Origin of the sequence: Methanobrevibacter sp. TMH8 (assembly GCF_020148105.1) — an archaeon.
GTDB lineage: Archaea > Methanobacteriota > Methanobacteria > Methanobacteriales > Methanobacteriaceae > Methanobinarius.
This window is the reverse complement of record NZ_JAHLZE010000004.1, coordinates 1-57,671: the sequence shown is the minus strand read 5'-3', so window position 1 is coordinate 57,671 and position 57,671 is coordinate 1. Positions and strand designations below refer to the sequence as shown.

General features: G+C 26.1%; 57 protein-coding genes (1 of these 57 running past the window's edge). 45 read left to right on the top strand and 12 right to left on the bottom strand.

The window, feature by feature from the left end:
* Window positions 1–365: the 3' portion of a carbonic anhydrase gene (locus KQY27_RS01040; RefSeq protein WP_224424726.1), read on the top strand. 166 nt of this gene lie to the left of the window's left edge; only the last 365 of its 531 coding nucleotides appear in the window; its start codon lies off the left edge, out of view; its stop codon occupies window positions 363–365.
* Between the two features lie 187 nt (window positions 366–552).
* On the opposite strand, the gene KQY27_RS01035 is transcribed toward KQY27_RS01040, so the two are convergent.
* Window positions 553–1,728 carry an NAD-binding protein gene (locus KQY27_RS01035; RefSeq protein ID WP_224424725.1) on the bottom strand — a complete coding sequence of 392 codons (1,176 nt, stop codon included), beginning with the start codon at window positions 1,726–1,728 and terminating at the stop codon, window positions 553–555.
* A 325-nt stretch (window positions 1,729–2,053) separates the two neighbouring features.
* On the opposite strand from KQY27_RS01035, the gene KQY27_RS01030 reads away from it, so the two are divergent.
* Window positions 2,054–3,682 (top strand): NAD(P)H-hydrate dehydratase, encoded by a 1,629-nt coding sequence (locus KQY27_RS01030; RefSeq protein WP_224424724.1) that lies wholly within the window; start codon window positions 2,054–2,056, stop codon window positions 3,680–3,682.
* A gap of 40 nt (window positions 3,683–3,722) precedes the next feature.
* A complete protein-coding gene (sfsA, locus tag KQY27_RS01025; protein WP_224424723.1) occupies window positions 3,723–4,430 on the top strand; it encodes a DNA/RNA nuclease SfsA in 708 nt (235 codons plus the stop codon).
* 86 nt (window positions 4,431–4,516) lie between these two features.
* Here the strand turns inward: sfsA and KQY27_RS01020 are convergent, their stop codons facing one another.
* The 4 genes from KQY27_RS01020 to cyaB form a co-directional block, all read right to left on the bottom strand.
* Window positions 4,517–4,993 (bottom strand): hypothetical protein, encoded by a 477-nt coding sequence (locus KQY27_RS01020; protein WP_224424722.1) that lies wholly within the window; start codon window positions 4,991–4,993, stop codon window positions 4,517–4,519.
* Between the two features lie 270 nt (window positions 4,994–5,263).
* Complete coding sequence (locus KQY27_RS01015) at window positions 5,264–6,010, bottom strand: NAD-dependent protein deacylase (RefSeq protein ID WP_224424721.1); 747 nt, start codon at window positions 6,008–6,010, stop codon at window positions 5,264–5,266.
* A gap of 100 nt (window positions 6,011–6,110) precedes the next feature.
* Window positions 6,111–6,725: a PsbP-related protein gene (locus tag KQY27_RS01010; RefSeq protein ID WP_224424720.1), complete on the bottom strand. Its 615-nt coding sequence runs from the start codon at window positions 6,723–6,725 to the stop codon at window positions 6,111–6,113.
* Between the two features lie 113 nt (window positions 6,726–6,838).
* Window positions 6,839–7,384, bottom strand: coding sequence for a class IV adenylate cyclase (gene cyaB / locus KQY27_RS01005; protein ID WP_224424719.1), 546 nt, complete (start codon window positions 7,382–7,384; stop codon window positions 6,839–6,841).
* 643 nt (window positions 7,385–8,027) lie between these two features.
* Here cyaB and KQY27_RS01000 point away from each other — a divergent pair.
* The 18 genes from KQY27_RS01000 to ftsY all read left to right on the top strand — a co-directional run bounded on the left by KQY27_RS01000 (window position 8,028) and on the right by ftsY (window position 26,536).
* On the top strand, window positions 8,028–8,573 hold the full coding sequence (locus tag KQY27_RS01000) for a TATA-box-binding protein (protein WP_224424718.1): 546 nt from the start codon (window positions 8,028–8,030) through the stop codon (window positions 8,571–8,573).
* A 12-nt stretch (window positions 8,574–8,585) separates the two neighbouring features.
* The gene (serB, locus tag KQY27_RS00995) at window positions 8,586–10,307 is read left to right on the top strand and encodes a phosphoserine phosphatase SerB (RefSeq protein ID WP_224424717.1); all 1,722 of its coding nucleotides are present in this window, start codon (window positions 8,586–8,588) and stop codon (window positions 10,305–10,307) included.
* Window positions 10,308–10,564: 257 nt separating this feature from the next.
* Complete coding sequence (locus KQY27_RS00990; RefSeq protein ID WP_224424716.1) at window positions 10,565–10,753, top strand: hypothetical protein; 189 nt, start codon at window positions 10,565–10,567, stop codon at window positions 10,751–10,753.
* 647 nt (window positions 10,754–11,400) lie between these two features.
* Window positions 11,401–13,584 carry a DNA topoisomerase I gene (gene topA, locus KQY27_RS00985; protein WP_224424715.1) on the top strand — a complete coding sequence of 728 codons (2,184 nt, stop codon included), beginning with the start codon at window positions 11,401–11,403 and terminating at the stop codon, window positions 13,582–13,584.
* Between the two features lie 844 nt (window positions 13,585–14,428).
* Entirely contained in the window at window positions 14,429–17,176 is a 2,748-nt protein-coding gene (locus KQY27_RS00980) for a dolichyl-diphosphooligosaccharide--protein glycosyltransferase subunit STT3 (RefSeq protein ID WP_224424714.1), read from the top strand.
* Window positions 17,177–17,612: 436 nt separating this feature from the next.
* Window positions 17,613–18,707 (top strand): GTP-binding protein, encoded by a 1,095-nt coding sequence (locus tag KQY27_RS00975; RefSeq protein ID WP_224424713.1) that lies wholly within the window; start codon window positions 17,613–17,615, stop codon window positions 18,705–18,707.
* Window positions 18,708–18,806: 99 nt separating this feature from the next.
* A complete protein-coding gene (locus tag KQY27_RS00970; protein WP_224424712.1) occupies window positions 18,807–19,418 on the top strand; it encodes an adenylate kinase family protein in 612 nt (203 codons plus the stop codon).
* Between the two features lie 553 nt (window positions 19,419–19,971).
* Window positions 19,972–20,343: a ribonuclease P protein component 4 gene (locus KQY27_RS00965; protein WP_224424711.1), complete on the top strand. Its 372-nt coding sequence runs from the start codon at window positions 19,972–19,974 to the stop codon at window positions 20,341–20,343.
* Complete coding sequence (locus KQY27_RS00960; protein WP_224424749.1) at window positions 20,333–20,569, top strand: YhbY family RNA-binding protein; 237 nt, start codon at window positions 20,333–20,335, stop codon at window positions 20,567–20,569. Before KQY27_RS00965 ends, KQY27_RS00960 begins: the two co-directional genes overlap by 11 nt.
* A gap of 268 nt (window positions 20,570–20,837) precedes the next feature.
* Window positions 20,838–21,278 (top strand): 30S ribosomal protein S19e, encoded by a 441-nt coding sequence (locus KQY27_RS00955; protein WP_224424710.1) that lies wholly within the window; start codon window positions 20,838–20,840, stop codon window positions 21,276–21,278.
* Window positions 21,279–21,461: 183 nt separating this feature from the next.
* On the top strand, window positions 21,462–21,818 hold the full coding sequence (locus KQY27_RS00950) for a DNA-binding protein (RefSeq protein ID WP_224424709.1): 357 nt from the start codon (window positions 21,462–21,464) through the stop codon (window positions 21,816–21,818).
* A gap of 31 nt (window positions 21,819–21,849) precedes the next feature.
* Window positions 21,850–22,449, top strand: a complete 600-nt coding sequence (locus tag KQY27_RS00945; RefSeq protein WP_224424708.1) for a 7-cyano-7-deazaguanine synthase — start codon at window positions 21,850–21,852, stop codon at window positions 22,447–22,449.
* Window positions 22,450–22,607: 158 nt separating this feature from the next.
* Window positions 22,608–22,763, top strand: coding sequence for a 50S ribosomal protein L39e (locus KQY27_RS00940; RefSeq protein WP_224424707.1), 156 nt, complete (start codon window positions 22,608–22,610; stop codon window positions 22,761–22,763).
* An 8-nt stretch (window positions 22,764–22,771) separates the two neighbouring features.
* Window positions 22,772–23,017, top strand: coding sequence for a 50S ribosomal protein L31e (locus KQY27_RS00935; RefSeq protein WP_224424706.1), 246 nt, complete (start codon window positions 22,772–22,774; stop codon window positions 23,015–23,017).
* 158 nt (window positions 23,018–23,175) lie between these two features.
* Complete coding sequence (locus KQY27_RS00930; protein WP_224424705.1) at window positions 23,176–23,847, top strand: translation initiation factor IF-6; 672 nt, start codon at window positions 23,176–23,178, stop codon at window positions 23,845–23,847.
* A 37-nt stretch (window positions 23,848–23,884) separates the two neighbouring features.
* Window positions 23,885–24,109, top strand: a complete 225-nt coding sequence (rpl18a, locus tag KQY27_RS00925; protein WP_224424704.1) for a 50S ribosomal protein L18Ae — start codon at window positions 23,885–23,887, stop codon at window positions 24,107–24,109.
* Between the two features lie 206 nt (window positions 24,110–24,315).
* On the top strand, window positions 24,316–24,747 hold the full coding sequence (gene pfdA / locus KQY27_RS00920; RefSeq protein WP_224424703.1) for a prefoldin subunit alpha: 432 nt from the start codon (window positions 24,316–24,318) through the stop codon (window positions 24,745–24,747).
* Window positions 24,748–25,195: 448 nt separating this feature from the next.
* Entirely contained in the window at window positions 25,196–26,536 is a 1,341-nt protein-coding gene (gene ftsY / locus KQY27_RS00915; protein ID WP_224424702.1) for a signal recognition particle-docking protein FtsY, read from the top strand.
* 76 nt (window positions 26,537–26,612) lie between these two features.
* Here the strand turns inward: ftsY and dmpI are convergent, their stop codons facing one another.
* Window positions 26,613–26,801 carry a 4-oxalocrotonate tautomerase DmpI gene (gene dmpI, locus KQY27_RS00910; RefSeq protein ID WP_224424701.1) on the bottom strand — a complete coding sequence of 63 codons (189 nt, stop codon included), beginning with the start codon at window positions 26,799–26,801 and terminating at the stop codon, window positions 26,613–26,615.
* 313 nt (window positions 26,802–27,114) lie between these two features.
* Here dmpI and KQY27_RS00905 point away from each other — a divergent pair, with 313 nt between their 5' ends.
* Window positions 27,115–27,570, top strand: coding sequence for a deoxyuridine 5'-triphosphate nucleotidohydrolase (locus KQY27_RS00905; protein ID WP_224424700.1), 456 nt, complete (start codon window positions 27,115–27,117; stop codon window positions 27,568–27,570).
* A gap of 225 nt (window positions 27,571–27,795) precedes the next feature.
* Window positions 27,796–29,424, top strand: a complete 1,629-nt coding sequence (locus KQY27_RS00900; RefSeq protein ID WP_224424699.1) for a thiamine pyrophosphate-binding protein — start codon at window positions 27,796–27,798, stop codon at window positions 29,422–29,424.
* Window positions 29,425–29,623: 199 nt separating this feature from the next.
* On the opposite strand, the gene KQY27_RS00895 is transcribed toward KQY27_RS00900, so the two are convergent.
* Together KQY27_RS00895 and KQY27_RS00890 are read right to left on the bottom strand one after the other, a co-directional pair.
* Entirely contained in the window at window positions 29,624–30,433 is an 810-nt protein-coding gene (locus tag KQY27_RS00895) for a succinylglutamate desuccinylase/aspartoacylase family protein (RefSeq protein WP_224424698.1), read from the bottom strand.
* Window positions 30,434–30,735: 302 nt separating this feature from the next.
* Window positions 30,736–31,878 (bottom strand): alanine--glyoxylate aminotransferase family protein, encoded by a 1,143-nt coding sequence (locus KQY27_RS00890; RefSeq protein WP_224424697.1) that lies wholly within the window; start codon window positions 31,876–31,878, stop codon window positions 30,736–30,738.
* Window positions 31,879–32,362: 484 nt separating this feature from the next.
* On the opposite strand from KQY27_RS00890, the gene KQY27_RS00885 reads away from it, so the two are divergent.
* Window positions 32,363–33,136 carry a 6-hydroxymethylpterin diphosphokinase MptE-like protein gene (locus KQY27_RS00885; protein WP_224424696.1) on the top strand — a complete coding sequence of 258 codons (774 nt, stop codon included), beginning with the start codon at window positions 32,363–32,365 and terminating at the stop codon, window positions 33,134–33,136.
* A 180-nt stretch (window positions 33,137–33,316) separates the two neighbouring features.
* Window positions 33,317–34,435, top strand: coding sequence for an ORC1-type DNA replication protein (locus KQY27_RS00880; protein WP_224424695.1), 1,119 nt, complete (start codon window positions 33,317–33,319; stop codon window positions 34,433–34,435).
* Between the two features lie 495 nt (window positions 34,436–34,930).
* Here KQY27_RS00880 and KQY27_RS00875 read toward each other — a convergent pair whose 3' ends face one another.
* A complete protein-coding gene (locus KQY27_RS00875; RefSeq protein ID WP_224424694.1) occupies window positions 34,931–35,119 on the bottom strand; it encodes a hypothetical protein in 189 nt (62 codons plus the stop codon).
* 195 nt (window positions 35,120–35,314) lie between these two features.
* Between KQY27_RS00875 and KQY27_RS00870 the strand changes: the two genes are divergently transcribed.
* The 6 genes from KQY27_RS00870 (at window position 35,315) to mtnP (ending at window position 40,373) form a co-directional block, all read left to right on the top strand.
* Complete coding sequence (locus KQY27_RS00870; RefSeq protein WP_224424693.1) at window positions 35,315–35,785, top strand: archease; 471 nt, start codon at window positions 35,315–35,317, stop codon at window positions 35,783–35,785.
* A 561-nt stretch (window positions 35,786–36,346) separates the two neighbouring features.
* Entirely contained in the window at window positions 36,347–36,673 is a 327-nt protein-coding gene (locus KQY27_RS00865; RefSeq protein WP_224424692.1) for a DUF2085 domain-containing protein, read from the top strand.
* A gap of 55 nt (window positions 36,674–36,728) precedes the next feature.
* Window positions 36,729–37,181, top strand: coding sequence for a hypothetical protein (locus KQY27_RS00860; RefSeq protein ID WP_224424691.1), 453 nt, complete (start codon window positions 36,729–36,731; stop codon window positions 37,179–37,181).
* A gap of 106 nt (window positions 37,182–37,287) precedes the next feature.
* A complete protein-coding gene (locus tag KQY27_RS00855; RefSeq protein ID WP_224424690.1) occupies window positions 37,288–37,611 on the top strand; it encodes a hypothetical protein in 324 nt (107 codons plus the stop codon).
* A 414-nt stretch (window positions 37,612–38,025) separates the two neighbouring features.
* On the top strand, window positions 38,026–39,474 hold the full coding sequence (locus KQY27_RS00850) for an RtcB family protein (RefSeq protein WP_305067303.1): 1,449 nt from the start codon (window positions 38,026–38,028) through the stop codon (window positions 39,472–39,474).
* A 119-nt stretch (window positions 39,475–39,593) separates the two neighbouring features.
* Window positions 39,594–40,373, top strand: a complete 780-nt coding sequence (mtnP, locus tag KQY27_RS00845; protein WP_224424689.1) for an S-methyl-5'-thioadenosine phosphorylase — start codon at window positions 39,594–39,596, stop codon at window positions 40,371–40,373.
* Between the two features lie 126 nt (window positions 40,374–40,499).
* Here mtnP and KQY27_RS00840 read toward each other — a convergent pair whose 3' ends face one another.
* Both KQY27_RS00840 and KQY27_RS00835 read right to left on the bottom strand, forming a co-directional pair.
* Window positions 40,500–40,706: a helix-turn-helix transcriptional regulator gene (locus tag KQY27_RS00840; protein WP_224424688.1), complete on the bottom strand. Its 207-nt coding sequence runs from the start codon at window positions 40,704–40,706 to the stop codon at window positions 40,500–40,502.
* Between the two features lie 147 nt (window positions 40,707–40,853).
* On the bottom strand, window positions 40,854–41,294 hold the full coding sequence (locus tag KQY27_RS00835; RefSeq protein WP_224424687.1) for a DUF2178 domain-containing protein: 441 nt from the start codon (window positions 41,292–41,294) through the stop codon (window positions 40,854–40,856).
* 577 nt (window positions 41,295–41,871) lie between these two features.
* On the opposite strand from KQY27_RS00835, the gene KQY27_RS00830 reads away from it, so the two are divergent.
* The 14 genes from KQY27_RS00830 to KQY27_RS00765 all read left to right on the top strand — a co-directional run bounded on the left by KQY27_RS00830 (window position 41,872) and on the right by KQY27_RS00765 (window position 55,719).
* The gene (locus KQY27_RS00830; protein WP_224424686.1) at window positions 41,872–42,441 is read left to right on the top strand and encodes a flavodoxin family protein; all 570 of its coding nucleotides are present in this window, start codon (window positions 41,872–41,874) and stop codon (window positions 42,439–42,441) included.
* A gap of 172 nt (window positions 42,442–42,613) precedes the next feature.
* Window positions 42,614–42,949, top strand: coding sequence for a NifB/NifX family molybdenum-iron cluster-binding protein (locus KQY27_RS00825; RefSeq protein WP_224424685.1), 336 nt, complete (start codon window positions 42,614–42,616; stop codon window positions 42,947–42,949).
* 97 nt (window positions 42,950–43,046) lie between these two features.
* Entirely contained in the window at window positions 43,047–43,499 is a 453-nt protein-coding gene (locus KQY27_RS00820; protein ID WP_224424684.1) for a flavodoxin family protein, read from the top strand.
* A 621-nt stretch (window positions 43,500–44,120) separates the two neighbouring features.
* The gene (locus KQY27_RS00815; RefSeq protein ID WP_224424683.1) at window positions 44,121–44,699 is read left to right on the top strand and encodes a 30S ribosomal protein S3ae; all 579 of its coding nucleotides are present in this window, start codon (window positions 44,121–44,123) and stop codon (window positions 44,697–44,699) included.
* Between the two features lie 416 nt (window positions 44,700–45,115).
* Window positions 45,116–45,814, top strand: a complete 699-nt coding sequence (locus KQY27_RS00810; RefSeq protein ID WP_224424682.1) for a TIGR00297 family protein — start codon at window positions 45,116–45,118, stop codon at window positions 45,812–45,814.
* A gap of 430 nt (window positions 45,815–46,244) precedes the next feature.
* Window positions 46,245–47,492 carry a 2,3-bisphosphoglycerate-independent phosphoglycerate mutase gene (locus KQY27_RS00805; protein WP_224424681.1) on the top strand — a complete coding sequence of 416 codons (1,248 nt, stop codon included), beginning with the start codon at window positions 46,245–46,247 and terminating at the stop codon, window positions 47,490–47,492.
* 45 nt (window positions 47,493–47,537) lie between these two features.
* Window positions 47,538–48,950, top strand: a complete 1,413-nt coding sequence (glmM, locus tag KQY27_RS00800; protein ID WP_224424680.1) for a phosphoglucosamine mutase — start codon at window positions 47,538–47,540, stop codon at window positions 48,948–48,950.
* An 88-nt stretch (window positions 48,951–49,038) separates the two neighbouring features.
* The gene (glmU, locus tag KQY27_RS00795) at window positions 49,039–50,319 is read left to right on the top strand and encodes a bifunctional sugar-1-phosphate nucleotidylyltransferase/acetyltransferase (protein ID WP_224424679.1); all 1,281 of its coding nucleotides are present in this window, start codon (window positions 49,039–49,041) and stop codon (window positions 50,317–50,319) included.
* Window positions 50,320–50,348: 29 nt separating this feature from the next.
* Window positions 50,349–50,867 (top strand): gamma carbonic anhydrase family protein, encoded by a 519-nt coding sequence (locus KQY27_RS00790; RefSeq protein WP_224424678.1) that lies wholly within the window; start codon window positions 50,349–50,351, stop codon window positions 50,865–50,867.
* A 184-nt stretch (window positions 50,868–51,051) separates the two neighbouring features.
* Window positions 51,052–52,161, top strand: a complete 1,110-nt coding sequence (gene hisC / locus KQY27_RS00785; RefSeq protein ID WP_224424677.1) for a histidinol-phosphate transaminase — start codon at window positions 51,052–51,054, stop codon at window positions 52,159–52,161.
* Window positions 52,162–52,312: 151 nt separating this feature from the next.
* Entirely contained in the window at window positions 52,313–53,011 is a 699-nt protein-coding gene (locus KQY27_RS00780) for an anaerobic ribonucleoside-triphosphate reductase activating protein (protein ID WP_224424676.1), read from the top strand.
* A gap of 3 nt (window positions 53,012–53,014) precedes the next feature.
* Window positions 53,015–54,163 (top strand): tetratricopeptide repeat protein, encoded by a 1,149-nt coding sequence (locus KQY27_RS00775; RefSeq protein WP_224424675.1) that lies wholly within the window; start codon window positions 53,015–53,017, stop codon window positions 54,161–54,163.
* Window positions 54,164–55,051: 888 nt separating this feature from the next.
* The gene (locus KQY27_RS00770) at window positions 55,052–55,321 is read left to right on the top strand and encodes an AbrB/MazE/SpoVT family DNA-binding domain-containing protein (protein WP_224424674.1); all 270 of its coding nucleotides are present in this window, start codon (window positions 55,052–55,054) and stop codon (window positions 55,319–55,321) included.
* Between the two features lie 11 nt (window positions 55,322–55,332).
* Complete coding sequence (locus KQY27_RS00765; RefSeq protein WP_224424673.1) at window positions 55,333–55,719, top strand: PIN domain-containing protein; 387 nt, start codon at window positions 55,333–55,335, stop codon at window positions 55,717–55,719.
* A gap of 127 nt (window positions 55,720–55,846) precedes the next feature.
* On the opposite strand, the gene glmM (KQY27_RS00760) is transcribed toward KQY27_RS00765, so the two are convergent.
* Window positions 55,847–57,250, bottom strand: coding sequence for a phosphoglucosamine mutase (glmM, locus tag KQY27_RS00760; protein ID WP_224424672.1), 1,404 nt, complete (start codon window positions 57,248–57,250; stop codon window positions 55,847–55,849).
* Between the last annotated feature and the right edge of the window lie 421 nt (window positions 57,251–57,671).

The following is a 57,671-nucleotide window of genomic DNA, read 5'->3' as shown; positions in this document are numbered from 1 at the left end:
CAAAAATTATTAAAAATGCCGGAAATAATGTCTTAGATCGTGATGTTATAAGGTCTGTTGCAGCAGCTATTTTTGCTCTTGGAGCAGAGGAGGTTATGTTAGTTGGACATCATGATTGTGGAATGGCTGGTGCAGATCCAGAAAAACTAAAAGCAAATATGTTAAAAAAAGGAATATCTCCTGATGAAATAGCTAAAATAGATATAAGTCAATGGATTGGAGCTATTGAGACTGAAGAGGCCAATGTTATAAAAGGAGTTGAAAAAATAAAAAATTCTCCATTTATTCCAGCTGATGTCCCAGTTCATGGCCTTATCATGGATCCAATCACAGGAAAAATAGATGTTTTAGTAAATGGATATTAATACATTAATTAAATCATCAATATATTAAAAATAATATTTTTTAGTTATTTTTAAATATTTTTATTTTTAATTTTTTATAATTTATTTTATTATTATTTTATTTTTGTGTTATTTTATTTTATATATTTTATTTTTAAATATTATTAGTTATTTTTATTTCAGATATCTTCTTTTTAAATATCATTAACTATTCATCTTCTTTTTTCAGTATGACTTTGAATTTCCCATATTTTTTAGCTATTTCCATTATTTCGTCATGACTTAAATTAACACCAAAAATTAAATTTTCTTTCTTCAGTGCTTCTACCATTTTTTCTAGTGTTTCATGGTTTGGACCAGATACCCAGTGAGAATGTATTCCATTTACTATTTCATAAATAGATTCAAGAGCTTCTCTAGTATCCATATCTGAATCTATCTTTCCTAAGAATTTATCTACTTGTTCTATAGAGGAAGCTTCTATTTTTCTTTTTAAAGGTTCTTTAAAATAAGGATAATGATACTCAATATTTTCAATAGAACAGCCATATTTTATGATAATTTCCATTTCTTTCTTTATATCTTTGGAGTCGTGCTTTGTTGTTATTTTTACAAGATTTGGCTGGATAGCTGCAAAGTAAATATCAGTACCTCCACTTTCTTCTGGAGAGATTACTTTATTAGCTCCAGAATTATAAAGACGAGATATATTTTCCTTTTTACTAGCTCTTGAAACAATCCAGATATCTTTTGAGATTTCTCTTGAAGTTAAGGCTATAAATAAATTATCAACATCACTTCCAGTAGCTAATATTATTCCTGTTGCATTATCAATTCCTGCTTTATGTAAACTACTTTCATCAGTTGCATCTCCATGTATAACCAATATATCACTTTCTTCTTCAAGATTTTCAACAATATCTCGGTTTTTATCTATAATAACTATTGTCTGATTCCTTTTTTCTAATTCTTCTGCAACTACGGCCCCAACTCTCCCATATCCACATAATATATAATGATCTTTTAGGGATTTAATAGTTCTTTTCATTCTAACACCACTTCTCAATTCTTCAATCCTTTGACCAACTAATGATATTGTTAAACCAAACACATATGCAATAAGTCCGACTCCTCCAATAGCTAAAGTCACTGCAAACATTTTTTGTATAGGCAATAAAGGTATTATATCTCCATATCCTACAGTGGTTATTGTAATAATTGTAAAATAGATTGAATTAACAATATCTAATTTCATTATTAAAAGAGAACCAATTATCCCATAACTAATGAGTATTGATAATGCAATTAGTGCATAAATAAGTATATGGCTTGGAACATCTCCAAATACTTTTTTTATCCGTGATTCTCGAGGTTTTGAACTCAAATAAACACCTTTTTATGGTATTTTATATTTTGTTTTATAATTTTGTTTTATATTTGCTTATAATTTAATAAGAATATCATCTCTTATAATTTTTATTAATATTCTTATAATAATGTAATGTCCTAATAACATAATATATAGTATTATATGTATTTATAGAATAATAATTTATAATAATTGACACTATAAAAAAATAAATCATTATAAAATATATAAAATGAAAATATAAAATATATATACAATTATATGCTCTTAAGGATAATAAATAGCTAATTATTATGGGGATAATTCAGCTAATATTAAAATAAAAAATGGAGATTAACTAATGGATCCTATAGATATGAATGTAGTAGATATTAATTGTGAAGATTTAGGTCTATCGCGGTTATGTTTAATGGAAAATGCAGGTAAATGTTTATCAGATGAAATAGCTAAAATATCAACATTTACTTTTTCAAAGCCAGTAAAGATAGGTATATTTACAGGATCTGGAGGAAATGCTGGGGATGGATTTGTAGCTGCAAGACATCTTTTAAACAGAGGTTTTGAAGTTGAAATATTTATGCTAACATCTAAAAATAGCATCAAGTCAATAGATGCTCAAATTAACTTTGAAATCTTAGAAAATATGGTTCCTAATATTTCAAGGCTAAAAATTATTGAATTAAATGATTTAACCGATATTGAACATATTGAAATAGCAAATTCAAATAGTTTCAGTGAATACATTATTATTGACGGGATTTTAGGAACTGGAATAGATGGAAAACTCAAAGAAAAAGTTAAAAAAGTAATTGAAGTTATAAATGAATCTAATTCATTAAAAATATCCATTGATGTTCCATCAGGAATGGATCCATTAACTGGAGAAATTCCAGATATAGCTGTAAAACCAGAGTATACTGTAACATTCCATAAAGTAAAAACTGGTGTTAAAAAAGCTAGTTTGTCTGATGAAAGCTCTGTTGGAGGCCTTGTAATTTGTGATATTGGAATTCCTATCGAAGCTGAAATATTTACAGGCACTGGAGATTTACTTAGATTAAATTCAAGGAAAAAAACATCTCACAAAGGTAATAATGGAAAAATTTTAATTGTTGGAGGAAGCAAAGATTATCATGGGGCTCCTACTATCGCTGGATTGTCAGCTTTAGCTAGTGGTTCTGATTTGGTTTATATTGCTTGTCCAGAATCTGTAAGTTTAGCTATAAAACAAAAATCACCAGATTTGATTGTTAAAGGACTTGAAGGATTTGAAGGGGTTGAGGGGCTTGAAAGACTTAATAGTGGGAATAAAGATTATTTAAATTTAGATAATTTAGAAGAAATTTTAAAGATTATTGAAGATAATAGTATTGATGCTATCTTATTGGGTCCTGGAGCTGGACAAAATGAAGAAACTGGTAAGTTATTCAATGTTTTAGCTAAAAAAATAGATAAACCTCTTGTCATTGATGCTGATGCTTTAAAACTAGTTGATCCAATTGTGATTAAAAATAGAGAAGATTTGATATTAACGCCACATTTAATGGAATTTAAATCATTTTTCAATAATTATATCGATGAATATGATAATATAACTTTAATTTCTGATTCTGAAGAATTAGATTATATTAAATTAAAAGAAAAAATAGCTACCTTCCAAAATGTTATTAAAAATATTAATGGAACTGTTATATTGAAAGGCAAATATGATTTAATATTTAGTAAAAACAGTCTTAGAATAAATAAAACTGGTAATTCTGGAATGACTGTAGGGGGAACTGGTGATTCCTTAGCTGGAGTAGCTACAAGTCTTCTATCTCAAGGTTTAAATAGCTATCATGCAGGAGCATTAGCTACATATTTAAATGGAAAGGCTGGTGATTTTGCTAAAGAAGAATATGGCAATGGCTTTGTAGCAAGTCAATTATCTGAATTTTTAGGATTATTAATGGAAAATATCAATATTTGAACTTTTTAATTTTGGTTTTAATTATTATATGGTGGATTGAATGGTCAATTCAAGTAAATATTTAAAAGCAACTTTCAAATCTAGGCCTAATCGTTTTATTGCAGAAGTTGAAATTGATGGTGAAATAGTTATTGCACACGTTCCAAATACAGGAAGATGCAAAGAACTTTTAATTGAAGGAGCTACTGTCTATCTGATGCCAAGTGATAATCCAAAAAGAAAAACTAAATTTTCTCTTCTTTTTGTAGAAAATAATGGTGCACTTGTTTCAATTTATTCTCAAGAAGCTAATAAAATTGTTTATGAAGGTATTCTTAATGGAAAAATAAAGGAACTTAATGGATATTCCATAATTAAAAGAGAAAAAACAGTTGGAAACTCAAGAATGGATATATACTTAGATAATCCTGAGGAAAATAAGGACTGTTATATTGAAGTTAAAGGCGTTACTCTTGTTGAAGATAATGTAGCTATTTTTCCAGATGCTCCAACAGAAAGAGGGAAAAAACATTTAGATGAATTAATAGAATTGAAGAAAAAAGGTCATAGATCTGTTGCATTCTTTTTAATTCAACATCCTAATGGAAATAGCTTCAGACCTAATTGGCAAACTGATATTGATTTTAGTGAAACTTTAACAATGGCCGAAAAAGCTGGAGTTGAAATATTAGTTTACAAATCTAAAAATAGCTTAAATGGTAATGAAATAATTGGAAAAGCTATGGAATACAATCTTGAAAAGTACTAATAGAATAAAAAATAAAAAGTTTATAAATAAATTTAAAGATTTTTTAAAAAATAAAAATTATTTGTTAAATTTTATGGATATTTTATTTATCCATTAAATTTCACACTTTTTGCTATTTTCAATGCTAATTCCTGATTAGATGCCATTACAACTACAGTTTGTTTTTCACCCATTACGAGAACTATAGAATTATTTTGGGCACCTTTAAATGCTATTATATTATCAGGTAAATTAGATGAATTAATTAGTGTTGCATTAAATTGCTTTTCAAAAACTTTAGAATAAGCATTTTTCTGATTTTGAGGAATTGTTTCATTCATTACTTGAATAATTAGTTGATTCTTTTTATCAACAAAAACTCCAGATTGTTCAGTAAAATTTGATGTTACTGGAACAGATATGGTGGTTGAATTAAATGTTTCATTTTTGATTTCAGCATTTGGATTTTCAGGCATCAAATTTTGGGAAATTTGCATTAATGCAACTCCTGTGATTGCTAAAGCGCCTATAGAAAAAATTGCAACAATAACTATTACTATTAAAAATTTATTACTTTCTTTCATTTAAAATCACTAGTATATTGTTTATCTTAAATTATTCATAAAATTTAAATTTAATTCACAAATCTTTATATTTTTTTATATATTATTTTTTATTATTTATAAAAATTTTCTATTTTTATAGATTTAAAAATCTTTGATTTTTTATTATTTATTAATTTATTTCATATTTTATTAATTATTTCATATTTTCATTATTTAATATAAAATATAGGAGTAATATTATTTGATTTAATATTTAAGTTCAATAAAATATCTAAAAATTCTATATACTTATTTTTTCATAAGTTCTTTGAAAACTTTGCCAATAGCTTCATTTATTACTAAATTTGCATAATCATCATAAGGAGTTTCATCTTTGTTTATAAGGATTAAATTTTCTCCATTGAAATTATGAATAAGTCCTGCTGCAGGATAAACAACAAGTGATGTTCCTCCAACAATAAGTACATCGGAGTTAGCTATATATTCCGCTGCTTTTTCCATAGTATTTATATCTAAATTTTCTTGATATAATACCACTTCTGGTTTTATTATACCTCTACAGCTACTACATTTAGGAATTTTTTCTGAATTAACTATAAAATCAAGATTATAACTTTTTCCACATTCCACACAATAATTTTTCATTATACTTCCATGAAGTTCCAAAACATTTTCACTTCCAGCTTTTTGATGAAGTCCATCTATGTTTTGTGTTATAGTACTTTTAATTTTCCCTTGTTTTTCAAGTTCTGCAATAGCTAAATGAGCATTGTTTGGTTTAGCAGAAGTATGAATCATATTTTCTTTATAATATTTGTAAAAACATTCTGAATTTGTAAAAAAGTATTTGTGAGATAGAATAGTTTCTGGAGAATCTCCATAGTTTTCAATGGTATCATATATTGATTTTTTACTTCGAAAATCTTGTATTCCACTTTCAGTCGAAACCCCTGCACCTCCGAAGAACACAATGTTATTAGAATTAGATATTATTTCTTTTAATTCTTCTATTTTTTTTAATGTAGATTTAATCATTTTATCTCTTTAAGATATTCATTTAAGATATTCATTTTTAAGAATGCTCATATAAATCACTTAACTAAATATTCTTAGCAATATTGTAATTTATATGTTATTATAATAAAATTCCTATTATTAAAGTAATTAGTAGAATTGTTAAAAAGATTATAATTATTAAAATTAACTTTTTAAGGACTTTCATCATTACTAATTTGTCCATTAAACGTGTTTTTTGTAATATTGCCTGAATTTCTTTTTCATTAAACCTATTTGGGGGATTGTATGACTTATCAAGTATAATAAAACTATTTATGATTTCATTTATTTCATTAGTGATTAAAGATATATTATTATCAGTAATTATCTTAAATTGATATATATACTGATTTTTAACAAATCCTATGAAACGCTCTTCTAATTTCAAATCTTTGAAATTCATTGAAGCTGTTATGTCACAAGCATTTTCCCCATCTACTAATATCTCAGAAGAATTTAATATTTCAGAATCAAATCTATTTTTGATATATTTTTCAGTAATTTCATGATATTGGTCTGTTGTATTGATTTCTCCTTTATTGTAGTTTATAGGTATTTTTGATATATCCATTGTAGTATTTTCAGTTAAATTATTGGTTAAAACCACTATAGAGAATGGGTCATCTGATTTATCCTTTTCAATCCAATTTTCTCCATATTTAAAAGATATTATACTATTGTTATAAGTTTTCATACTTTCTTTTTAAGTATTTTTTATCTATATTTTAGGTACTTACGGGCGATTATTAAAATCATAATATCTTTCATCTCATAATCTGTATAAAGATTCTAAATGAAGATATATAGTTAAGAGTCTTTATTTTCTAGCAATTCTAAATAAGATGTTCTTTCAAAACCATCATTAATTCCTAACTTTTTAAATATATCAAATATTTTGTTTAATTCTTCTTCAAATTCACTTCCATCCTCAAGATCTGTTTCTATTTCCATATATGGTTCTAATCCTTCTACTTCATCGAGACTTATGATGTATTGGTCAATATTGTAAATGGTTCTATTTTTAATTACTTTAGCTACTTTTTTAAATCCTAAATGTTCAAATACTTTAGCTATTTTTTTTGGATTTTCTACTTCTAATTCTACTTCTTCCCGAGTCTTACTTTGTGAGTCAATTTTAGGTCCTTTATAAGTTATAAAAGTTTTTGATATGTTATTCACTGAAACTTCTCTTATTCTAAGAGCTTCATCAGTTTCTGCAAAATTTTTAATTGGGCTGTTGAAATAGCTATCTTCTTGATGTTCTATATGGTCTTTTTCAGCATTAATTTTCTTCAACATTTTTTTTACAGCATTAAAATCAGTTATTTTAGCTTTAACTTCAACTTCAATCATTTTATCCCTTTATTGATATATTTTTCTAAATTTTATATATTTGAAATTTTTTATATAGGGGAATTAATATTTTAATAATTTCATATAATTTCATAATTTCAATAATTTTAATAGTTTTGATAGATTTAATAGTTAATTATTCTTGCATTGTTTTTTGATTATTCTTTATTATTTTTTTATTCTATTTTTTATTTTATTTTATTTTTTTCATTTTTTAATTTTTTCATTTAATCAATAGTTTTTTATAGTATTAAAATAATAAATTAATATAGAAAAATATTAACAATATATAAATTTATAATTTTTTCTAATAACTTTTAATAGCATTCTATTTAATCAACGTCCTATTTATTAATATTCTATTTAGTATAATTTATAAAAAAAATAATCAATTTTTAATTAATTGGTTTTTCATGGTTTAAATGTTGATTGAGTTTTAACCTATTATTTATAAATTATTTGAAACTAAATTATTAATATTTAAATTTTCTCAAAATTTTTTTATTGAAATTTTTTAAATAGGTTTATATATTATATAATCAAAAAATATATAAAGTAAATTTTTATAGTAGCTAGTTTTTCACTAAATTTTTACTAAATTTTTACTTATTTTTTTTAAAATTTGATTGGGAGGAATCTTAACTTGACCGATGTTGATATAAAGATAGAGAACATTGTTGCTTCTGCTGCTATTGGAAAGGACATAGAACTTACTGAAGTTTCTAAAGCATTAGAAGGGGTTGATTTTAATCGAGAACAGTTTCCAGGATTAGTTTTTAAACTAAAAGAACCTAAGACTGCAGCACTTATTTTTAGCTCAGGTAAATTGGTTTGTACTGGAGCTAAATCTATAGATGATTCTATTTTAGCTATACACAAAACTGTTGATCTAATGAGGACTGTTGATAAAGATATTCCTCATGAATATGAGATTAAAATTCAAAATATTGTTGCTTCTGCCAACTTGGAAGCTACATTAAATCTAGAAGCTGTAGCTCTAGAATTAGAAAATACGGAATATGAACCTGAACAATTCCCAGGTTTAGTTTACCGTTTACAAGACCCTAAAGTTGTTTTATTATTATTCGGCTCAGGCAAAGTTGTTTGTACTGGTGCCAAAACTAAAGATGATGCTAAGCTGGGAGTAGAAAGGGCATACGACCGACTTAGCGAGTTGGACTTAATATAATTGGTGATATGATTGATTAAACTTGTAGTATTTGACTTAGATAATGTTATTATTGATGGTGAAGCGATAGATGAGATTGGCAAATTAGTAAACGTTCAAGATGAAATTGCAGAAATCACCGAAAAAGCTATGCACGGTGATTTAGACTTCGAAACATCTATAAAGGAAAGAGTTAAACTTTTAAAAGGAGCTTCAGTAGAAGATATTAAAAAATTAGCTGATGAAATGAAGTTAATGGATGGAGCTGAAGATGCTATCAAAGGTTTGAAAGATAATGGTTATGAAATAGCTGTTATCAGTGGTAGTTTTGATTTAATAGCAAATCCTTTAAAAGAAAAACTTGATTTAGATTATTTATTTACTAACACATTAGAAGAAGAAGATGGAAAATTAACTGGAGAAGTTAGTGGACCATTAGTTGAAGGCTCTAAAGCTGATGTTCTCAAAGAAATCATTGCAGATAATGATATTTCTGTTGATGAATGTGTAGCTGTTGGTGACGGAGCTAATGATATTTCTATGATTGAAATAGCTAAATATGGTGTTGCTTTCAATGCAAAACCTGCAGTTAAAGAAGTAGCTGATATAATTGTTGAAAATAATGATTTAAAAGAAGTTTTAACAGTTATAACAGATTTAGATTCTGAAAATACTGAAAATGTTGCTGAAGAATCTAATGATGAAACTGTAGAAGAAATTGAAGAATCTACTTCTGAATCCAGTGAAAAAGATACTGAAAAATCTTCTGAGAAAGAAGATGTCTCTGAAGAAACTGTTGAAGTTGAAGATAAAGATAAAGCTGTTGATGAATCTGATGATGGAAAAGAATCTTCTAAAAAAGATAAAACTTCTAAACCTAAATCTAAAAAGTCTAAGAAGGATGCATTGCCTGAAGTAGACTTCGACCTTGCTCCTACTCCTGAAGGAGTTAGAAAACAAAAAGATGAAAGGGAAGAAATAATAGCTAAAATTGCTGAAGAAAGAGAAGAATTTAACAAAATAGCTAAAGAACAGCGTAAAATACGTGATGATCTTAATGATAGTTTAAAAGAAAATTTGAAATTAGCTATTGATTTAAGAGATAATCGTAATGAAGTTAATAAATCCGTTGAAGAAGCTAAAAAATTACGTGATGATGTAAATGAAGAGCTTAAAAAACTTGAATGGTCTTCTGGTAGAAGAGATAGATTAAAACTCGAAAATGAAATCAAAAAAATTGATAAAATCATTGAAACTAGAGTTTTAGATATCAAAAAAGAAAATCAATTGGTTAAAAATGCTAATGATTTAAGAAAACAATTGATGGAAATTACTGAAGACGAAAAAGTTAAAGAAGAAGCTCAAGATCTTAAAAAAATTTCTGAAGAACATCATGCTAAAGTTGTTGAATTGTCTACTCAAGCACAAGAATTCCATGAAAAAATGCTTAATTACTTCAGAAAAACTGATGATATTAGAACTGAAGCTGATGAAGCACATAAAAAATTCATAGAAGCTAGAAAATCAGCATCAGCTAAGCATGAAGAGTTCAAAATTGTTTTAAGTGAAATTCACGTTATTAACAAAGAACTCGGAACTAATAAGTCTAAAAGAAGAAAATCTGAAAAACAATCTAGTACTAAGAAAAATCGTGAAGAGAAAGAAAAAGCTGAAGATATATTTGAAAAATTCAAACATGGTAAAAAACTTACTACTGAAGAGCTTTTACTTTTACAAAAGCACGATATAGGTTAATTTTAACCTATTTTTCTTATTTTTAGGTTAATATTAATAAAATTTTAGTAAATATTGTAGAATATTAGTAGAATTATTAGTAGAACTGCTGAATTATTCAGTACTAAAATTATTATTTTTATTATTATTTTTATTAAAATATTGAATAATAGTAATTTTTTTAAGTTATTAATGATTCCAAATTATATTATCTATAAAGTTTAATCATAAAACTGATTTTTTCAGTTGTAAAATTTAATCTAGCTATTGGTGAAATAGTGGAAGTTAAAACAAATAAAAAATCTCCTAATCAACCCGATCAAATTGAAGAAAAAATTGAAGTCTGTTATATGTGTCATCAAGAATTTAACATTAATGCAGATGATGACAGCCATTATCACTATGAAGAATATCCTATGTGTGCTTATTGTAGTGAATTTTATGGATTTTATAAAAAAGATAGATAATTAGTTTTATTCTTTAATAGCTAGATATTTTTTATTTTTTATTATATTATATTTTAATTATATTTACTTATCTTATATTACTCTATTCTATATCATTATATTCTATATTACTCTATTTTATATTATAATATTTTATACTATTATATTTTTTATTATTCAATTTTATTTCACTCTATCTCACTTTATACAATTTATTTTAATTTATATTATTATATTTAATTTTTTAATTCGATATTTGATGAATTAATTGATAATTATATGTTTATTTATCAACTATTATCATTTTTATTTTTCTAGAGTTTTTAGTTATAAACAATCAAAAACTATAAATATTACTATTAATAATATTTGTATTAAAAAATTTAAAAATAGATAAGGTTTTTATAATAAAAACTCACATAGTTTCACAATAAACTAATTGAACTAACAAATATATAAAAATTATATTGTTGTTTTATAATTAATATATAATTATAAAATTGGGGAATGGATATAAGAAATTAAAAAATTAAAAAATTATGAAATTAAGAAATATTGATTAAAATTTAAAATATAAACTATAAACTATAAAACATAAATTATAAAATATTATTTAATATTATTATAACTTGTCAGTAGTATAATTCAATGAAATATAAAGTGATATAATGCATGAAGTAATCATCTGCGAAAAACCTAAATCTGCTGAAAAAATAGCTCAAGCTCTTTCATCTAGTCCTACTAAATTGAAATATGGTAAGAAAGTGAATTATTGGGAAATTGATGAAAAAGATAAGAAAATTACTATAATATCTGCAGTAGGACATTTATATAGTTTAACCCCTAAAAATCAAAAGGAAAAAGTTTATTTTGATTTGAAATGGGTTCCAGCATATGAAACACAAAAAAACTTAAATTATGTTAAAGACTATGTTTATGCGATAAAAAAACTTGGTAAAGGTGCAGATAAGTATATTCATGCTTGTGATTATGATATTGAAGGGACTTTAATCGGTTTCAATGCATTAAAATATGCATGTGGTGAAGATTCAATCAATATTACTTCTAGAATGAAATTTTCAACTTTAACTAAAAAAGACTTACTTGAAGCTTATAATAATCAGATTGAGCTAGATATTCCTCAAGTAGATGGTGGAATAGCTAGGCACATTGTTGATTTCTATTTTGGTGTTAATATTTCTAAAGCTCTGACTGGGGCTGTTAGAAAAGCAAAGTATAAATATTTACAGCTTTCTGCAGGAAGAGTTCAGACTCCAACTCTTACAATTTTGGTAGATAGGGAAAAAGAAATACAAAAATTTGTTCCAGAACCTTACTGGTTAATTAAAGCATTACTTGATAATAAATCTGAAAAAGAAGATATAGTAGCTGATCATGTTGAAGGTAAAATATTTGATAAAAAAAGAGCAGAAAATATCTTTGAAAGTTGTCAAGGTGCTGATGCAACTATTGATAAGGTAAAAATATCTGAAACTACTAGAAAACCTCCAATACCATTTAATTTAGGAGGGTTACAATCAGAAGCCCATACAGTTTTTGGATTTAGTCCAAAAAAGACTCAAACAATAGCTCAAAATCTTTACACTGAAGGATATACTTCTTATCCACGTACTTCATCTCAAAAATTACCAGAAAGTCTTGAATTTGATAAAATATTTAAACAACTATCTTCTAATGAGGCATTTAAAAAACATATTGATGAACTTAATCAAAAAACAAAACCTAATGAGGGTAAAAAAACTGATGCTGCTCACCCAGCTATCCATCCTACTGGAATAGTTCCAACTAAGTTAGATACAGATAGTGCAAAAATTTATGAACTTATTGTTTATAGATTCATTAGTGTTTTTTCAGAAGATTCAAAGTTAGAAACATTGAGATGTGATTTAAGTGTTGATCAAGAGAAATTTTTCTTTAAAAGAAAAAGAGTTTCCTATATGGGATGGTTAAGTCATTATCCTTTCCGTAAAATTGAAGAAGATATTTTTCCTCCTCTTAAAAAAGGAGAAAAAATTAAAGTAAATGAAATTTTATCAGAAGAAAAAGAAACTAAACCTCCTGCACGATACAATGAAGCTTCTCTTATAAAAGAATTAGAAAAAAGAGAGCTAGGTACAAAAGCAACTAGAGCAGATATAATAGCTAAATTATATGATAGGAAGTATATATCTGGTAAAAAGATTGAAGTAAATCAATTGGGAATGAATATCATAGATAATCTTAGAGAATACTGTAAAAATCTTACTAGTGAAGAACTTACACGAGATCTTGAAAAAGAGCTTGAAGGAATAATGGCTAATAAAGTAAGTAAAGATAAAGTTGTTGAAGATGCAAAAAAAGAAGTTTTGGATATATTAGATGATATTGACAAAAATAATCTTAAGATTGGTGAAGGACTTTATAATGCTTATCAAGAGAGTAGGATTGTGGGGAAATGTGCTTGTGGAGGAAATTTAGTAGTTAGATTTTCTCCAAAAACTAAATCTTCATTTGTAGGTTGTTCCAATTATCCTGATTGTAATACTATCTATTCACTTCCAAAAGGATCTGAAGTCTTAAGGGGTAAATGTGAAAAATGTGGTTTACCTACAATTTCATTTGGAAGAGGAAAATCAAGGCGTAAAGCTTGTTTAGATCCTAAATGTGGGGTTGATCATTCTCAACTGAAAGAAGCTGAAGTTGTAGGCCAATGCCCAGAATGTGGTAAAGATCTTCTTAAAAGACATGGTCGATATGGTGAGTTTGTAGGTTGTAGTGGATTTCCAAAATGTAAATTTACATCTTCTTTAGAAGATTTAGAAGAAAAATTAGCTAAGAAATCAGAAGATTAATAGTTCTTTAATTATTAGGAACTTATTTTTTAATTCTTTATTCTATGTCTTTTAATTATTTTATTTTTAATTTATTAAACTTTTAATTTATAATTATTTTAATCTATAATATTAGTTTAATCTATATTATTTTATTAATTATATATTATATTTAATATAATTAATCAAATTATTTAAAAGCTATCTCATTTTATTTAACTATACATGTTTAATCATAACTTAATAATGAATAATATAGTTTTATTAAAATTGTTTAAAATGTGTTATTATCCTTAATTATATTTATAAAATACTATTTTAAAAAGTATTAATTTTATATTGAGTTTTATCTAATTTTAAACATAAAGTTTCACGATAATTCTTATAAAAATATTTTAATTAAATTTTATATAAATTGTATTTTATGATTTAAAAATTAATAGAATACTATTTTCTTTATCTATAATATAGTTAATATCAAATTAAATCATGGGAAAAATAGTAGAATTTAATAAGGTAGAACAATAAATACTTAGGATAATATTTATTAATTTGATAATCATATATGATACGATATAATTATAATAATATAAATGATTATAGTAATACTCTTATTTTTATGATAAAAATAGAATTATTGTTGTGATATTAGAGAATTACTAGTTTCATGATAAAAGTTATTATGAAATTATAATTTTATTTAAATCTTTGTCTTTGGCATGTGATTTAGATACTATAAATTATTTTAGTATAATAATATTTTAGTATTATAATTTATAGAATAAATTATAGGTGATATGATTATTAACTTAGATATTCATGATTTAACATTCATGATTTTAATTCAAAATATTAGATGATTTTTATGGATAGAGATAAACTAATGTCGATATTAAAGGCAGTAGCGATAGTAGTGGTAATAGTCGCATTTGTTTCCTTTTTAAGGTTTCAATCTGCTGATTTATCAGTTCTTCCTGCTGACCAGCAAGGTTATTACAAAGATTCTAGTGGACTTCCTTACTTTACTGAGATGGATTCATACTACAACTTACGTATGACACAAAATTACATGCAATATGGACATATGGGTGATGAAATTCTAAATGGGACTCCATGGGATACACTTTCATATGCTCCAGATGGTAGAAGTGCAGACTATCGTCCAATGATTGTATATGTCACATCTTTCTTATATTACATTGCCAATATGTTTTCGAATATGTCATTGACAGAGGTTGCATTTTATGCTACAGCAATAATATCTCCTCTTGCTGCAATACCTGCATTTATAATAGTTAGGAGAGTTACAAATAATTATGGTGGTGCAACAGCTGCGTTGATAGTTGCTCTGGCACCTAATTATTTCTCTCACACATTTGTAGGGTTCTTTGATACAGATATGTTTAATGTAGTTTTACCATTATTCTTAGTTCTATTCTTTATTGAAAGTATAAGGTCGAGTAAATTACTTTATAGAATAATTTATATTATATTAACTGTTTTCACAATGGTATTATTCTCTTTGGCATGGGATGGTTATGTATTTTATTTAGGTATGCTAGTTATCTTTTTCCTAGTATATTTAGCTCTAGGATTTATACTCAAAGTAGGAATGATTAAACCAATAAAAGATTATTCTAACATTCTTTCGTGGTTTGTAGATCAAAAAGAGATTTTTTCAATTGTAGCCATTGCACTAATTGGATTTATTGGGCTCGCATTAACGAATGGTTTCGATTCTGTTATTCAAGCACCTTTTAGTCTTATTGGTGCTACTCAGATTCAATCATTAGCATCTGCAGCTGCATACCCTAATGTATATATATCTGTTGCAGAGCTACAGATTCCGAACCTTCTTTATGGAGGAATATCAGGGGCTTTTTCAGCTAATGCAGGAGGAGTAATTAATGGTGTAGGTGGAATCGTAGCTGTTTTCGGAGCATTTGCTATATTAATTCTTATGGCTCAAAAATTATGGAAATTACGTTCAATTAAAACAGTTAATGGTAAAAATAAAAAACCACCAAAAGGTCAAAGAAAATCTGCTTCTAAAGTTAAAGAAAGTAAAGAAAAAGGAGCTATTATTGAATTCACTATGGATGATGTTAAATCAATGGATGATATAAATAAGAGTAAACGTGAAACATTACTTTATTTAACTCTATTTGGTGTATGGATTTTATTATCTGCAATAGCTGTTACTCAAGGTTCAAGATTTATTATGGTATTAATGATACCATTAGGACTTTGTGTAGGTTTATTTGCAGGTTATGCTGTTACATATGTTAAAAATAAGTTAGAAGATAAGAACAAATTAATGGCTATAGCTATTGGAGGATCTTTATTAACATTTTATCCAATTTTACAAACTTTAACAATATTTGCTCCATTATTTAAAATATCATCTGCTATGGCAATTATAATTCCAATAGTTATACTTTTAGCAATGATTGGAATTTCAGCTTTATTGATTTATGGATATAAAGAAATAAAAAGTTCTAAGTATGCAAAGACAGCTGTAATGCTTATAATAATTTCAGCTCTTGTATCTCCTTCAATATTTGGTGCTTATCAAGTATCAGAATCTGTTATTCCGAGTACTAGTGATCCAATGTGGAATGCCATGACTTGGATAAATGAGAACACTACTAATGATACTACTCTTGCATCTTGGTGGGATTTCGGTTACTTATTTGAAATTGCTTCAGAAAGACCAACATTGTTTGATGGTGGTTCTCAGACAGGTATAAGGGCATTTTGGACAGGTAAGGCTCTTACAACGAATGATACGAATCTATCGGCAGCTATATTCCAAATGATGGCATATAGTGGTGATAATGCAAGTCAACTCCTTGATAACTATACTAATGATAGTGGGAAATCAGCTGAAATTCTTGAAAATACTCTAACTTTGTCTGCAGAAGAAGCTAAAAATAAAATGGTGGATACATATGGTTTAACTTCGGTTCAAGCCGATAAAATTGTCAATATGACTCATCCAACAAATCCTACTCCAGTTATATTTGTAGCGAGTTCGGATATGCTTCAAAAAGCTGGTTGGTGGACGTACTTTGGAAATTGGGATTTCAATATTCAAAATAGTTCGGGTTACCAATATTTTGTTTCCACTACTCCAGTTAAACTTCAACAAATTGCTAATGGTATTTATCAAGCCAATATTACTAATTTGGAAGAAAATGGTATTTTATATCAAACAAAAGTTACAAGTGGAACAGCAAATAACACTACTAATGCAACTACTACAGCTGTATATCAAAATGGAACTCCTGTTGTAACTCAAAATAATACAACTTTTAATCCATTTACAGTTAATAGATTGATTCTTATTGAGGACGGTATAGTATGGAAAAACCAGACTGTTAATGAAAGTGGAAATTACACATTACTTGTAATTGGTGATAATGGAACATACACATCTATTATTATGAGTAAAGAGCTTGAAAATTCAATGTTTACAAAACTCTTTATACTAAATGGATTTGGTCAGGATGCATTCCAATTGGTTCATGTAGAAGACGGAATTTCTCTGTGGAAAATAAATGGAATACCAACATTGAGAAATGAAACAGGATCTGCCAATACTACGACTTAGTGAAAACATAAAATTAGGTAAAATATAAATTAAGTATATTCCATGAATTTTCATGGAATTGCTTTATTTTTAAATTTTTATTATTTTAATTTTTAATTAATCATTTTTAATTAATCATTCCTAATAATTAATTATTAGATATTTGCTATTTTTATAAATATTATTTAGAATAAGATTTTATAATAATCAACTTTTTATGCATTATTTATAAGTAATATCAATAATATATAATATAAAAATTAGAATAATTAAAAACAAATTTTATATTTGATTAATTAAAAATTAAAATTATTATATCATGAAGTTTAAAATAATTTAAAATAGTTTAAAATATTTTAGAATAATTTAGAATATTTTAGAGTATTTTAGAATATCTTAGAATAATTTAAAATAATTTAAAATAATGAAATTGTATTATGAATAATTAGTGAGTTTTATGGATATTGATGAAAAAATAAAGAAGATTGAGGATGAAATTCAAAAAACTCCTTATAATAAAGCTACTTCTCACCATATTGGAAAGCTTAAAGCTAAAATATCAAAATTAAAAGAAGAATCTTTACAAAGAAAAAGTTCTGGAACTAAAGGTAAAGGGTTTCATGTAAAGAAATCTGGAGATTCTACTGCAGTACTTGTTGGATTTCCTTCTGTTGGAAAATCTACTCTTCTTAATGAATTAACTAATGCTGAGTCAAAAGTAGGGGCTTATCAATTTACAACTCTTGACATTATTCCAGGTATCATGGAATATAGAGGAGCTAAAATTCAAATATTTGATATTCCTGGGATTATTACTGGTGCTTCTGGTGGAAAAGGTAGGGGAAGAGAGATTCTTTCGGTTGCTAGAACAGCAGATTTAATTATTATTGTTCTTGATGTTTTTAATCCTCAGCATTTAGATATAATCATGCGAGAATTACGTGATATAGGAATTCGTCCTAATGAAAATAAGCCTGATGTTACAGTTAGAAGAAAAAAATTGGGTGGTGTCAATGTATCTTCTACTGAAAAATTAACTCATCTTGATGAAGCTACAATAAGATCTATTATAAATGAATATGGGATGCACAATGCTGATGTTTTAATTCGTGGAGATGTAACAATGGATCAATTCATTGATGCATTAGAATCTAATAGAGCTTATGTTCCAGCTATAGTTGTTTTAAATAAGGTAGATCTTGTGGATGAAAGTTACATTGAAGAATTAAAGAAATCTATCCATGATTTTATTCCAATTTCTGCAGATAAGAAATTAAATCTTGATTATCTAAGAGATCAAATATTTGAAAACCTTAATTTAATCAGAGTATATTTAAAACCACAGGGTAGAAAGGCTGATTATGAAGATCCTCTTATAGTTAAAAAAGGATCTACTGTAATTGATATTTGTGGAAAATTACATAGGGAATTTGTGAGAAATTTCAGACATGCTAAAGTTTGGGGAAGCTCTGTAAAATTTCCAGGGCAAAAAATAGGTCCAGATCATGTCTTAGATGATAAAGATGTTTTAAGAATTATTGTTAAGAAGTGATTCAAATTCATTAAACTTTTAATTATATTTATTATATCTTATTTGTTTTTGTTTATTTTTTATGATAATTAAATAATAATTCTGTATTTAGGTGTTTTTGTGAATAATATTAATAATATAATCCTTTTCATAACTGGGACTCCAGGGGTTGGAAAAACTACAATAGCTGATAATCTTAATGGTATTTTAAATAAGAAATATGATTCTAAACTTATTAAAATTAATGAATTGGCTATTGAAAATAATTTAATAAAAGGTAAAGATTTAGAAAAAGGATATAAAATTGTTGATATTGATAAACTTTCTAAAAAGCTCAATAAAACTATTGATTATTTTTTTAGTGATGATGATATTCCTAAAATAGTTATTGTTGAAGGACATCTTTCACATCTTTGTAGTATTGAAATTAATAAAGATAATACTGTTAATCATATATTTAAAGTAATTGTACTTAGATTAAACCCAAATATTCTTCAAAAAAGACTAAATGCTCGAGATTATTCTGAAGATAAAATTCATGAAAACTTAGAAGCTGAAGCTTTAGGAGTTTGTTCTGTTGAAGCTTATGAAAATCATGGAAATAATGTTAATGAAATTAATACTACTAATTTAGAAGTTAAAGACATTTTAAGTCTTGTTGAATCTATTTTATTCGATGAAAAACAGTTTCCAGTAGGAGATGTTGATTTTATGCAGTGGATTTTAGATTAATTTTTATATTTTTATATTTTCAAAATTTTAAAATTTTAAAAGTATATTAGTAATATTTTTAAGATAGAATAAATATACATTTTAATGATAGATTATTTGTTTTAAAATAATTTTATTAATCAATAAATTTTCATTGAAATTATTACTTAAATTTATATCAATTTTTTAATAAATAATAAATTTTATTATAAATTTTATATAGTTTTATATAAATTTAATTATAGTTCAATAAAATTTAATAAAATTTTATATAAATTTCATATAAATTTTATATATAATTTCATATAAATTTTTTAAAATTTTTATAATTTTTATAAAGTTTATATATTTTTCTAAATTTAAATTTTCATTGAAGATATATAAAATTATAGAAAGTCTTTTTAAATAGAACATACAAAAGATTATTATTACTCTTCTGATACCTAAAATAGTTGAGATTATCTTTTATGGTATTGATTTAAAACAATTAAATCTTATTAAAATTACTTGAATAATTTCACATCCTATTATATTTCTTTTAATAGTTTGTTTTCCAATTATATGGGGTTTAATATTGCGAAGAGGAAGAAGACCTAAATGGATGATTGATATAGCTATTGAACGTATGGATATATTGTTTTCAATTGCTAAAAAAGAATTTTCAACCAATCCTGAAAGATCACATAGATATGTGAGCTTAGCTCGTAAAATATCTAAAAAATATAATACTAAAATCCCTCCTAAATGGGGGCGTAGCTATTGTAAGACTTGCTACAAATTTTTGTCTCCTGGAAATAACTCATCAGTTAGATTAGTTAATGGAGAAGTAAATATTAAATGTCACGAATGTGATTGCATAATGAAAATTCCTTATAAAAAGGAAAAAAAAGAAAAAAGGAGAGCTAAAATTGAGTACTACATTAACAAAAAAAGAAATGATGAATAGGGCTCTCAATTCCATGACAATTAATATTGGAAAAGCTGGAATTAATGATAATGTTATTGAAGAAGTAAAAAGACAGCTTAAAGCAAATGAAATTGTCAAATTAAGATTTGCTAAAAATATAGCAAATGATAAAGAAGCTTATATTACAGCAATGGTTGAAAAAACAAGATCTAAACTTGTTGATTTAAGAGGAAATGTTGCTGTAATTTACAAGAAAAAACCTTAAAATTGTTTAAATTGATTTCTATGTTTGAAATCGGTTATCTGTGTGCTAAAAGATTCAAACTTAAATAAGGTTTTATTTAATTAAAAATTTATTTAATTAAAAATTAATAATTTAATTAATATAATATTAGATTGAATATTTTGATACGTAATATTGATATATTAATATCAGGGTTATAATATTATTGTAAACAATGTATCTAATATTAATAAGATATAAAAGCATTTAATTCGATAAAAAGTGTTTAAAATTTATTAGGAGAATTAATATGACTACTGTATATGATGTACCTGCTGATTTATTAATAGATCAAGTTGCAAAAGATTTAAATGAAAATAATGATAAAATTTCCGCTCCAGAATGGACTACTTTAGTCAAGACTGGTGTTCACAAAGAAAGAAAACCAGAAAATGTTGACTGGTGGTATGTAAGATGTGCTTCTATTTTAAGAAGAGTTTACATTGATGGTCCTGTTGGAATTAATAGTTTAAGAACTTTCTATGGTGGAAAAAAAGATAGAGGAGTTACTCCAGAAACTTTCAGAAAAGGTAGTGGGGCTATTGTTAGAGGAGCTTTACACCAACTTGAAGATGCTGGATATATCCAAAAAATAGATGCTGGAAGAATTGTTACCTCTGAAGGTAAATCTTTCTTAGATAAAACTTCTGGAGAAATCATTAAAGATATTCCAGAACTCGAGAAATACTGATTAATATATTAAAAAATAATATATTAAATTATATTAAAAAATAATTTATATAAAAAATATTTATATAAAAAATAATTTATTAAAAAATTATATATTAAATATTAATTCATTAATTCCTAAAGTTAAAATTAACAAATTTAGATTAATAATTATTTCACATAAATAATATTTGGAGGTCCTAAAATGAGTGATCTTGATGAATTGCGCCGTAAAAGAATGCAAGAGTTACAACAACAGGCTGCTGCTAATGAAAATCAACAAGCACAGCAAGCACAACAGCAAATGCAGCAACAGCAAATGCAACAAGAAATGGAAGCACAAAAAAGGCAGTTGATGATGCAGATTTTGACTCCAGAAGCTCGAAGTAGATTAGCTAACCTCAGATTAACTAAACCAGAGTTCGTTGAGCAAATCGAAATTCAACTGATTCAATTGGCTCAAAGCGGAAGAATGAAAGGTAAAATAACTGATGATCAGTTAAAAGTTTTACTTCAGCAGATATCTGGTCAAAAAAGAGAGATTAATATCTCTCGTAAATAATCAATAAATAATTAATAATTATATTAATATTATGAAAGCATATGTTTTGTACAGTGGAGGGAAAGATAGTTCTTTAATGGCTATTCTTCTTAAAAGAATGGGTTTTAATGTAGAACTTCTAACAGTAAATTTTGGAGTCTATGATTCTTATGTTTCAGCTTCAAAATCAGCAAAATCCATTGGTATAAATCACAATGTTTTGAAATTAGATAAAAATATATTAAATAAATCTGTTGATATAATATTGAATGATGGGTTCCCAAATAATGGGATTAGCTATCTTCATAAATCTGTCATTGAAGAGTTAGCTGACTTAGCTAATAAAAATAGTGTTTCCGCTATTGCTGATGGAACAAGACGTGATGATAGAACTCCAAAATTAGATAAAAATGAAATTCGAAGTTTGGAAGACCGAAAAAATATTCAATATGTAAATTTAGATAGCTTTGGTTATAAAACCATAGAAACTCTTGTTTATAATCTATTTGAAATTACTAAAGAGAAAAGTAACAGAGACAATAGCTCTGATTATGAAGTTGAAATTAGATATTTGATGGATAATGAAAAAGATGGAAATTCAATTGAATTGTTTCCAGAACATTATCAAACAAGAGTTATTGGCTTAAAATGAATTGAAAATATAAATTATAAAAATATAACTGTATGTAAATTAATATAAAATTAATATAAATATTAAAATCAATTTAATCTGTATAATTTAGATTAATTTATTATTATAGGGAAGTTAACTATAATAGTATTCACATAATTATGTTTACAGGCGATAAAATGAGTAGAAATAAACCATTAGCTAAAAAGTTAAGACTTGCAAAAGCTAATAAGCAGAATAGAAGAATCCCTATATGGGCTTATGCGAAAACTAAACGTCAATTAAAATATAGGCCTAAACCAAGACATTGGAGAAGGAATAGTCTTAAAGTCTAGGTGTTAATATGGAAAGAACTTATACAATACCACTTAGAGATGTTAAGAATGTACAAAGAACTATTAGGGCTGCTAAAGCTATAAGAGTAGTTCAAGAATTCTTAAAAAAGCACATGAAAGCTGATGAAGTTAAAATTGATTCATCTGTTAATGAAAAGATTTGGGAAAGAGGAATTCAAAAAATTCCTTCTAAAATTAAAGTCAAAGCTGTTAAAGATGACGATGGAGTTGTAGAAGCAACTTTGGCCGAATAAATTAGGAATTTATTTATTAAAAATTATTTAAAATTTAAAAATATTAGACTTACAAATTTTTATTAATAAAAATTTTAAAAATTTATTAATAAAAAATATACTAAAAATATATTAAAAGTATATTAAAAAATATATTATTATAGATAAAGGAGGATACAATGCTTAGAAGAATAAATCTTACTGGAAACCCTAATTTAGGAGTTTATATTTCAGTTACAGATCAGGTAGCTATTGTTCCTTTTAATTTTCCTGAACCTATGGAAGAATCTATAAAAGAAGCTTTAGAAATCGATATTATCCGAACTACAATTTCTGGGAGTAACCTTTGTGGGGCTCTGTCTTGTGGAAATTCTAAAGGTCTTATTGTTTCCCCTTATACTTTAGATAAGGAAGTTGAATTATTAGAAGAAGCTGGAATTAATGTAGCTATGATTCCTGATAAATATACTGCTGTTGGAAATATTATTGCAGCAAATGATCAAGGAGCTATTGTTAGTCCATTACTTTCTGAAAAATCAATTAATATTATTGAGGAACATTTAGATATTAGGGTTGAAAGATTAGAAATAGCGGGGTTTAATATTATTGGATCTTTACTTTCTGTAACTAATAAAGGAGCATTAGTTCACAGAGAAGCTTCAGAATCTGAGCTTAAGTTTGTTGAAAATGTATTTAAAGTCGAATCAGACATCGGAACTGTTGGAGGAGGCATAAATTTAGTTGGTGCTTGCTCTATAGCTAATTCTTATGGGGCTATTGTCCCTGAAAATAGTACAGGTCCTGAAATGGCTCGTATTGAAGAAGCATTAGGATTTTTAGATAAATTTTAATTTTATTCAATAAATAATTTTTATTATGAGTGATAATATGAAAACAAAAATATATAGAATTGAAGGAAGATTTACTATGGGTGATCAAACCCAAGTATTCACTAAAGAACTTAAATCTATGAGTGAAGAAAATATTCATGAAAAAATTTATTCTGAGTTTGGAAGTAAACATGGAATAAACAGAAATCAGATTGATATCGAAGAAATTAAAGAAATTTCTGCTGATGAAGTAACTGATCCTTTAGTAAAAGCATTATTATAGTTACTTTATACTTACTTTAATTTTATTAATTAATTTAATTTAAATCAGTTGTTTTTTTAATTATTATATTTTATATTAGTTTATATTTTTTATATTCTAATTATTTAGTTAAACTATTAATTATTATTATAAGCTATTCTCAGTGATTAGCTAATCAATAGGTTAGTTTTTTCTAATAGGATAATGCTTTATTTAAAGGTGGAATTATGGAAGACCAGCAAAGATTAGATGAAATGATAAATGAGCTTAATATGTATAAAAGCCAAGCTGAATTATTACAACAACAGGTTGAAGCTATTCAAGCTTCTTTGGCTGAAGTTGAAATATTAGAATCAACATTAGAAGATATTAAAGATAAAAAATCTTTAGAAACATTGGTTCCAGTTGGTGCTGGATCTTTCATGAATGCTGAACTTAAAAATACTGATGAAGTTATCATGAGTGTTGGTGCTGGAGTAGCTATAAAAAAATCTGCTGAAGAAGCTAAAGAAACTTTAACTTCTCAAAAAGAAGAATTAAATGATAGTTTGGATAAAATGATGAGTAATCTTCAAAAAATAAGCCAAATTGTTGCTCAATTATCTCCTCAAGCAGAAGAACTTATGCGTAAGGTTCAAACTAGCCAAACATCACAATAAGTATTTTTTATACTTTTTTATACTTCTTCTATTTCTTATTTTTTATCTTATAAATTTTTATCTTTAATTTTACACTATTTATTTGATTATTATTTTTTTATTTTTATTTTTATTTTTTATTTTATTTCTATTCTATTTTTATTTTATTATATTTTTGTTCTAATTCTGTTCTATTTTTTATATTAATTAACTATTTTTTATTGATTTTTTAAATATTATCATGGATTTCCTTTAATTAAATAACTTTTTTTAGAATAATATTTTCATATGGTTAAATTTTTATATACTAATAACAATATAAATTGATTAATATATGTTAAATAGTATTGAATATTTTTAATACATAATTAAATTTTTGAAATGGAATCATATTTTATCATTATAATCCGTATATTATTGTAATATGAGATAATAGCTAATAAATTAAGATAATAAGGAAGGTAATAATTTGTTTGAATCTATAAAGAAAAAATTTGCTGATGCCTCTGGAAAATTAACTAATAAAGTGTCTAAAGAAGCTGAAGAAGAAAATAACATTAAAATTGAAGGAGAAATAAGTGAAGACACTAAAGATACTCAAAAAACTGCTGATTTAGGTAAAAAACAGGAAACAGAAGAGAAATTACAAAAATCAGAACAAATTGAAGAAGGAAAAAAACAAGAAAAAGATCAAGAAACTGAAAATCAAGAAGAAATAGAAAAAATAGAAGAGATAGATCAAAATCAAAAAGAACTAGAAGAAGATGAAAATAAAGAAGATGGTAATGAAAAAGAAAGTACTTTTTCTAAAATTGGTGGTAAATTAGGTTTTAGAAGATCTAAAGAAGAAGATGAAGAAAAAATTGAAGTAGATGAAGAAGAAAAATCTATTATATCACAAGAAGAAATTGAAGAAGAAGATAAAGATAAAAAATCTGGGATATTTTCTTTTATTCGAGAAAAGACTATTTCTGAAAAGGATGTAGATGAAATTCTATGGGAACTAGAACTTTCTCTTCTTGAAAGCGATGTAGCTATTGATGTAGCTAATTTTGTAGTTGAATCTGTGAAAAAAGATCTTATTGGTCAAAAGATTAAACGAAGTAGTGATGTTGAAGAGTATACTTATGAAGCTCTTAAAAAAGCAGTATCAAAGATTATTGATATTGATGGAAAAAGCATGACTGAAATGATTGAAGAAAAAAAGAAAGAAGGTAAACCTCTTATTGTCATGTTTGTTGGAATTAATGGGACTGGTAAAACCACTACAATCGGTAAATTAGCTAATTATTATATGAAAAAAGGATATACTCCTGTTGTAGCTGCTTCTGACACATTTAGGGCAGGAGCTATTGAACAAATAACTTATCATACAGATAAACTTGGTGTTAAAATTGTCAAGCATGAAAAAGGTTCAGATCCTGCAGCTGTGGCATTTGATGCAGTCGAGCATGCTAAAGCTCAAGGAAAAGAATTAGTTTTAATTGATACTGCTGGAAGAATGCAAACCAATACAAATCTTATGGATGAAATGAAAAAGATTCGCCGTGTATCTAAGCCAGATTTAGTTATATTTGTTGGGGATGCTTTAACAGGCAATGATGCTGTTGAACAAGCTAGTAAATTTAATGATGCAATCGATGTTGATGGAGTAATTTTAACTAAAGCTGATGCAGATTCAAAAGGTGGAGCTTCACTTTCTATTGGTTATGTTATTGGTAAACCTATTATGTTTTTAGGAGTAGGTCAAGGTTATGATGATATTAAAGAATATGATCCTGATTGGATGTTAGAGCAAATATTTAGCTGATTATTTATTTGTTTATATCTGAATGATCTTTTATTTTTTATTTATTCATCTTCATTTATTTATTCTGTTTTATAAATTATTCATCTAGATCTAATAGTAATTTTCCACCAACACCAATATCTTCTCTTTCTAGCTCTCTTATTAATATTGTAACAGTATCTTCAGGTAATTCATAAATTTCTGAAGCTATTTTTGTCATTTCTTTTACTAATTTTCTCTTTTTTTCTGTTGATACAGGATTTGATTCAACTATAATAACAGGCATGGGTATTTCCTCCTAATTCCACTATTTAAACTATTCAATAAAAATATATACTATGTATAAAATACTTTTAATTATATTTTAATTATATAGTTTAATTATATATTTTTATTAAATTTTTATTAAATATATTATTAAATATTTTATTAGATATTTTATTAATATTTTATTTATATTTAAAAATATAATACAAATTATAGTTATTTATGTTATTGTCTACTTATTATATATTTCAATAATATAAATCATGTTAAATAATATAATTTTTCATTTATTAGAATAATATAACTAAATTAAAACTACCGGTGATTATAATATGCTTGGAGAGAAAGAACTTATTAAATTATTCCCTGACTTTCAAGAACTAATACAACCTTCTGGAATTGATCTTGCTATTGATGAAGTATTTATTCAAAAATCTGCAGGATCTTTAATTGATAATGAAAAGAATTTACCAGATATTGAAGCAATTGAAGGACCAATATACAAACTTAAACCACACACAGCTTACTTAGCTACAATTGATAGGAAAATAAAGATACCTAAGGGATATACAATGCTTTATCTTCCAAGATCAACTCTTCTTAGGTCTTTTGTTTCAGTTCAAACTGCTGTTGGGGATCCTGGCTTCTATGGCACTTTGATGTTTATGATTTATAATCATGGGGAATTCGATTATGAAATCAAAAAAGGAGATAGGATAGCTCAAGGTGTTGTTTTCAAAGTTGATGGTTCTGGTGAATATTCTGGTAGCTATCAAGAAGAAGAGTAATATTTAGCTTTATTTGAACAATCTAATAATTAAATAATCTAATAATTAAAAAATTCAATAATTAAATAATTTAAAATAATTTTGATAATTTAAATAATTTTCATACTTCAATATTTTAATTAGGATTTGATTAAAATTTAATTTTGATAATTTAAATAATTTTCATACTTCAATATTTTAATTAGGATTTGATTAAAATTTATATAATAAATTTAAGGTGAATATATGAATGTAGCTGAATTTTTAGTTAAAATCTTGGAAGAAGCAAATGTTGAACATATATTTGGTCATCCTGGGGAGCAAATACTTCCTTTTTATTTAGCATTAGATGATTCAAATATTGAACATGTTCTTATGAGGCATGAACAAGGATCTATTCATGCAGCTGATGGTTATGCAAGAGCTTCTGCAAAATTCGGTGTATGTGTTTCTACTGCAGGTCCTGGTGCTTTAAACTTGACTATGGGGTTGGCTACTGCTTTTAAAGATTCTATTCCAATGCTTGTTATAACTGGAGATAATTCAATATCTTCAAAATTTAAAGATAGATTTCAAGATATTGATATACATTCTGTATTTAAATCTATAACTTTTAAGAGTTTTAATCCTGTTGATGGAAAATCAGCTGTTATGAATATTGTTGAATCTATTGAAATATTAAAAAATGAGCCTAAAGGTCCAGTGCATATTAATCTTCCAAAAAATATTCTTTTGGAAGATATTGGAGATTTTTCTCTTGATAAAAAAGCAATTTATTCTCCTGATTTCAATTATAATCAATTAGATGATGCTATAAATGAGATAAAAAGTGCTAAAAAACCATTAATATTGGCCGGAGCGGGAATTTTTTGGGGAAATGCTCTTGATGAATTTAAAAGGTTTGTTGAAACTAATGAAATTCCTTTTGTCCATACTTACCATACAAAATCTCTAATTAAAGGTTCTAAAATGGATTTAGGTTTAGTTGGTATTAGAGGAACTAAAATGGCAAATTATGCTTTTAATAATGCAGATTTATTAATAATTTTAGGTTCTAAATTGTCTGAACGTACACTAGATACTGGTGGAAATTTTTTAGATAAAAATGGACTTATTGATTTTAAAAATTCTAAAACTAAATGTATAAATATTAATATAGATAAAGTACCTCTTTTTTGTGATATAAATATTTATGGTGATGTAAATTTTGTTTTAAAAGATTTCAACTCTTTAAATAAAATTACTAATTCTATTGATGATTCTTGGTTAGATGAAATCGAAAATCATAATGATAAATTTATTATAGAAGGTTTAAATAGTGAAACTATTCCTATAAAGCCTCAAGTTGCTATTAAGATAATATTAGAATTTTTTAAAGATAATTATATTGTTAATGATGCCGGAGCTCATACAACCTGGGTAAATTTACTTTCTGAAGTTTATTCCAATGAAAAATTAATCTTTTCAGGTGCTATGGCTCCTATGGGTTATGGATTGCCTGCTTCTTGTGGAGTTTCAATAGCATTAGCTAAAAATAATGAAAGAATAGTGCTTATAAATGGAGATGGTGGATTTCAGATGAATATTCAAGAATTAGCTACTGTTGCATCTAAAAATCTACCAATATTGATAGTTGTCTTAAACAACTCACAATTAGGAATAATTAGACAATGGCAAGAACAATATTATGATAATTTAAGATATAATGTTGATCTAGAAAATCCTGATTTTATAAGCTTAGCAAATGCTTATGGTATTGAGGGTGAAACTGTAAATTCAAAAAAAGGATTGAAATTAGCTATTAACAATTTAAAATTAGATAAACCTTATTTACTCGAAATTTTAGTAGATGAAGAGAATATTCCTCTTTCTTAGATTTATTTTAATAATTTACTACTTTATATATCTACTTTAAATGTACTGCTTTATATATGATATTTTAAAATGCTACTTTATATATCTAATATAAACATACAATCGTTTTAAATCAATATTAAAATAATAATTCATTATATTTTTTTATAGAAATATTTTTAAATATTATATTATAATAGTTATGGATATTTTACTATTGCTAGAAGTTCTTTGTATACTTTAAAAATGTTATCATTTGTTTTAAAGACCAAAATATTCTATTAGGGGATGCAATTCCTTTTTTAGATTCTACTTCTCCAGTAAAACTTATAATTCCATTTTTAGCAGCTGTTGAAGTTATAGTGCCTTTATTAGGAGATAATTTACATGCTGCTTTTGTTTTTTTAGCTAGATACTTTGATATCTTTATACTTTTGCTATAAGGGGCAGCATAAATAAGTCTTGATCCTCCAATCATTGTATGGAAATCGCCAATATATCTTATTTTTTCTTTAATTATTATATTATTGATAATATGTCCTGTAAAGGATTTTGAAATTCCTGCAACTCTATTTGGGTCATACCCAAAAAATGTTCGTGTTTTCTTAAGAGTCGCTTTAGGATTACTTATAGGAATAATATATATTGTTCCTTTAATTTTGTCTCTATTTTTATTTAGATAATTAATTAGTTTTAAGGTAGCTACTTGTGAAGAGTATTCATCTCCATGAATTCCAGACAATACCATTGTTTTAGGGCCGTTACTATTTTTAAATTTAAAAATAGGTGTTCCTTTACTAGCTATTCCTCTTTTAATATTTCCTTTTGAATCTTTATAGTTAAAAAGCACCTTAGTTAATAATCCTTTTTTATTATATTTTTTAAAATCTTTCACTTTCGAAATATCTGCTCCTGTATTAAATCCTTTCCATTTATAATAGCCAACACTTACTTCTACATTTGAAGAGGAGGAATTACTTACTATCTTCAAAGAACTATCTGCATTAACGGTTCCCATAGTCCCTATCATAATAAAAAATGATATACTTAATATTATAATAGATATAATTAGAATTCTTTTTGTTAAATTATTTTTATTATTTTTATTATTTGAAATATTTAACATTTTAACACTAAATAAATACATTTAGGATTATGTCAGGAAAATATAAGAATGGTGTATATTTAAGATATAAATTATAATATAAAATTAATATAAAGGAATATTATAAGTATATTATAAAGGAATAATTTATAGTTTATATATTAAAAGATATAATTATGATAAAAATTATCATAAAAAATTATTATAATAAAAAAATAAAAAATGAATCATAAGTATGATTCATTGACTGCAGCTACTCCTGCACCCATATCTATATCAAAGCCAAGACCTTTTAAAGTCATTCCAAGTGCGGAAAATGTAATAGCTAATTCTTTGTATGAAATATTACCCATATGTCCAATTCTGAATATATTGCCTTTTAAATGATCTTGTCCACCAGCTAATTCTACTTTATATTTATTTCTCATAGTTCCTCTAAGGTCTGCATCACTTACACCTTCTGGCATTTTAACTGCAGTTACTGTAGTTGAGGAAACAGATTCTTCTGGGAAAAGTTCAAGACCTAAAGCTTTGACTGCATTTCTTGAAGCTTCAGCTGCAGTTTCATGTCTTAATACTCTATTCTCTAAACCTTCTTCTTTAACAATTTTAAGTGCTTCAAATAAAGCATAGATCAATGATACTGAAGGAGTATATGGAGTTTCGGGAGGAGTTCCAGCTCCACTTTTTCTGTATTTTTTCATATCAAGATAATAAGTGTTAGAATCAATGTTGTCTATTACTTTCCAAGCATCATCATTTAAAGTAATAGCTGCCATTCCTGGAGGTGCAGCTAAACATTTTTGAGAACCAGTAACACAAATATCGATTCCAAATTTATCTACATCTACTCTATCTCCACCAAGAGATGATACAGTATCTACAACATATAAAGCATCATAGTTAGCTACAACTTTACCAATTTCTTTAATAGGAGCAGCTACACCTGTTGAAGTTTCATTATGAACTACTGTGACAGCTTTAATATCTTCATCATTGTCGAGAGCTTCTTTTACTTGTTCGGGGGTTACTGCAGTTCCCCATTCAACAGCTAATTCTTGTGCATTTACTCCAAATGAATTAGCTATTTGCATAAATCTTTGACCGAACTTACCTCCTACAATATGTAGTGTTTTTTCTCCAGGTTTAGTTATATTAGCTAAGCTAGCTTCCATAGCAGCAGTACCTGAACCAGTAAGTAAATAAGATTGATTTTCTGTTTTAAAAACTTCAGACATTAATTCTGTAGTTTCAGTAAATATTTCTCCAAAGATTGCGCTTCTATGGTTAACAATATTGTCAGACATAGCTTTCAATACTCTTGGAGCTACGGTTGTTGGACCAGGAAGCATTAATAATGTATCATCCATTTTATTTATTCCTCCAGTTTAATGATATTTTTCATGTAATAACAATTTGTTAGCTTAAAAATATTTTTTATTCTAAACTATATTAAGACTTTATTTAATATATTTAAAAAGTTTTTCTATTGTTATATAATTTACAATATATGAAATTATTCAATTCTTCATAACTTATATTTTTTTATATATTTTATAAAAGAATTTAAATTATTAGTATAAACTTTATACATTGTTGCATTAAATTTAATATTATTTTGATTTTGATTAATTTATAAATCTATTTATTATAATTATTTTTTGGATATATTCTGTTTGATGGTCTTTTAATTTTTCATTTTTACTCTCTATCTTTTTTTCATTGTCTTATTTTTTACAATGTTTATTTGTAAATATTATCTTCTGTAGTATTATAAATAGTGTTAATTTATTTTGTTAAATCGTAAAAACATTCCAAAAAACTTATTTGTAATGAATTGAATATAATATTCTGATGAAATTTGAGACTTGGGAATACTGGTATGAAAAAATTTTAGAAGATTTTGGATTCTCAAAGGAAGAAGATGAGAGAACTGCTAGTATTTTAAATGAAATTCTATCTAAAACTGGATCAATTAGTTTTGAAAGTCTACTGGATAATATTCGTCATGGCAACACAGCTATTCATGATTTTCATGTAGATAGGTCTGATATTAAGAATTTTATAGTTTTTGGTGCTGGACCTTCTTTGAAAAGAAATATAGAATATATCAAAAGCAAATGTGACATAAAAAATCCCAAAGATTATTTTTTGATTGCTGCTGATGGAGCTACAAGTGCATTGTTAGAAGAAGAAATAATCCCTGATATAATTGTTACAGATATAGATGGTAAAATAGAGGATCTTTTATTAGCTAATGATTTAGGATCTCTTTTTGTTTTACATGCTCATGGAAATAATTTTAATCAGATAGTTAAATACACTCGAAAATTTCACAAAGTTTTAGGTACTAGTCAATCGAAACCATTCTCAAATCTTTACAATTTTGGTGGTTTTACTGATGGAGATAGAGCTGTATTTTTAGCTGTTGCATTAGGTGCTGAAAAAATTGTTTTGGCAGGAATGGATTTTGGAAATATAGTAACTAAATATTCTCGTCCTAATCTAGAAACAGAAACTGCAGAAGCTGATGAAGTTAAGAAAAAAAAATTAAAATATGCTAAAGAACTTGTGAATTGGATTAAAGATAATGAAAAAGTCACAATTGTAGACTTAAGCCAATTTTGATTATTTTATGTAATTTATCTAAAATTTTATTCATTTTATTTTTAAAATTTATTTAATATTTTTAATTTTTTAATCATTTATTAATCATTTATTAAAAATATCCTTTTTTGATGTTATTTTCTATAGTATATTAAGGACAAGAATATACTTTTTTATATAAGTTTAGACAAATTTATTTACATGGGAATTGAAGATATTTTACTTCATGATGAAACTATATTTAGGGATATAAACGCATTCAATCCTGACTATATGCCTGAAAATTACAATTTTAGGGATTCTCAAATGGAAGGGATGGCAATGTCTATTCGTCCAGCTTTAAACAAAGGACGTCCAGTCAATACTGTTGTTTTAGGATCTTGTGCAACAGGAAAGACCACTGCAATCAAAAAAGTTTTTGAAATGGTTGAAAAAACTTCTAATAAAATAATTTGTTGCTATGTGAACTGTCAATTACATACAACTCGTTTTAGTATTTTTGCACAGATACATAAAAAAGTCTTTGGATTTGCTCCTCCTGAAACTGGGATTCCTGTATCTAGAGTTTATGAAAAAATAATGCAACACCTTTCTGATGAAAATATAGCTCTTCTTGTTGCTTTTGATGATGTTGATTATTTATTCCAGAATAATTTAATTAATAAAATTTTTTATGATATATTGAGAGCATATGAAGAATTTCCAGGTATTAGAACTGGGCTTTTTGCAATTTTATCAGAACTTGAATTTAGATTTGCATTGGATAAAAATGTCGATACTGTTTTTATTCCTCAAGAAATCAATTTTCCTCCATACACTAGAAGTGAGATTTTAAGTATTTTAACTGACCGAGCTAAGGTAGGATTTTTCCCAGGTGTCATTAGTGATGAAGTTTTAGAAGAAATCACAGATTATTCTATTGATGGAGGAGATTTAAGAACTGGAATCGATCTTATAAGGGTATGTGGAAATATAGCTGAAGCTAATGCATCAAGAACAATAGAAATGTCTCATCTAGAAGAAGCTAAATCTAAAAGTGCTTCTTTAAAATTAGTAGAAACCTTAAGATCATTGAATAAATCAGAAAAAGCTTTATTGAAAGTTATTTCAAATAATGGTGAAAATTTAAATTCTGGTCCTTTGGCTGAATTATTTATAGAAGAAACTGGACTTAGCTATGCTACATTTGGCAGAGCTTTGGAAAAATTAGAATTTTTAAGGCTGGTAGATACAAAATTCACAGGAAAAGGGGTTAGAGGAAATTCAAGACAAATAATATTAAGATTTAATCCTGAAGATGTGAATAAGTGTATCTTGTAAATACCAACCGATTTTTTACTCAAATTTAATATTTTTTAAAATATTAACGCGATTTTGGAATTTTAAAAATTTATATATGCTTTAGTTATATGTTTTAAATGCCTACAACTTACTATTATATCTTATTGTCATTTTAATCAATTTATTTGCATTATGATTCTATTTACTCATTAATCTATTATTCAATATATTTTTACATATATTCTAATCCATAATTTCCTATAATTTGATCTATAGTCTTTACTATATATAGCTTCTTTACTAAAACCATGCAATTTTAAAATTATATCAAGATGTTTATCATAAAACATCCTTTACTTAAAAATCTTGCATGGCTCTACTCAATAGCTACAATAGGGTTTGGTAGTATAATTGTTTAAGTTATATATTTGGATTTATATTATGAAATTTATAAAAATAATTGTTTTATATTATTAAAATCAATTATTAAAGTTAATATCATGTTGATTTAACTAGGAGTCCATAATTTCGATATTAAATCCCAAAAATAACACTAGGATTAGGGGTTGTAGCTATAGACAATACACTAAAAAGTAATACTGCAAATACAAAGAGTATCACCATGCAAGATTGAAAACTAATGTTATTAAAGAATAAAACATCAGATACATTGGTTTTTTTTCTTAAATCATTTCTTAAATATGGGGTTGTATTTCTTGACATATTATCACTAAATTTCACTAAATTTTTATTCACAATTATAATGAGTTGAAAAATGCATATAAAGAAAAGCCGAGAGAGCTCATGAGGAGTAATATATATTATCTTAAAAATCAATTAAAACTATTTATATATATTATCTATGAATAGATACAGCTAAATTCATGAAAATAATATTTTAATATCTCAATGATTTATATGAAACTTAAAAATGAGGATAATCAAAAATTAATTCAGAAAAAATTTGAATTTTTTGATGTTACTGCAGATATTGGATACTGGGCATATGGGAAGACCTTAGAAGAATCTTTTGAAAATGCTGCTTTAGCTATGTTTAATGTCATTACAAATACTCAAAAAGTAGCTAAAAAAGATATAAGAGAAATATTTATTGAATCAGAAGATAAACTTTCTTTGTTATATGATTTTTTAGAAGAACTCTTGATTTTACAAGAATTGGATTTAATCTTATTTTCTGATTTTAATATATCTATAAAAAAAGAAAAAAACAATGGTGAAGACACCTTTAAGCTTAATGCAATAGCTAAAGGGGAATCTATTGATTGGAATATTCATGAAAGAAGAAGTGAAGTTAAAGCTATAACTTTTCACATGATGGAAGTTTCATGTGATGATATTTGTAAAGTTAGAGTTATTTTAGATCTATAATTATTTTTAAAGCTAATTTACAAGTTAATATATCTATAAAGCTTATCTATTTTAAGGATATTTGTGTACATTTATTATACTATTTTTAATTTATACTATTTTTAATCTATAATATTTTTAAACTATATTATTTTAAATTATATTAAGTAATAAATATATTATTATTTTTATTATTAATCCAGAATTATATCAAATATATTCCTTTATCTTGTTTGCATCAATTTTTTACTTATATTATTTATTACTTTTAGTTCGTTAAACGTATGTTAAACGAAGTTGTTTTGTTATTTTTTTCATGTTAAAATTGTATTATAAATACTATTTTACACATTTTCAATATTTATTTACTTATATAAATAATTTACTCAAATATTATCGTTTAATAGTCAATATAAATGGTTTTAATCAATGTATAAACTATATATAAAATATTTTTTAGGTTTATTATTTTATAAAATTAGTTTACTACTATTTAAAAAAATTGATAATTTATCATACTTTAGTTTGTTAAACATACGTTTAACGAAGTATTTTAAAAATATTTACTTGAAAGATGAAATAATGCAGTATTTAAATTTTATATGTCATAGAATTCCTAATAGAACTTTCCAATATAGAGGATACTATTTTCCAGTATGTGCAAGATGTACGGGGTTTTATATTAGTATGGTTATTTATACACTAATTGTGATGTTTTTAGCAATTGAATATGATGCTAATATGGTAATTCTAGCTATAATATTCTTTATTCCTTCAACATTAGATGGTTTAAGCCAATTATTAGGATTTAGAGAAAGTAATAACATTTTGAGATTATTAACTGGTTTATCTGGAGGAATGGGTTTGATGATTATCTTAAAAACATTGAAATTTATGTTCATTTATTAATAATATGTATAAAATTAGAATATAAGTGAAGATTATTAAAAATATGGTGATAATAATGGATAAAAAATTGATTATAGGAATAATTTGTATATTTGCAATTGCTATTGTAGGTATAGGGTTAACTTTAAGTGGAGGGGACAAATCTTCCTCTGGGTCTGAGAACCAACCGGGATCTGAGAACCAACAAACTTTAAATATTTCAAATTTAAGAATTAGCTCTCAAGGATATGGGATGTATGACATCAAAACTACATTAGTTCCAGATAAAGATTATAGCTACTTAGAGATGGTTGTAGTATGGTATGATTCAAGTGGTGCGATTATTGAAAAATCTCCACTAGCTTGGAATATGAATGATGTTACAGAAGGAAGTACTATTAAAATTTCTGGTAATGGTTATATACAGGGGGATGAAAAACCTGTAAAAGCTGAAGTATATTTCTTTGATAATGTATTTAGTGGGGGAGATTTATCTTCTGCACTATTTAATCAATCAGTTGAATTATAAATACATAAAAATTATCTATATAAATTATTTATTTAATAAGATAATGTAAATTGTTAAAATAGATTATTATAATTATAATTAAAGGTTATAATTAAAGGGTGAAAAAATGGATGAAGTTCAATCAGGATCAAGAACTGCAGAATTGGTTTTAGGAATAATTGGAGGAGTTTTTGGATTAATTGGAGCAACAGCAGCATTATTTTTAGGTGCTGGTTTTAATGTTGACTCTGCCATGACTGGAGGATTATTTTCGATATTATTCTCTATAATTGCAATAATAGCTGTCGTGTTTATTTCAAAGAATCCAAAAATTATATCAATTGTACTAATATTATCTGCTTTAGTAATATTTATTACTTCTGGGTTATTTGGATTTTTAGGAGCTATATTGATACTTATAGCAGGTATTTTAGGCCTTGTAAGAAAATAAATTAGAATAAATAATAATGATAATAATATTTCATTGATTATTATTCATTAATTATTTTATTGATAATTTTAATTTTAATTTTTATTCTTATTTTTATTTTAATTTTTTATATTTTATTAGAAGATTCATAAAATTTTTTATTCTTATTTTTCATTTATTTATTTATTTATTCATTTATTTATTTTGATGAAATTTTAATTATAATTTATATAATAAAATCAGATAATTTTATAATTAAACAAATAGATATATTAAATATAATTATAAAATTTAGTAGATATAATAGATTAGATATAATAGATATAATACTATCATATTTTTTTATTAATATATTCTATATTAAAATCGTGTAAGTTTTATTAAAACATGTTAAATTTTGTTATTTCCTATTTCAATTGATTATAGATGATTTTTATGAGTATTAAAGAGAATATTACTGAAATTCGCAAAAATGTTTGGGAACTTCCAAGTAGCTATAAAAAGGAAATGAGGGTTCCTGGACGCTTTTATCTTGAAGAAGAAGCTTTAAAACATCTTGAAGATGGTGCTATTGAGCAGATAGCTAATGTAGCTTGTCTTCCCGGAATTCAAAAATTTTCAATAGGGCTTCCAGATATTCATTTTGGATATGGATTTCCTATTGGTGGTGTAGGTGCATTTAGTGCACGTACTGGAGTAGTTAGTCCTGGTGGTGTTGGATTTGATATTAACTGTGGGGTTAGAATGCTTAGAACTAATCTTACTGAAGATGATATTAAACCCAAAATAAAAGAAATCGTTGACAAATTATTTGTTAATGTTCCTTCAGGTGTTGGAAGCAAAGGTAAGATTAGGCTGAAGGATAATGAAATAAATGATGTTCTTGATTTTGGAGCTGAATGGGCTGTAGAAAATGAATATGGCTGGGAAGAAGATTTAAAGTTTCTTGAAGAAAATGGAAGAATGTTAGATGCAGATTCGTCTCGAGTATCTGAAAAGGCTAAAAAAAGAGGAATACCTCAACTTGGGTCTCTTGGTTCTGGAAATCATTTTCTCGAAGTTCAAAAAATTGAAGAAATCTTTAACGAAGATGTAGCTAAAATTTTCAATCTTGAACCTGGAACTATAACAATTATGGTTCATAGTGGTTCTCGTGGATGTGGACACCAAGTATGTTCAGATTACCTTCGTACAATGGATAAAGCATACAAAAAACATCATCTTAACATACCTGATAGGCAGTTAGCTTGTGCACCAATTGATTCACAAGAAGCTGAAGATTATTTCAGAGCTATGGCGGCTGCAGCTAATTATGCTTGGGCAAATCGTCAAATGATGATTCATTGGGTTAGAGAAACTTTTGAAGGAATATTTAATAAATCTGCTGAAGATATGGGTATGAGTGTTATATATGATGTAGCTCATAATATTGCTAAAAAAGAAGTTCATAATATTAAAGGTAGAAATGAAGAAGTCATTGTTCATAGAAAAGGAGCTACTCGTGCATTTGGTCCAGGTAGAGTTGAAATACCTCAAGAATATAGAAATATTGGGCAACCTGTTTTAATTCCAGGAACTATGGGAACAGCTTCATATATTCTCCATGGAACTGATATGGCTATGGAAGAAACTTTTGGTTCAACAGCTCATGGTGCTGGAAGAAAATTAAGTCGTACTGGTGCTAAGAAGAAATATACTGCAGATGAAATTAAAACTGATCTTGAAAGTAAAGGAATCCATGTTAAAGCTAACTCTGCTCCAGTATTAGCTGAAGAAGCTCCAGGTGCTTATAAAGATGTTGACCAGGTAGTTAGAACTTCTGATACTACTGGAATAGCTAAATTGGTAGCTAAAGTAGTTCCATTAGCTGTTACAAAAGGATAGTTATAAATTTTAAGCTTTTAAATTATTTTATTCTATCTTTTATATTTTTACTTTGTATTATCTTAAAATTTTTTATTATAATAATTGACTTTTATTTTATTCCATTTTTAGGTGTATTTATGATAGGTATTATTGGTGGAAGTGGTGTTTATGACATTACTAAAGAAGCAAAGGATGTAGAAAAAAAGATTATCAAAACTCCTTATGGTGAATCTGCAGAAATTTCATTGTTTGAAATTCATGGGAAAAAAGTAGCTTTCATGCCAAGACACTCTGGAGATCATAGCTGTCCTCCTCATAAAATAAATTATAGGGCAAATATTTGGGGACTTCATAGTTTAGGTGTTAAGCAGATTATAGCTACAAATGCTGTTGGATCACTTAATATTGAAATCCATCCAGGTTCATTAGTAGTAGTTGATGACTTCATTGATTTTACATCACATAGAGAGAAATCTTTCTATGATGATAGAGTTATTCATGTTGATGTAACTGAATCTTATTGTAATCGTCTTAGAAATCAAATCATAGCTAATAAATCTGTTGTAACCAATGGGGACTTTGTAGAAAAAGGAGTATATGTTTGCAATGAAGGTCCTAGATTTGAAAGTCCTGCTGAAATTAGAATGTTTCAAAAATTAGGTGGGGATCTTGTTGGAATGACAGGTCTTCCTGAAGCAGTATTAGCTAGAGAAAAAGAAATGTGTTATGCTAGTATATGCATTGTATCTAATTATGGAGCATCTATTTCTCCAAATAAATTAACTATGGATGAAGTTTTTGAAATAATGGAACTCAAAGGATCAGAAATAATAGATTTAATTTATAAAACTATTGAAACATTAGATGAAAATTATGATTGTCCTTGTTTATCTGCTTTAGATGGATCTAAAGTATAAAATTAGTTTTATTATTAGTTTTATTATTGGTTTATTTATTATTTATTCATTATTTATTTTTATATATTTTATTTATTTTTATATATTTTTATATATTTTTCATTTTTCAAAGATTATTGCTCTTTATCATTCCTTTTTTTCTTCATCAATAATGAATAATTCTTCTATTGTTGTATTAAAAAATTTAGCTATCTTTATAGCTAATTTCAATGAAGGATCATATTTATCTTTTTCAATAGCTAAAATTGTTTGTCTGGAAACCTCTAGCTTATTAGCTAACTCTTCCTGAGTAGTGTCATATATAGCTCTAAATTCTTTTAATCTATTTTTCATTTTAATTCTCTTTTATAGCTATAATTTTGTAGATATTTAAATGTAAATATTACTTTAATAGAATATATATCATTTTATATCATGTTAATTATTTAATAACTTAAACACTATTTAATCAAAGTAATATTTATCTTATTTTATTTTCTTTTAATCACTATATTTTCTTTTATAATAAGTATTGCTCACCATATAAACTACAAATCCTATAATTGCTATGATAAAAAATGGATAAGCTAAATCAGTATATTGTGGATATACATTTCTAAGAGTGAATATAGCTACTGCTGAATAGATACTTACTACTAATACTGTTGCAAAAGCGGGTAGTGATGATTTAGCTTCAATATGTTGTGTTCTTTCATCATCTACTACTTTTCCACCTCTTTTTCTAAAATATTCGTCAATTTGACTGAAATACTTGATAGCTGGAATTATAGCTATTATTAACACAATCATAGCTAATATGAATAAATTAATGTCTGCAAATATTAATCCTAAAATCCATAATATGGTCACAATACTAGATAGTATAGTTTCTATTATCGCAATTGTTTTTATTTCCATGGTTTTATACTTCCTTTTTTTCATTTTTATTATTTATAATACTCATTTATCAACTTTAAACATCATATATTAAAATCATATATTAAATATTAAAATAATTTTTTAAAATAATTTTTCTAAAATATAATTTTTAATATTCATGTTTAATCTTATTTACATTTTGTAAAGAACTATTTACTTTTTGTTAAATGTTTTTAACGTTATACTATTTAAATTTAACTATTTTCTGGAAGTATCTTTGATGATTTTTGTGTAATTGTTTTTGTTTAATTTTTGATTGATTGTTTTTAACTAACTAATCTTGATTAAATATTGATTTTGATTTAAGAATTTCTATTTAAAGAAATTTATTTAAAGAAAAATATAATTAAAATGAAAAACAAATTTATTAAAAACCTATTAATAATTGTTTAATAGTATTTTTAAATTTTTTTTTAAAAAAATTGTATTTAAATTATATAAAAATGTATAAAATTTAATTATTAAAATATATTTTTATAATTATAAATTAAATATTATATTAAAAAATTATATTAAAATAATATATATTATATATTATAATAAAATATAAAAAGTAATATTCATTTAGGAGTAAGTTAAAATGGCTGATGTAATTTTATTAAGTGGAAGTCCTAGAAAAAATAGTAATACAGTACAAGTATTAGATATATGTGCAGAAGAAATAGAAAAAAATGGTTTAACTACTGAAGTTCTTAGTTTAAGAGGAATGAAAATTGAATCTTGTATAGCTTGCAACAAATGTGTAGAAAAGGGCAACTGTGTACTTAAAGATGGGCTTGATGAAATTATTGAAAAAATAAGAACTGCTGATGGTTTTATTCCAGCTGCTCCAGTTTATTTTGGTACAGCCAGGGGAGATATCATGGCAGCACTCCAGAGAATTGGTAAAGTATCCCGTGGAACAGACCAATTTCTTTCTTGGATGGTTGGAGGTCCAATAGCTGTAGCTAGACGTGGAGGCCAAACTCTCACTCTTCAAGAAATGGCAATGGTATTTCCAATAAACAATATGATCATGGTTGGTTCAGATTACTGGAACATGGTTTTTGCTCTGGAAGAGGGAACAGCTGATTCTGATGAAGAAGGAATAGGCACTATTAAGCTATTTGGAGAAAATGTAGCTAAATTGATTCAAAAAATTAGAGATTAATTGAAATTGATTAATATTATTATTTAATAGTCAAAACTATTAGCTAATAGTTAATATTATTAGTTAATATTTAATCCTGTTGGCTAATAGTTAATATTATTAGTAATATTATTAAATTCTCTTATTATTGATATTATTAGAATAAATATTATTAAAACACGAGAAAACAATTATGAGAATAGCTGTTGCATCATCAAATGGAAAAGATGTAGATCTTCATTTTGGAAAAGCTAGATCTATCTGTATTTTTGATTTTGATGAAGATGGGAATAATAAAACCTTTGTTGAAAGGCGGACTGTTGAATTTGAACCTGGAGCGAAACATCAGTGGATGAAAACTTTAAACACCATTGATGATTGTGATGTGGTTATTTGTGTTCAAGCAGGATTTAAATCAAAATTTGGAATTGAAGAAGCAGGTTTAAAACTTGTTCAAGATGAAGGTCCTATTGATGAAGTTTTAAATCGTTATATTGAACACTATAAGTTTATGAAGTCTCCTTTATAATCATATGAAATTTTTTATTTTTTATTTTTTTATTTTTTTTATTGCTATATTATATATTGAATTTAATACATTGAATTAATTTTAAATGGGGATAAAAATGAAATCAATAGTTATTTATGAATCTATTCATCATAATAACACTGAAAAAATAGCTAAAGTCATAGCTGATGAAATTGATGCAGAATTAGTAAATGTTAGAAATTTCACTGATTCTCATAAAAATCTCGATGATTATGATTTAGTTGGTTTTGGTTCTGGTATTTATTATGGGAAAATTCATAAAAATATAAAAAAGTTTATAGAAACTACAGAACATATGGATAATCAAAAGACATTTATTTTCACTACAAGTGGTCGAAGTAAAGAAGAGTACAATGAGAAATTTGAAGAATTATTAAGTTCTAAAGGATTTAATGTCATTGCTAACTTTACTTGTAAATGTTTTGATACTTTTGGTCCTTTAAAACTTGTTGGTGGGATTAATAAAGGCCGACCCAATGAAGAAGATTTAGATAATGCTAAAAACTTTGCAAAATCTTTATTAGAGTGAATTTTGGATTAATTTTTTTAACTTTTTAACTTTTTAACTTTTTAGTTTTTTAGTTTTTTAGCTTTTTAACTTTTTTAATATTTTAATTAATTTGAAAGTTATAGATGAATTTATAAGATATTTTATTTTTATAAATTTCATTATTATATCTCTTCAAAAACTTTAAATATGATAAACTTAAATGTTATATTAACCTTTATGGGCGGGTTTTAAAGCATTTTAAAACTTTATTATGAACAATTTTTACTAATATTTGGATTGAGTCCAATATCAGATTTATGAATTGGATAGTTTTATAGCTAATTACCTAATTTTGGTTAATTTTATTGTTTTTATATCTTATTATAGATAGTATTATCTAATTTTATATAAAACTTTAATAATATTATTTAAAATTTAAATTATTTGATAATTTAAGCTTTGTTTTATAATATTTTAGTATATAATTTTTTTACAGATTATTTATATTATATCTATATTATTTAAAGCTTAAAAATTAAAATTACAAACTAAAAAATTAAATAAAGAAAATCAAAGATTTTCTAACATTAATAAATCAAAGATTATTCAAAGGAAAAAATAAAAAATTTTTTCAAATAAAAATTAAAGGATGTTATATATATGGCAAAGGCAAAAAGAAGAAGAGTACGTGATACATGGAAAGAAAAATCTTGGTATACTATCAAAACCCCTGTAGCTTTTGGAGATAAAGAAATAGGAGAAACTCCTTCAAGAGATCCTGAATTTTTAAAAGGAAGAGGAGTAGAAGTCACTATGAGGGAATTAACAGGTGATTTCTCTAAACAATACATCAAATTAAAATTTGAAGTGGATAATGTAGCTGGAGATATAGCTAATACTAAATTTACTGGTCATAAAGTAACTACTGATTATGTTAGAAGTATGATTAGAAGAGGAACCAGTAGAATCGATACCCATGTTTACATTAAAACTAAAGACGATCATAAAATGAAACTTCATGTTTTAGCTATTACTACACGAAGATCTAAATCTTCTCAACAAAAGTTCATGAGAGAAACTATCACTGAACTAGTTGAAAAATTAGCTAGTGAAAGAAGTTATGAAGATGTTATTGAAACTTCTGTCAATGGAAGAATGGCTTCTGAAATCTATCATAGAGCTAAAAAGATTTACCCACTTAAAAGGGTAGAAATTATTAAAAGTAAAGTCTTAGATTAATTTCTAAGATTATTTTTATATTTTTTTATATTTTTTTATATTCTTTTTACAGTATTTTACAGTATTTTAAATTATTTTTATATTTTTTTTAGATTATTTTTAGATTATTTCTGCATTTTTTTAGATTATATTCTGTTTATTTTTATATTTTTTATATTTTTTTAGATTATTTTCATTTTTTTCTCCAATTCTCTTATATTATTTATTTTAATTATTAAAATCTTTAATTTAGCTTGTTTTAATTTTTAATTTTCTATATTCTTATTATATGGCATTATTTTTTCATTATTTTTGTTATAAATTTCTTTTTAAAAATATTAATAGAATAAATTAGTTTTTATAATTAATTTATCATTCAAATGGATTTTCGGTATATTTATATAAATCTTACGACAAATCTATCAATGAGTGATTGTATGGAACAGGCCTTGATAATAAATGGGATTTCTTTAATTTTATTGCTGATATTTGGAGCTTTTATATATAAACGAAAAGCTCTTGATGTTTGGGGAACTCTTGCAATGGTTATTATGGGAATAATAATTTTATTTTCTGCAGGTATTAGTTGGTTAATTTTAATCCTTATTTTCTTGATTTTAAGTCTTATAGCTACAAGACAAAGTAAATATTATAAACAAAATTTAGGAATATATGAAGGAAAGAGAACTGCAAAAAATGTTATTTCTAATGGTGTTATAGCTTTTATAATGGCAGCTTTCGGAGGTTATTACCTTCCTTTTATAGGAGGATTTATTGGAGCAGTTGCAACAGCTACTGCAGATACTATGGCAAGTGAAATTGGAATACTCCAAAAACCTCGCCTTATAACTACTTTTAGAAAGGTAGAGCCTGGAACTGATGGTGCGGTTTCTGTTCTAGGTACTTTTGTTGGAATACTGGGTGCAGGAATTATTGGGGTAGCTGCTTTCTTACTTGGAATAATATCAGATCCTTTTCTTTCACTTAAAGTTGCAATAATTGCAGGAACTGTAGGATGCTTTATGGATAGTATTCTTGGAGCTGTCTTAGAAAGAAGAAATATAATAAATAATGAACATGTAAATCTTTTAGCTACTATTACTGGAGCTATTATTGGTATAATTTCTACTTTTTAGATGTTGATGTTGTTCTGTTTTTATTTATTTTAGTTTTATTTTTATTTATCTTATTGTTACCTTATTTTTATTTATTTTATTTTAACCTAATTTATTGTATTTTATCTATTTTTATTTAATTTAATTTAATTTTTAAATTGTTAATCCAGATTTTATTTTCATTTTTTATTTCTTGATTTAATCACCTTAATCTAATTAATAACAAATATGTTTTTAATGACTTTTTCTTAATATTAATTAAAAACTTATATGTTCTAAATAACAATATAATTACAATATAATATTGAGTTTATAATTTTCATGTTATGGTGTGTGAAATGTCATAGTATGAGAATATATTCCAAACTTGAGTTTTAAACTCAATTTTGATAAAACTGATTAAATTACAATTATATAAAACTTGACTAACTGATAAAAAACAAGTGATTTCATGAAAGGAATGATTCTGATTATGGATGGGCTAGGAGATCGCCCACTGAAAGATTTAAATAATATGACTCCTTTGCAAGCAGCTAATACTCCAAATATGGATAAAATGGCAGAAAAAGGAATTAATGGATTGATGGACTCTATTAAACCAGGAATAATTCCTGGAAGTGATACGGCTCATATTTCAATACTTGGTTATGATCCATATGTAGTTTACACTGGTAGGGGTCCTTTTGAAGCATCTGGAGTTGGATTAAATATTATTCCTGGAGATATAGCTTTCAGATGTAATTTTTCTACAGCTGATGATAATAAGATTATTACTGATAGAAGAGCTGGAAGAATAAGAGAAGGAACTAAAGAAATCATTGATGAATTAAATACTATGGTTATTGAAGGGTATGAAGATGTAAAAATTATATTTAAAGAATCTACTGGCCATAGGGCGGTTCTTGTTCTAAGAGCAACAGGAAATAAACCTCTTTCTGATGCTGTTACTGATGCAGATCCTAAAAAAGAGGGTAAAATTCCAAAAATAGTTCTTCCAACTGATGATACAGAAGAAGCAAAAAGAACTGCAGATCTATTAAATAAAATTGTTAATAAATCTTATGAAATGATAAAAAATCATCCAGTCAATCAAGAAAGGGAAAAGAATAATGAACCTCCTGCAAATATAATTATTCCAAGAGGGGCTGGAGCAGTACCTGAAGTTGAATCAATTGATGATAAATATAATCTTAAATCCGCTTGTATAGCTGAAACAGGTCTTATAATGGGAATTGGACGGTTTGCAGGTATGGATATTATTGAAGTTGATGGGGCAACAGGTGGTGTAGATACAAACCTCGAAAATATTGCTGATACAATCATAAGTCATGCAACTGGAGATAAATATAATTTTTTACTTATTAACATTGATGGTGCTGATGAAGCAGGTCATGATGGAAATTTACAGGAAAAATTAGAATTTATAGAAAAAGTGGATGAAGTACTTATAAAAAGACTTCTTGAAATCGAAGATTCTTATATAATATTAACTGCAGATCATTCAACACCAATTTCAGCTATGGATCATACAGCAGACCCAGTACCAATGATAATCAGTGGTCCTGAAGTACGTGTTGATGATGTGAAAAAGTTCAGTGAAATTGAAGCTTATAAAGGTGGACTTTGTAGAATTCGTGGATCTGATGTAATGAATATTTTAATGGATTTAATGAATAATTCTACTAAATTTGGAGCTTAATTTCCCTAATTGTAGTTATAATAGTATTTATATGGGGTAAGGAAAATGCTAAAAGACATTGAAACAAACACTAAAGAGAATAAAAAGCTCTTTGGAACTTCTGGAATAAGGGGGAAAGTAGATGGTGAAGTTACAACAAATCTTGCTTTAAATGTTGGAAAAGCATTAGCTACTTATTTAGGTGGTGAAGGTGATGTTGTTATTGGTTATGATACAAGAACAACTAATAAAATGTTTGAAAATGCAATAACTGCAGGATTACTTGAATCTGGATGTGATGTTTTAAAAATAGGTATGGTTCCAACTCCTCTTGTTGGATATGCAGTGGAAAAATTAGATGCTGCTGCTGGAATAATGATTACTGCCTCTCATAATCCTTCCCAATACAATGGAATTAAAATTTGGAATAAAAATGGAATGGCATATACTCCATCTCAAGAAGAAAAAATTGAAGAAATTTATTACTCAAAAAACTTTAAGGAAGTTGGTTGGGAAAACATTGGGAAAATAAATTATATTGAAGAAATTAAACAAGAATATATCGATGATTTGTTGAATATAACTGATATTAAACCTGGTTTAAAAGTTGTAATAGATTCAGCTTCAGGAGCAGGATCAGAAATTTCTCCATTAATATTTCGAATGGCGGGGTGTGAAGTAATAACTCTGAACTCTCAAATCGATGGGTTTTTCCCAGGTAGAAATCCTGAACCTAATAAAGCAAATCTTCAAGATCTTATGAAAGTTGTTTTAGCTACTGGGGCTGATATTGGTATTGCTCATGATGGTGATGCTGATAGAATGATGGCAATAGATGAAAACGGTCGAATTGGTAATTTTGATAAACTTCTTGCTATTATTTCCAAATATATGGCTGAAAAGTCCAATAGTTCAAATATAAAAATTATCACAACTGTAGATGCAGGATTATGTATGGATGAAGCTATTACAGAATTAAATGGTGAAATTTTAAGAACAAAAGTTGGAGATGTAAATGTGGCTGAAGTGATAATTGAAAAAGACGCTGTCTTTGGAGGGGAACCTTCTGGAACTTGGCTACATCCTGATTTTTGTATGTGTCCTGATGGCATTCTTTCAGGCCTTAGAATGGCAGAAATAGTTTCAAAAAAAGGTCCATTATCTAAACTTCTCGATGAAATACCAAACTATCCTAATATTAGAGAAAAGATTATCTGCTCTAAAGAAGACAAAATTAATGTTATGTTGGATATGGAAAATTTATTAATAGCTGCTTTTGCTAATATTGATGATATAAATGTTTCTGATGTTAATGTTATTGATGGTGTTAGATTAACATTTGATGATGGAAGTTGGGTTTTAGTAAGACCTTCTGGAACAGAAGATTATATTAGAATAACTTTAGAAGCTAAATCTACTGATAAAGCAGAAAATATAAGAGATATTTCTTCTAAAATTATTAAAGATAATTTAAATTAAGAATATTTATTAAGGAAGTTAAGGAAGTAAAATTAGATAATAATTTTATGTTAATAAAATAGGTTATTAAGAGTTAGGAGTGAGATTTTTGAAAGCTATAATTTTAAGTGCTGGTGAGGGAACAAGAATGAGGCCGTTAACATTGACTAAACCTAAAACAATGCTTCCTGTAGCTGGTAAACCAATTATTCAGTACAATATAGAGTCATTAAGAGAGAGTGGAGTAACTGATATTCTTTTAATAGTAAATTATAAGGAATCAATGGTTCGGAATTATTTTAAGGATGGAAAAGAGCTAGGGGTCAATATATCTTATAAAACTCAAGAAGAATTATCTGGAACAGCTAATGCTATTGGATATGGTGAGGATTTTGTTGATGAAGAGTTTATAGTTCTAAACGGGGATATAATATTAGATACAGAACTTTTAACGAATATTATTGATGCTTACTCTAAAAAAAATCCTGATACATTGATGGTACTGACTGAAGTAGAAAATCCAACTCTTTTTGGTGTTGTAGGCCTTGAAGGTGATATAGTTAAAGAAATTATTGAAAAACCAACTATTGAAGAAGCACCAAGTAACTATGTTAACTCAGGTATTTATATATTTAACAAAGATATATTTGAAAAAATAGCTAAAACTCAAAAATCTACAAGAGGGGAGTATGAAATCACTGATTCTTTAGCTATGCAAATAGAAGATGGTAAAACTATATTGGGATTCAAGTCTAACAAACGATGGCTTGATGTAGGTCGCCCATGGGAACTTATTGAAATTAATGAATACTTTTTAAAATCAGTTAAAACTAATATTAAAGGAACAGTTGAACCTGGTGCTCATATTCACGGGAATATACACTTAGGTGAAGGTAGTGTTATTCGATCTGGTGTTTACATTACTGGATATGTTTATATTGGTGACAACTGTGATATTGGCCCTAATTGTTATATAAGGGGCAGTAGCTACTTCGGTGATAATGTAAATGTAGGTAATGCTGTTGAGATTAAAAATTCAATAATAATGGATAATACTAATGTAAATCATTTAAGTTATGTTGGAGATTCTGTAATTGGATCTAATTGTAATATAGCTGCTGGAACTAATGTAGCTAATTTAAGATTTGATAATGAAACTGTTAAAACAACTATAAAAGATCAAAAAATTGATAGTGGCAGACGTAAACTTGGAGCAATTTTTGGAGATTCTGTAAAAACTGGAATAAACTCAAGTTTCTCTCCTGGGGTAAAAGTAGGATTTAATTCATCAATAGGATCTGATGTTTTACTTTATGAAGATATTGGGTCAAATAAAGTTGTTCTAGTAAAACAAAACCATATGATTTCAGATAAAAAAGATTTAGATTGAACAAAAATATATTTTAGTTAGGGATTATAATGACAAATAATAATTCAAAAGGTATTAAACCGAATATTGATGATTCTGTAAAGTTATTTAAAGGCTCTCATATAATTGGTGATGTAACCATAGGTGAAGAATCTTCTGTATGGTATAATGCTGTTATAAGAGGAGATAGGGGACCTATTGTTATAGGAAAAAATTCTAATGTACAAGATAATTGTATTATTCATTGTTCAGATACTTTAACTACTACTTTGGGGGATTATGTTTCAATAGGGCATGGAGCAATTGTTCATGGTTGTCAGATTGGTGAAAATGTTATTATTGGAATGAATTCAACAATTTTAAATGATGCAAAAATAGGAAATGATTCTTTAGTTGGAGCAGGTTCTGTAGTAACTCAAGGAAAAGAATTTCCAGATAAAAGTTTGATATTAGGTACTCCTGCGAAATTGATAAGAGAATTAACTGATGAAGAAGTAGAAAAATTAAAAGTAAATGCTTTAATTTATGTAGAATTAGCTAAAGAACATCAATTTTCAATATCTTTATAATAATCCATTTGATACTAGATATGTTTATATTAATAATTTAGTTATTATATTATTGATATTAATATATTTGAGATTAAATTATATAATAATATCAATTTTAATTTAATATCAATTAAATTTTTAAGTTCAACTTAATTTTTATTCAATTTTTAATTTATTTTTTAATTTAATTTAAGGTAAAAACATGAAAATAAGAAAAGTAATAGAAGAATTAGATCCATATGTTCCTGGAAGATCACAAGATGAAATAGTTGCAGAATTTGGTTTGAAAAAAGAAGATATAATCAAATTGGGATCTAATGAAAATCCATGGGGTCCTTCAAAAAAAGCTATTGAAGCTGTTTCTAAAGAAGTGTCTGGAATGAACCGTTATCCTGAATCTGATTTGTCTAGCTTGGAAGAGGAAATTGCAAAATATTCTGGAGTAGATGTTTCAGAGGTTATTGTTGGTGGAGATGGTGCTGATGAAATTATTGATGTTTTAGCAAAAACTTTCATAGAACCTGGAGATGAATTTATTGTTCCAATTCCATCTTATATGTATTATGAATTTTTGTTCAAACCATATGGTGCAGTTCCTGTTTATGGAAAATGGGACTTAGATAATAATGTTCTTAATCTTGATTCTATTTTATCTGCTATTACTGAAAAAACAAAAATGATATTTTTATGTAGTCCTAACAACCCTACTGGTACATTGATTCCTCAAAGTGATATCATAAAGGTTTTAGAAGCTACTAAAAATAAAGATATTATTGTTGTTGTAGATGAAGCTTACTTTGAATATTCTGAAGTTAATAATGTAAACCTTATTAATGAGTACTCTAATGTCTTTATAATGAGAACTATGTCTAAAGTTTTAGGATTAGCGGGTATGAGAATTGGATATGCTTTAGCTAATAGTGAAATGATAGAATTTATGCATAGGATAAAACCAGTCTTTTCTCTCACTCGTTTATCATATTTTGCTGCATTAAATACTCTTAAAGATAAAGAATATATCGAACAATCAATAAAAAATGGGATTGAAAGTAGAGATTTCTTATTTGAAGAATTATCTAAAATAAAACCTTTAAATGTTTTTAAATCTTATTCTAATTATATACTTATGGGAGTAAGAGAAACTGGATATACCGCTGCTGAATTATCTCGAAAATTACTTGAAAAAGGAGTTATAGTTAGAGATTGTACTTCTTTTAAAGGTTTGGATGAATATTGGATTAGAGCCAGTATTGGAACTATGGAAGAAAATAAAAAGTTTATAAAGATTATGAATGACTTATTAAGTTATTAAGTTATTAAGTTATTAAGTTATTAAGTAATTAGGTAATTAGGTAATTAAATAATTAATAATTAGTAGTTATATAATTAAGTAATTAACAATTAATCATTAATATATAATATTTATATATAATATTTAATATTTAATTTTAATATGTGGTTTTATGGAAGTTGGAGGAACAATAATATCTTCAATTGAGTATGATGGAAAGATATCTCTAGTTATCTTCATGGCTAAATGTCCTTTAAGATGCCCATATTGTCAGAACAGCGAATTATTAGAAAATGGTGAGGAAACATCATTACAAGAAATATTTGAACTTATTGATGATTCGCAAGATTATATTGATGCAGTTGTAGTATCTGGAGGAGAGCCACTAGTTCACTCTGGAGATGTTATTAAAATATTAAAATATGCAAAATCTTTAGGACTTAAAACTAAGGTAGATACTAGTGGTTGTTATCCTAAACGTTTAGATGAAATTTTAAAGTATACTGATTATATAGCTATTGATATCAAAGCTCCTTTTGACAAATATAAGGAGATTATAGGTACTGATATTGGAAATAATGTCAAAAAAAGTATGAAAATAGCAAATAATAGTGATAATACTTTTTTAGAGTGTAGAACTACGTATGTTCCAACACTTTTAGATCATGATGACATTAAACAAATTTCTAATGAGATAGAATGTGATCTTTATACATTACAACAATTTAGAAATAAAAGTGTTTTGGATGAAAGGTTAGAAAAAATAGAAAGCCCTAATCCAAATGAACTAAGAAAATTAGCTAAAGAAATTAAACCTGTATTAAATAAAGTTAAAGTAAAGACAGCTGAATTTGGTGAGGAGTGTATTTAAGTCATGCCAATTATATCATTTGGAAGCCAAGATATAGATTTAATCACTGGCAAAAAAACAATGACTATTAGGAAGTTATGGAAAAATCCTCTTAAAGTTGGAGATAGACTTCATTGTTACTGGAATTTAGTTTCAAAAGAGAAAAAAAAAATATTTGAAGCTAAAGTCACTGATGTCCAATTAATTTCTTTTAAAGATTTAAAAAACAATGATAAATTAGCTAAAGAAGAAGGATATGAAAATTCTCAAGATATGATTAGAGAATTTAAAAAAATGTATATTAATAATATAGATGATGAAGATATGTTTCAGATAATCCATTTTGAAAAGTTAGATATTGATGAATGGGAAGGAGAACATATTGATGAGAAAGCTATGGTAACTCAAAGAGCTGATATTTTATTTGATAGTGGAAAATATGATAAATCAGCTATGTGTTATACAGCTGCTTTAAAATTTGATCCTAATGATATTTACCTTTTAAATAAAAAAGGAGATAATTTAACTCGTTTAGGAAAATTTGAAGAGGCAATTGAGTGTTATGATAAAGCATTAGAAATTGATCCTGATAATGAGTATATCTGGAATAATAAAGCTATAGCTCTTTTGAATTTTGGAGATTCTGAAAAAGCATTAGATGCTAATGATAAAGCTATGGATTTAAATTCTAAAAATTCTGTTGTTTTATATTGGAGAGGATTTATTTTAGAAGTTTTAGGAAAATTTGAAGAAGCTTTAGATATTTATGATGATTTATTAAAAATAGACAATAAAAATCCAGAAGTATGGAATGCTCGTGGAAATTTACTTTCAGAAATGGAAATGCCTGAAGAAGCTTTAGATTCTTATGATAAAGCATTAGAATTATGTTTCGATGAAGAAGATATCGATGCTGAAGCACAAAATAGGAAAGGTAATGCTCTTTTAGATCTTGGAAGGTTTGATGAAGCTTTAGATTCTTATGATATGGCTATTGAAATAGCTAAAAATAATTCTCAAGATCCTAGCTATTTTATTCTGAATAAGGGTGTAGTTTTAATGGAATTAAATAGATTTCAAGAAGCTACTGAAGCATTCACTCAGGTTTTAGCTATCAATCCTAACAATGATGATGCTAAAGTACTAAGAGATGAATGTCTAGAAAATTTATAAAATATGGTACACTAAGCTCCACGTCTCCTAGTTAATTATATAATTTACTTAGGAGGTAAATAATACAGATAATAACTATCATAAAGACATCCATTAAAAATGCTTTCAAATTATCTGACATACTATCACCTCCTTTTGTTAATAGTGGAGAAGCCATTAGCGCTAGGCTTCTCCTAAAAGAATTCAACGGCTTAGGAGCTTAGTATTACCATAATAATATTATGTAATAATTATTATATAAATATTACTGATCATAAAAATTGTATTAAAAATAAAAAAATTTATATATTAAAAAAATCAATATTAATATAGGCGCTGGGCTTCGAGATTCATTATAAAATGAATCTCACTCCATTTTTTTTTAAATTCGTTCTTTTTTATTTATTTCAATTATAAATATATATTAATTTAGATTTTGATTTTTACTCTTTTTTTACTAAAAACATAAACTAATTTAGTTCTAATATAAGTTTATTACTTCTAGTAGAAAATCAAAATTTAAGATGTTTGGTAATAAATTAAAGACAAAATCTAACTCATTCTGTCAAAATTTAGATGAATTAAAAACTATTTTTAAAGAAGGATTAAATAAATTTTTAAATGAGATTATTTTTTTTCATATGACATCAATTTTCCTTATTTAAAGCAAAATAGCTAAATCATTTCAACAATCTTTATTAATTCTCTATAATATACAGTTAATATGTGTCTAACTGTAAATTAAGATTAATAATTTTAGAAAATATATATTTTTTAATTTTATAAATTGAATGTAATTTTATAAAGTAAATATAATTTCATAAAGTAAATTGTATTTTAAATTTATTTCTCTATTTAATTTATAAAATATTATATACTTTATGAAACATAAATTATAATAGTGATATTATGATTAGTACTACAAAGATTTCTAAAGCTTTTCAGACAGTTGTACCTTCTGAATTTAGAAAAAAGTATGATATTCGCCCTAATGACATTATAGAATGGGTTGACACTAAAGAAGGGATCAAAATTAACATTCGTAAAAAAATAACTGATGAAGATATAGCTGGATCATTAACAGGTGATTTTAGCTATGATAGTGTTAAATTGAAAAAAATGTATAATAAAGGTATGGATATTAATAAAAAAAATTTAAAAAGAAAAAATAATAAATAAGGAGTTTTTGGATGATTTTTGTTGATGCTAATTTTATAATAGCTACGGCCTCAGCTGTTGATCAGTGGCATGATAAAGCTATTAAACTACTTCCTAAAATTAAAAAAGAAGAGAGAATAACTTCAGAACCTATAATTTCTGAAATAATCACATTAGTTGGAAAATTTCATGGTGCAAAAGCAGCAATCAATGTCTATAATTATATTAAAGATACTCATTTGATTTACAAAGATGAAAATTTATTTGATGAAACTATTGTTGAATATTTAAAATATGATGCTACTTTATCTTTTGCTGATAGTACAGCTGTTACTATTATGAAAGAGTTAAATATTCAAAAAATTGCTAGTTTTGATAGTGATTTTGATCGTGTTGATGGAATTATAAGAATTCATTGATATTTAAATCTAAATAGTAGTCAATATGTTTATTTCATCTATTTACCCAAATAGGATCTATTTGTTATTATTATTTTTATTTTAATTGATATTCATTGGGTTATGAAATATCAATTAATGTTTTTAATTACTGATTTTTAAATTTTTCAATTAAAGATATTCCCCATTTAGCCATTTCAGTAGCTTTTTCTTGAGAATCACTTTCAGAGAAACATCTAAATATTGGTTCTGTTCCAGAAGGTCTGATAATTACCCAACCATTATCTTTGAATATTTTAACACCATCTGTTGTGTCTATTTCATAGCCAAGTTTGGAGACTTCTTCAGCTATGTTATTCATTACTTCTTGTTTTTTATCATCTGTACATTCAGATTTCATTTTTTCTGAATAATATACTGGAAGTTCTGCTACAAGTTCTGATAGCTTTTTGTTTTCTGTAGCCATTATTTCTAAGATTTTAGCTGCTGATAATGCAGCATCTCTACCATAAACGAAATCGGGGAAAATAAGTCCTCCATTTTCTTCTCCACCAAATAGACCATTTTCTTCCATTAATTTTCTAGCTACTAAGAGATCTCCTACTGCGGTAGCTATTACTTCTCCATTGTTTTCATTAGCTATATCATAGATAGCTGTAGAAGTAGCTACTGTTGTTACAATAATACTATTAGCATCTTTGTGAAGTCCTTCTTCATTTTTCTCATTTAACATTCTTTTTTCAACTAATGAAAATGATTTATCTCCAAGAACAAAGTTTCCTTTCTCATCAATACATATTGTTCTGTCTGCATCACCATCATGAGCAATACCAATATCAGCTTCTAGATCTTTTACAGTAGCTATTAAATCTTGGAGGTTTGCTTCAATTGGTTCAGGATCTCGTCCTGGGAAAAATCCATCTGCTTGAGAATTTAAGGTTATTAATTCACATCCAAGTCTTTGAAGTATGTATGGTGCAGTATAACATCCTGCTCCTGATCCACAATCAAGAACAACTTTTAATTTAGCTTTTTTAATAGCTTCAACATTTACTCTTTTTAGAACTTCATCTATATATTCTTCAATTATTTTATCATTATTGAAAAGATTTCCAATTGATTTCCATGATGCACGTTTTGGTTCTTTATCAAAATAAATGTCTTCAATAGCTATTTCATCTTCATCTTTTAATCCTATTCCATTTTCATCTACAAACTTTATTCCATTGTATTTTGGAGGGTTGTGTGAAGCTGTTACTATTATTCCTCCATCATAATAATTTTTAACTGCATATTGTACTGCAGGAGTTGGAAGAATTCCAAGATCTATAACATCACATCCAGCAGAGGCAAGTCCTGCAGCTATAGCATTTTTTATCATATGCGTGGTTGTTCTAGTATCCCCTCCAATAGCTATCTTTCCTTGAAATACAGTTCCATAGCTTGCAGCTAATCTTGATGCAAATTCAGGTGTTAAAACATCGTTAGCTGTTCTCCTCACACCAAATGTTCCAAATAATCTTTTGTTAATAGCCATTAATTTTTCCTCCATTGTAAGACATAAAATTTAAGATTCGTGATAATAATTTTTCTTATTAAATTATTTTTTTAAATTATCATTTTATATTATATACTTTAAATTGTATTGTGATAAATATATAGTTTAGTTTTAAAAATGAGATTGTTTATTCTTAGCTGATTAAATTTTAAATAGTATTACTTTCATGTTTAATAAAAAATTTGACAGCTATATTTTTTATGTAAATTATTTTGTTTTCCTATTTTTTCATTTACTTATTGTTGTTTTGGGTTTATATATCCATATTTTCTATTGGAAAATATTTATTACAAAATCGTTATATTTATATATTATTATATCTTAATTATATTATAGTAAAAAACATATTACAAGTTGATTTGTGATTTTCTGTTTTTTTCTTTCTTCGTTTAATTGAAGTTAAACGAAGTAAATT

What these genes read in the sequence shown, in the direction of transcription:
- KQY27_RS01030 (WP_224424724.1), top strand. Translation starts at nt 2,054, where the DNA reads ATGGATCCTATAGATATGAATGTAGTAGATATTAATTGTGAAGATTTA.
- sfsA (WP_224424723.1), top strand. Translation starts at nt 3,723, where the DNA reads ATGGTCAATTCAAGTAAATATTTAAAAGCAACTTTCAAATCTAGGCCT.
- KQY27_RS01020 (WP_224424722.1), bottom strand. Translation starts at nt 4,993, where the DNA reads ATGAAAGAAAGTAATAAATTTTTAATAGTAATAGTTATTGTTGCAATT.
- KQY27_RS01015 (WP_224424721.1), bottom strand. Translation starts at nt 6,010, where the DNA reads ATGATTAAATCTACATTAAAAAAAATAGAAGAATTAAAAGAAATAATA.
- KQY27_RS01010 (WP_224424720.1), bottom strand. Translation starts at nt 6,725, where the DNA reads ATGAAAACTTATAACAATAGTATAATATCTTTTAAATATGGAGAAAAT.
- cyaB (WP_224424719.1), bottom strand. Translation starts at nt 7,384, where the DNA reads ATGATTGAAGTTGAAGTTAAAGCTAAAATAACTGATTTTAATGCTGTA.
- topA (WP_224424715.1), top strand. Translation starts at nt 11,401, where the DNA reads ATGCATGAAGTAATCATCTGCGAAAAACCTAAATCTGCTGAAAAAATA.
- KQY27_RS00980 (WP_224424714.1), top strand. Translation starts at nt 14,429, where the DNA reads ATGGATAGAGATAAACTAATGTCGATATTAAAGGCAGTAGCGATAGTA.
- KQY27_RS00975 (WP_224424713.1), top strand. Translation starts at nt 17,613, where the DNA reads ATGGATATTGATGAAAAAATAAAGAAGATTGAGGATGAAATTCAAAAA.
- KQY27_RS00960 (WP_224424749.1), top strand. Translation starts at nt 20,333, where the DNA reads ATGATGAATAGGGCTCTCAATTCCATGACAATTAATATTGGAAAAGCT.
- KQY27_RS00955 (WP_224424710.1), top strand. Translation starts at nt 20,838, where the DNA reads ATGACTACTGTATATGATGTACCTGCTGATTTATTAATAGATCAAGTT.
- KQY27_RS00950 (WP_224424709.1), top strand. Translation starts at nt 21,462, where the DNA reads ATGAGTGATCTTGATGAATTGCGCCGTAAAAGAATGCAAGAGTTACAA.
- KQY27_RS00945 (WP_224424708.1), top strand. Translation starts at nt 21,850, where the DNA reads ATGAAAGCATATGTTTTGTACAGTGGAGGGAAAGATAGTTCTTTAATG.
- KQY27_RS00940 (WP_224424707.1), top strand. Translation starts at nt 22,608, where the DNA reads ATGAGTAGAAATAAACCATTAGCTAAAAAGTTAAGACTTGCAAAAGCT.
- KQY27_RS00935 (WP_224424706.1), top strand. Translation starts at nt 22,772, where the DNA reads ATGGAAAGAACTTATACAATACCACTTAGAGATGTTAAGAATGTACAA.
- KQY27_RS00930 (WP_224424705.1), top strand. Translation starts at nt 23,176, where the DNA reads ATGCTTAGAAGAATAAATCTTACTGGAAACCCTAATTTAGGAGTTTAT.
- rpl18a (WP_224424704.1), top strand. Translation starts at nt 23,885, where the DNA reads ATGAAAACAAAAATATATAGAATTGAAGGAAGATTTACTATGGGTGAT.
- pfdA (WP_224424703.1), top strand. Translation starts at nt 24,316, where the DNA reads ATGGAAGACCAGCAAAGATTAGATGAAATGATAAATGAGCTTAATATG.
- dmpI (WP_224424701.1), bottom strand. Translation starts at nt 26,801, where the DNA reads ATGCCTGTTATTATAGTTGAATCAAATCCTGTATCAACAGAAAAAAAG.
- KQY27_RS00905 (WP_224424700.1), top strand. Translation starts at nt 27,115, where the DNA reads ATGCTTGGAGAGAAAGAACTTATTAAATTATTCCCTGACTTTCAAGAA.
- KQY27_RS00900 (WP_224424699.1), top strand. Translation starts at nt 27,796, where the DNA reads ATGAATGTAGCTGAATTTTTAGTTAAAATCTTGGAAGAAGCAAATGTT.
- KQY27_RS00895 (WP_224424698.1), bottom strand. Translation starts at nt 30,433, where the DNA reads ATGATAGGGACTATGGGAACCGTTAATGCAGATAGTTCTTTGAAGATA.
- KQY27_RS00890 (WP_224424697.1), bottom strand. Translation starts at nt 31,878, where the DNA reads ATGGATGATACATTATTAATGCTTCCTGGTCCAACAACCGTAGCTCCA.
- KQY27_RS00885 (WP_224424696.1), top strand. Translation starts at nt 32,363, where the DNA reads ATGAAATTTGAGACTTGGGAATACTGGTATGAAAAAATTTTAGAAGAT.
- KQY27_RS00880 (WP_224424695.1), top strand. Translation starts at nt 33,317, where the DNA reads ATGGGAATTGAAGATATTTTACTTCATGATGAAACTATATTTAGGGAT.
- KQY27_RS00875 (WP_224424694.1), bottom strand. Translation starts at nt 35,119, where the DNA reads ATGTCAAGAAATACAACCCCATATTTAAGAAATGATTTAAGAAAAAAA.
- KQY27_RS00870 (WP_224424693.1), top strand. Translation starts at nt 35,315, where the DNA reads ATGAAACTTAAAAATGAGGATAATCAAAAATTAATTCAGAAAAAATTT.
- KQY27_RS00865 (WP_224424692.1), top strand. Translation starts at nt 36,347, where the DNA reads ATGCAGTATTTAAATTTTATATGTCATAGAATTCCTAATAGAACTTTC.
- KQY27_RS00860 (WP_224424691.1), top strand. Translation starts at nt 36,729, where the DNA reads ATGGATAAAAAATTGATTATAGGAATAATTTGTATATTTGCAATTGCT.
- KQY27_RS00855 (WP_224424690.1), top strand. Translation starts at nt 37,288, where the DNA reads ATGGATGAAGTTCAATCAGGATCAAGAACTGCAGAATTGGTTTTAGGA.
- KQY27_RS00850 (WP_305067303.1), top strand. Translation starts at nt 38,026, where the DNA reads ATGAGTATTAAAGAGAATATTACTGAAATTCGCAAAAATGTTTGGGAA.
- mtnP (WP_224424689.1), top strand. Translation starts at nt 39,594, where the DNA reads ATGATAGGTATTATTGGTGGAAGTGGTGTTTATGACATTACTAAAGAA.
- KQY27_RS00840 (WP_224424688.1), bottom strand. Translation starts at nt 40,706, where the DNA reads ATGAAAAATAGATTAAAAGAATTTAGAGCTATATATGACACTACTCAG.
- KQY27_RS00835 (WP_224424687.1), bottom strand. Translation starts at nt 41,294, where the DNA reads ATGAAAAAAAGGAAGTATAAAACCATGGAAATAAAAACAATTGCGATA.
- KQY27_RS00830 (WP_224424686.1), top strand. Translation starts at nt 41,872, where the DNA reads ATGGCTGATGTAATTTTATTAAGTGGAAGTCCTAGAAAAAATAGTAAT.
- KQY27_RS00825 (WP_224424685.1), top strand. Translation starts at nt 42,614, where the DNA reads ATGAGAATAGCTGTTGCATCATCAAATGGAAAAGATGTAGATCTTCAT.
- KQY27_RS00820 (WP_224424684.1), top strand. Translation starts at nt 43,047, where the DNA reads ATGAAATCAATAGTTATTTATGAATCTATTCATCATAATAACACTGAA.
- KQY27_RS00815 (WP_224424683.1), top strand. Translation starts at nt 44,121, where the DNA reads ATGGCAAAGGCAAAAAGAAGAAGAGTACGTGATACATGGAAAGAAAAA.
- KQY27_RS00810 (WP_224424682.1), top strand. Translation starts at nt 45,116, where the DNA reads ATGGAACAGGCCTTGATAATAAATGGGATTTCTTTAATTTTATTGCTG.
- KQY27_RS00805 (WP_224424681.1), top strand. Translation starts at nt 46,245, where the DNA reads ATGAAAGGAATGATTCTGATTATGGATGGGCTAGGAGATCGCCCACTG.
- glmM (WP_224424680.1), top strand. Translation starts at nt 47,538, where the DNA reads ATGCTAAAAGACATTGAAACAAACACTAAAGAGAATAAAAAGCTCTTT.
- KQY27_RS00790 (WP_224424678.1), top strand. Translation starts at nt 50,349, where the DNA reads ATGACAAATAATAATTCAAAAGGTATTAAACCGAATATTGATGATTCT.
- hisC (WP_224424677.1), top strand. Translation starts at nt 51,052, where the DNA reads ATGAAAATAAGAAAAGTAATAGAAGAATTAGATCCATATGTTCCTGGA.
- KQY27_RS00780 (WP_224424676.1), top strand. Translation starts at nt 52,313, where the DNA reads ATGGAAGTTGGAGGAACAATAATATCTTCAATTGAGTATGATGGAAAG.
- KQY27_RS00775 (WP_224424675.1), top strand. Translation starts at nt 53,015, where the DNA reads ATGCCAATTATATCATTTGGAAGCCAAGATATAGATTTAATCACTGGC.
- KQY27_RS00770 (WP_224424674.1), top strand. Translation starts at nt 55,052, where the DNA reads ATGATTAGTACTACAAAGATTTCTAAAGCTTTTCAGACAGTTGTACCT.
- KQY27_RS00765 (WP_224424673.1), top strand. Translation starts at nt 55,333, where the DNA reads ATGATTTTTGTTGATGCTAATTTTATAATAGCTACGGCCTCAGCTGTT.
- glmM (WP_224424672.1), bottom strand. Translation starts at nt 57,250, where the DNA reads ATGGAGGAAAAATTAATGGCTATTAACAAAAGATTATTTGGAACATTT.